Source organism: Mycobacterium sp. 4D054 (assembly GCF_052245755.1).
Classification (GTDB): Bacteria; Actinomycetota; Actinomycetes; order Mycobacteriales; family Mycobacteriaceae; genus Mycobacterium.
In genome coordinates this window covers 56,894-114,564 of the sequence record NZ_JBQQCF010000002.1, presented here as the reverse complement: position 1 = coordinate 114,564, position 57,671 = coordinate 56,894, and the positions used below count along the sequence as shown (strand labels likewise).

At 68.7% G+C, this 57,671-nt stretch carries 52 protein-coding genes, 2 tRNA genes and 1 pseudogene (2 of these 55 running past the window's edge); 17 read left to right on the top strand and 38 right to left on the bottom strand.

Features of this window, described 5'->3' with window-relative positions:
- Positions 1-600: the 3' portion of a D-alanyl-D-alanine carboxypeptidase family protein gene (locus ACTWP6_RS02030; protein ID WP_443186701.1), read on the top strand. 285 nt of this gene lie to the left of the window's left edge; 600 of the gene's 885 nt are visible here — the last part of the coding sequence; its start codon lies beyond the left edge, outside the window; the stop codon is at positions 598-600.
- A 78-nt stretch (positions 601-678) separates the two neighbouring features.
- Complete coding sequence (locus tag ACTWP6_RS02025; RefSeq protein WP_443186700.1) at positions 679-1,515, top strand: D-alanyl-D-alanine carboxypeptidase; 837 nt, start codon at positions 679-681, stop codon at positions 1,513-1,515.
- Positions 1,516-1,638: 123 nt separating this feature from the next.
- On the opposite strand, the gene ACTWP6_RS02020 is transcribed toward ACTWP6_RS02025, so the two are convergent.
- The 6 genes from ACTWP6_RS02020 to ftsY form a co-directional block, all read right to left on the bottom strand.
- On the bottom strand, positions 1,639-2,733 hold the full coding sequence (locus ACTWP6_RS02020; protein WP_443186699.1) for an amidohydrolase family protein: 1,095 nt from the start codon (positions 2,731-2,733) through the stop codon (positions 1,639-1,641).
- Positions 2,730-4,295, bottom strand: coding sequence for a signal recognition particle protein (ffh, locus tag ACTWP6_RS02015; RefSeq protein ID WP_260751447.1), 1,566 nt, complete (start codon positions 4,293-4,295; stop codon positions 2,730-2,732). The genes ACTWP6_RS02020 and ffh overlap by 4 nt, the downstream gene beginning before the upstream one ends.
- Positions 4,296-4,346: 51 nt before the next feature.
- Entirely contained in the window at positions 4,347-6,815 is a 2,469-nt protein-coding gene (locus ACTWP6_RS02010) for a [protein-PII] uridylyltransferase (protein WP_443186698.1), read from the bottom strand.
- Between the two features lie 81 nt (positions 6,816-6,896).
- Positions 6,897-7,235: a P-II family nitrogen regulator gene (locus tag ACTWP6_RS02005; protein ID WP_003928638.1), complete on the bottom strand. Its 339-nt coding sequence runs from the start codon at positions 7,233-7,235 to the stop codon at positions 6,897-6,899.
- Between the two features lie 33 nt (positions 7,236-7,268).
- Positions 7,269-8,621 carry an ammonium transporter gene (locus ACTWP6_RS02000; RefSeq protein ID WP_260758037.1) on the bottom strand — a complete coding sequence of 451 codons (1,353 nt, stop codon included), beginning with the start codon at positions 8,619-8,621 and terminating at the stop codon, positions 7,269-7,271.
- A gap of 217 nt (positions 8,622-8,838) precedes the next feature.
- Positions 8,839-10,257 (bottom strand): signal recognition particle-docking protein FtsY, encoded by a 1,419-nt coding sequence (gene ftsY, locus ACTWP6_RS01995; RefSeq protein WP_443186697.1) that lies wholly within the window; start codon positions 10,255-10,257, stop codon positions 8,839-8,841.
- Between the two features lie 28 nt (positions 10,258-10,285).
- Between ftsY and fni the strand changes: the two genes are divergently transcribed.
- Complete coding sequence (gene fni / locus ACTWP6_RS01990) at positions 10,286-11,314, top strand: type 2 isopentenyl-diphosphate Delta-isomerase (protein WP_443186696.1); 1,029 nt, start codon at positions 10,286-10,288, stop codon at positions 11,312-11,314.
- Between the two features lie 9 nt (positions 11,315-11,323).
- On the opposite strand, the gene smc is transcribed toward fni, so the two are convergent.
- From smc to ACTWP6_RS01920, 14 genes are all read right to left on the bottom strand, one after another.
- Entirely contained in the window at positions 11,324-14,908 is a 3,585-nt protein-coding gene (gene smc, locus ACTWP6_RS01985; RefSeq protein ID WP_443186695.1) for a chromosome segregation protein SMC, read from the bottom strand.
- Between the two features lie 26 nt (positions 14,909-14,934).
- Positions 14,935-15,219, bottom strand: a complete 285-nt coding sequence (locus tag ACTWP6_RS01980) for an acylphosphatase (protein ID WP_443186694.1) — start codon at positions 15,217-15,219, stop codon at positions 14,935-14,937.
- Positions 15,203-15,628: an OsmC family protein gene (locus tag ACTWP6_RS01975; RefSeq protein ID WP_260751437.1), complete on the bottom strand. Its 426-nt coding sequence runs from the start codon at positions 15,626-15,628 to the stop codon at positions 15,203-15,205. Before ACTWP6_RS01975 ends, ACTWP6_RS01980 begins: the two co-directional genes overlap by 17 nt.
- A gap of 84 nt (positions 15,629-15,712) precedes the next feature.
- The gene (gene mutM, locus ACTWP6_RS01970; RefSeq protein ID WP_443186693.1) at positions 15,713-16,594 is read right to left on the bottom strand and encodes a bifunctional DNA-formamidopyrimidine glycosylase/DNA-(apurinic or apyrimidinic site) lyase; all 882 of its coding nucleotides are present in this window, start codon (positions 16,592-16,594) and stop codon (positions 15,713-15,715) included.
- A gap of 5 nt (positions 16,595-16,599) precedes the next feature.
- Entirely contained in the window at positions 16,600-17,292 is a 693-nt protein-coding gene (rnc, locus tag ACTWP6_RS01965; RefSeq protein ID WP_260751435.1) for a ribonuclease III, read from the bottom strand.
- Positions 17,289-17,879, bottom strand: coding sequence for a YceD family protein (locus ACTWP6_RS01960; RefSeq protein ID WP_443186692.1), 591 nt, complete (start codon positions 17,877-17,879; stop codon positions 17,289-17,291). The genes rnc and ACTWP6_RS01960 overlap by 4 nt, the downstream gene beginning before the upstream one ends.
- Positions 17,880-17,909: 30 nt before the next feature.
- Entirely contained in the window at positions 17,910-18,647 is a 738-nt protein-coding gene (sepIVA, locus tag ACTWP6_RS01955) for a cell division protein SepIVA (protein ID WP_443186691.1), read from the bottom strand.
- A gap of 148 nt (positions 18,648-18,795) precedes the next feature.
- Positions 18,796-19,362 carry a hemerythrin domain-containing protein gene (locus tag ACTWP6_RS01950; RefSeq protein WP_443186690.1) on the bottom strand — a complete coding sequence of 189 codons (567 nt, stop codon included), beginning with the start codon at positions 19,360-19,362 and terminating at the stop codon, positions 18,796-18,798.
- An 85-nt stretch (positions 19,363-19,447) separates the two neighbouring features.
- Entirely contained in the window at positions 19,448-19,930 is a 483-nt protein-coding gene (coaD, locus tag ACTWP6_RS01945) for a pantetheine-phosphate adenylyltransferase (RefSeq protein ID WP_260751428.1), read from the bottom strand.
- An 11-nt stretch (positions 19,931-19,941) separates the two neighbouring features.
- Positions 19,942-20,508, bottom strand: a complete 567-nt coding sequence (rsmD, locus tag ACTWP6_RS01940) for a 16S rRNA (guanine(966)-N(2))-methyltransferase RsmD (protein ID WP_443186774.1) — start codon at positions 20,506-20,508, stop codon at positions 19,942-19,944.
- The gene (locus ACTWP6_RS01935; protein WP_443186773.1) at positions 20,505-23,933 is read right to left on the bottom strand and encodes a pyruvate carboxylase; all 3,429 of its coding nucleotides are present in this window, start codon (positions 23,931-23,933) and stop codon (positions 20,505-20,507) included. Before ACTWP6_RS01935 ends, rsmD begins: the two co-directional genes overlap by 4 nt.
- Before the next feature lie 91 nt (positions 23,934-24,024).
- On the bottom strand, positions 24,025-24,660 hold the full coding sequence (locus tag ACTWP6_RS01930; protein ID WP_396884324.1) for a vitamin K epoxide reductase family protein: 636 nt from the start codon (positions 24,658-24,660) through the stop codon (positions 24,025-24,027).
- Positions 24,657-25,430: a DsbA family protein gene (locus tag ACTWP6_RS01925; protein WP_443186689.1), complete on the bottom strand. Its 774-nt coding sequence runs from the start codon at positions 25,428-25,430 to the stop codon at positions 24,657-24,659. Before ACTWP6_RS01925 ends, ACTWP6_RS01930 begins: the two co-directional genes overlap by 4 nt.
- A 33-nt stretch (positions 25,431-25,463) precedes the next feature.
- Positions 25,464-26,600: an alpha/beta hydrolase gene (locus ACTWP6_RS01920; RefSeq protein ID WP_443186688.1), complete on the bottom strand. Its 1,137-nt coding sequence runs from the start codon at positions 26,598-26,600 to the stop codon at positions 25,464-25,466.
- A 91-nt stretch (positions 26,601-26,691) separates the two neighbouring features.
- Here ACTWP6_RS01920 and ACTWP6_RS01915 point away from each other — a divergent pair, with 91 nt between their 5' ends.
- From ACTWP6_RS01915 to ACTWP6_RS01895, 5 genes are all read left to right on the top strand, one after another.
- Positions 26,692-27,531, top strand: a complete 840-nt coding sequence (locus ACTWP6_RS01915; RefSeq protein ID WP_260751424.1) for an aldo/keto reductase — start codon at positions 26,692-26,694, stop codon at positions 27,529-27,531.
- 57 nt (positions 27,532-27,588) lie between these two features.
- Complete coding sequence (locus ACTWP6_RS01910; protein WP_443186687.1) at positions 27,589-28,128, top strand: hypothetical protein; 540 nt, start codon at positions 27,589-27,591, stop codon at positions 28,126-28,128.
- 132 nt (positions 28,129-28,260) lie between these two features.
- On the top strand, positions 28,261-29,685 hold the full coding sequence (locus tag ACTWP6_RS01905; protein WP_443186686.1) for a PepSY-associated TM helix domain-containing protein: 1,425 nt from the start codon (positions 28,261-28,263) through the stop codon (positions 29,683-29,685).
- Positions 29,678-30,190, top strand: coding sequence for a copper chaperone PCu(A)C (locus ACTWP6_RS01900; RefSeq protein WP_260751420.1), 513 nt, complete (start codon positions 29,678-29,680; stop codon positions 30,188-30,190). The genes ACTWP6_RS01905 and ACTWP6_RS01900 overlap by 8 nt, the downstream gene beginning before the upstream one ends.
- Positions 30,183-31,385 (top strand): Dyp-type peroxidase, encoded by a 1,203-nt coding sequence (locus tag ACTWP6_RS01895; RefSeq protein WP_443186772.1) that lies wholly within the window; start codon positions 30,183-30,185, stop codon positions 31,383-31,385. The genes ACTWP6_RS01900 and ACTWP6_RS01895 overlap by 8 nt, the downstream gene beginning before the upstream one ends.
- A gap of 84 nt (positions 31,386-31,469) precedes the next feature.
- On the opposite strand, the gene ACTWP6_RS01890 is transcribed toward ACTWP6_RS01895, so the two are convergent.
- From ACTWP6_RS01890 to ACTWP6_RS01880, 3 genes are read right to left on the bottom strand one after another with little or no spacing between them, the layout of a single operon-like run.
- Positions 31,470-32,177 (bottom strand): HNH endonuclease family protein, encoded by a 708-nt coding sequence (locus tag ACTWP6_RS01890; protein ID WP_260751419.1) that lies wholly within the window; start codon positions 32,175-32,177, stop codon positions 31,470-31,472.
- Complete coding sequence (gene recG / locus ACTWP6_RS01885; RefSeq protein WP_260751417.1) at positions 32,174-34,471, bottom strand: ATP-dependent DNA helicase RecG; 2,298 nt, start codon at positions 34,469-34,471, stop codon at positions 32,174-32,176. Before recG ends, ACTWP6_RS01890 begins: the two co-directional genes overlap by 4 nt.
- Before the next feature lies 1 nt (position 34,472).
- Complete coding sequence (locus ACTWP6_RS01880; RefSeq protein WP_260751416.1) at positions 34,473-36,116, bottom strand: DAK2 domain-containing protein; 1,644 nt, start codon at positions 36,114-36,116, stop codon at positions 34,473-34,475.
- A gap of 223 nt (positions 36,117-36,339) precedes the next feature.
- Here ACTWP6_RS01880 and rpmB point away from each other — a divergent pair, with 223 nt between their 5' ends.
- A complete protein-coding gene (gene rpmB, locus ACTWP6_RS01875; protein WP_104864700.1) occupies positions 36,340-36,534 on the top strand; it encodes a 50S ribosomal protein L28 in 195 nt (64 codons plus the stop codon).
- A 104-nt stretch (positions 36,535-36,638) separates the two neighbouring features.
- Here the strand turns inward: rpmB and ACTWP6_RS01870 are convergent, their stop codons facing one another.
- Both ACTWP6_RS01870 and ACTWP6_RS01865 read right to left on the bottom strand, forming a co-directional pair.
- Positions 36,639-37,316 (bottom strand): uracil-DNA glycosylase, encoded by a 678-nt coding sequence (locus ACTWP6_RS01870; protein ID WP_443186685.1) that lies wholly within the window; start codon positions 37,314-37,316, stop codon positions 36,639-36,641.
- 21 nt (positions 37,317-37,337) lie between these two features.
- Entirely contained in the window at positions 37,338-38,300 is a 963-nt protein-coding gene (locus tag ACTWP6_RS01865; RefSeq protein WP_443186684.1) for a thiamine-phosphate kinase, read from the bottom strand.
- Positions 38,301-38,397: 97 nt separating this feature from the next.
- Between ACTWP6_RS01865 and ACTWP6_RS01860 the strand changes: the two genes are divergently transcribed.
- Positions 38,398-38,640 carry an Lrp/AsnC ligand binding domain-containing protein gene (locus ACTWP6_RS01860; RefSeq protein ID WP_443186683.1) on the top strand — a complete coding sequence of 81 codons (243 nt, stop codon included), beginning with the start codon at positions 38,398-38,400 and terminating at the stop codon, positions 38,638-38,640.
- 10 nt (positions 38,641-38,650) lie between these two features.
- Positions 38,651-39,274, top strand: coding sequence for a DUF3515 domain-containing protein (locus tag ACTWP6_RS01855; protein ID WP_260751408.1), 624 nt, complete (start codon positions 38,651-38,653; stop codon positions 39,272-39,274).
- A 3-nt stretch (positions 39,275-39,277) separates the two neighbouring features.
- Here the strand turns inward: ACTWP6_RS01855 and ACTWP6_RS01850 are convergent, their stop codons facing one another.
- Genes ACTWP6_RS01850 through ACTWP6_RS01840 form a run of 3 tightly spaced genes read right to left on the bottom strand, consistent with a single transcriptional unit; the run spans position 39,278 to position 42,504 of the window.
- On the bottom strand, positions 39,278-40,381 hold the full coding sequence (locus tag ACTWP6_RS01850; protein WP_260751406.1) for a D-alanine--D-alanine ligase family protein: 1,104 nt from the start codon (positions 40,379-40,381) through the stop codon (positions 39,278-39,280).
- Positions 40,382-40,410: 29 nt separating this feature from the next.
- The gene (locus ACTWP6_RS01845; protein WP_260751405.1) at positions 40,411-41,520 is read right to left on the bottom strand and encodes a cystathionine gamma-lyase; all 1,110 of its coding nucleotides are present in this window, start codon (positions 41,518-41,520) and stop codon (positions 40,411-40,413) included.
- A gap of 6 nt (positions 41,521-41,526) precedes the next feature.
- Complete coding sequence (locus ACTWP6_RS01840) at positions 41,527-42,504, bottom strand: NAD(P)H-dependent glycerol-3-phosphate dehydrogenase (protein WP_260751404.1); 978 nt, start codon at positions 42,502-42,504, stop codon at positions 41,527-41,529.
- Positions 42,505-42,575: 71 nt separating this feature from the next.
- On the opposite strand from ACTWP6_RS01840, the gene cofC reads away from it, so the two are divergent.
- The 3 genes from cofC to ACTWP6_RS01825 are packed head-to-tail and all read left to right on the top strand — an operon-like array spanning position 42,576 to position 46,444.
- Positions 42,576-43,223, top strand: coding sequence for a 2-phospho-L-lactate guanylyltransferase (gene cofC, locus ACTWP6_RS01835; protein WP_443186771.1), 648 nt, complete (start codon positions 42,576-42,578; stop codon positions 43,221-43,223).
- A 48-nt stretch (positions 43,224-43,271) separates the two neighbouring features.
- Positions 43,272-45,473 (top strand): RNA degradosome polyphosphate kinase, encoded by a 2,202-nt coding sequence (locus ACTWP6_RS01830; RefSeq protein ID WP_260751402.1) that lies wholly within the window; start codon positions 43,272-43,274, stop codon positions 45,471-45,473.
- A gap of 38 nt (positions 45,474-45,511) precedes the next feature.
- Positions 45,512-46,444 carry an NUDIX hydrolase gene (locus ACTWP6_RS01825; RefSeq protein ID WP_313901306.1) on the top strand — a complete coding sequence of 311 codons (933 nt, stop codon included), beginning with the start codon at positions 45,512-45,514 and terminating at the stop codon, positions 46,442-46,444.
- Between the two features lie 86 nt (positions 46,445-46,530).
- Here the strand turns inward: ACTWP6_RS01825 and ACTWP6_RS01820 are convergent, their stop codons facing one another.
- The 3 genes from ACTWP6_RS01820 to leuC form a co-directional block, all read right to left on the bottom strand.
- Positions 46,531-47,184, bottom strand: a complete 654-nt coding sequence (locus tag ACTWP6_RS01820) for an HU family DNA-binding protein (protein ID WP_443186682.1) — start codon at positions 47,182-47,184, stop codon at positions 46,531-46,533.
- A 201-nt stretch (positions 47,185-47,385) separates the two neighbouring features.
- On the bottom strand, positions 47,386-47,979 hold the full coding sequence (gene leuD / locus ACTWP6_RS01815; protein WP_443186681.1) for a 3-isopropylmalate dehydratase small subunit: 594 nt from the start codon (positions 47,977-47,979) through the stop codon (positions 47,386-47,388).
- A 17-nt stretch (positions 47,980-47,996) separates the two neighbouring features.
- Complete coding sequence (gene leuC, locus ACTWP6_RS01810; protein WP_443186680.1) at positions 47,997-49,442, bottom strand: 3-isopropylmalate dehydratase large subunit; 1,446 nt, start codon at positions 49,440-49,442, stop codon at positions 47,997-47,999.
- Between the two features lie 38 nt (positions 49,443-49,480).
- Here leuC and ACTWP6_RS01805 point away from each other — a divergent pair, with 38 nt between their 5' ends.
- The gene (locus tag ACTWP6_RS01805) at positions 49,481-50,182 is read left to right on the top strand and encodes an IclR family transcriptional regulator (protein WP_260751398.1); all 702 of its coding nucleotides are present in this window, start codon (positions 49,481-49,483) and stop codon (positions 50,180-50,182) included.
- Positions 50,183-50,320: 138 nt separating this feature from the next.
- Here ACTWP6_RS01805 and ACTWP6_RS01800 read toward each other — a convergent pair.
- The 4 genes from ACTWP6_RS01800 to ACTWP6_RS01785 all read right to left on the bottom strand — a co-directional run bounded on the left by ACTWP6_RS01800 (position 50,321) and on the right by ACTWP6_RS01785 (position 52,919).
- Positions 50,321-50,393: transfer RNA gene (locus ACTWP6_RS01800), tRNA-Glu, on the bottom strand.
- Between the two features lie 61 nt (positions 50,394-50,454).
- Positions 50,455-50,529: transfer RNA gene (locus ACTWP6_RS01795), tRNA-Gln, on the bottom strand.
- A 117-nt stretch (positions 50,530-50,646) separates the two neighbouring features.
- Positions 50,647-52,134 (bottom strand): glutamate--tRNA ligase, encoded by a 1,488-nt coding sequence (gene gltX / locus ACTWP6_RS01790; protein WP_443186679.1) that lies wholly within the window; start codon positions 52,132-52,134, stop codon positions 50,647-50,649.
- Positions 52,131-52,919: a fumarylacetoacetate hydrolase family protein gene (locus ACTWP6_RS01785; RefSeq protein ID WP_260751396.1), complete on the bottom strand. Its 789-nt coding sequence runs from the start codon at positions 52,917-52,919 to the stop codon at positions 52,131-52,133. Before ACTWP6_RS01785 ends, gltX begins: the two co-directional genes overlap by 4 nt.
- 116 nt (positions 52,920-53,035) lie before the next feature.
- Between ACTWP6_RS01785 and ACTWP6_RS01780 the strand changes: the two genes are divergently transcribed.
- On the top strand, positions 53,036-54,247 hold the full coding sequence (locus tag ACTWP6_RS01780; RefSeq protein WP_443186678.1) for an MFS transporter: 1,212 nt from the start codon (positions 53,036-53,038) through the stop codon (positions 54,245-54,247).
- Here the strand turns inward: ACTWP6_RS01780 and ACTWP6_RS01775 are convergent.
- The 3 genes and pseudogenes from ACTWP6_RS01775 to serA form a co-directional block, all read right to left on the bottom strand.
- Positions 54,236-54,794 (bottom strand): annotated as a pseudogene (locus ACTWP6_RS01775) (hypothetical protein). The gene ACTWP6_RS01780 and the pseudogene ACTWP6_RS01775 sit on opposite strands and share 12 nt — an antisense overlap.
- Positions 54,795-54,832: 38 nt before the next feature.
- The gene (locus ACTWP6_RS01770; RefSeq protein WP_260758031.1) at positions 54,833-55,843 is read right to left on the bottom strand and encodes a 3-isopropylmalate dehydrogenase; all 1,011 of its coding nucleotides are present in this window, start codon (positions 55,841-55,843) and stop codon (positions 54,833-54,835) included.
- A gap of 8 nt (positions 55,844-55,851) precedes the next feature.
- Positions 55,852-57,465 carry a phosphoglycerate dehydrogenase gene (gene serA, locus ACTWP6_RS01765; protein ID WP_260751394.1) on the bottom strand — a complete coding sequence of 538 codons (1,614 nt, stop codon included), beginning with the start codon at positions 57,463-57,465 and terminating at the stop codon, positions 55,852-55,854.
- Between the two features lie 32 nt (positions 57,466-57,497).
- Between serA and ACTWP6_RS01760 the strand changes: the two genes are divergently transcribed.
- Positions 57,498-57,671: the 5' end (the start) of a phytoene desaturase family protein gene (locus ACTWP6_RS01760; RefSeq protein WP_260751393.1), read on the top strand. The gene runs 1,266 nt beyond the window's last position; 174 of the gene's 1,440 nt are visible here — the first part of the coding sequence; it begins with the start codon at positions 57,498-57,500; the stop codon falls past the right edge of the window.

The window sequence follows — 57,671 nt, the reverse complement described above, 5'->3', positions numbered from 1 at the left end:
GAGGCCGACACCAGGGTCGAGTGCAACTGCGCCGGGGTGGCTCCCGGTCAGACGTACACGACCCGTCAGCTGCTGGAGGCTCTGCTGCTGGTGTCGGGCAACGACGCCGCCAACACGCTGGCCACCATGCTCGGCGGGCACGACGTCGCGGTGACGAAGATGAACGCCAAGGCCGCGATGCTGGGCGCCTACGGCACGAACGCGGGCTCGCCATCGGGTATCGACGGACCCGGCATCGACATCTGGTCCACCCCGCACGATCTCGCGGTGATCTTCCGCGCCGCCATGGGCAACCCGGTGTTCGCGCAGATCACCGCCCAGCCCACCGCGGTGTTCCCGACCAAGGCCGGGGACGTCGTGCTGGTCAACCAGGACGAACTGCTGCACCGCTATCCGGGCACCTTCGGCGGCAAGACCGGCTACACCGATCTGGCCCGCAAGACCTTCGTCGGCGGCGCTGCCCGCAACGGCCGCCACCTGGTCGTGGCGCTGATGTACGGGTTGGTCAAGGACGGCGGGCCGACGTACTGGGACCAGGCAGCGGCCCTGCTGGATTGGGGTTTCGCGCTGGGCCCGAACTCCGGCGTCAGCCGGCTCTGAGCCGGTCCGGGAACTCGATACCCGAAGGAGACCTGTTCGCGCGCCGGACGAGTCCTTTCCCGATTAGCGTCGCCACTCGTGCGAAGACGACTCGCGGGGCTGGCGCTCGCCCTCAGCGCGGTGCTGCCTGCGGCCCCGCTGTCGGCTGCACCGACTACGCAAGCCCAGCCTGCCGCTGAACCCGTTGCAGCGCAACCACTTCCGGATGGACCGGCCCAGGCCTGGCTGGTTGCCGATCTCGATACCGGTCGCGTGCTGGCCAGCAAGGACCCGTACGGCAGCTACGCCCCGGCCAGCACGATCAAGGTGCTGCTGGCGATGACGGTGCTCGACCATCTTCGGCCGGACAACTTCGCGCGCGCCAACGAATCCCACACCAAGGTCGAATGTTCCTGTGTGGGGCTCAAACCCGGGCAGGCCTACACCACCGCGCAACTGGTCGCGGCGATCCTGATGGTGTCGGGCAACGATGCGGCCAACATGCTGGCCGACATGCTCGGCGGGCAGCGGGTCGCCGTCGCGGCGATGAACCGCAAGGCAGCGCTGGTCGGCGCACGCGGCACCAAGGCGTCGTCGCCGTCGGGACTGGACGGACCCGGCTGGGAATCCGTCACCACCCCGCACGACCTCGCCGTCATCATGCGCGCGGCACTGAAGTATCCGTTGATCGCGCAGATCATGCGGTCCCCGTCCGCGCCGTTCCCCGGAAAGACGCTGCACAACCAGAACGAGTTGCTCAGCCGCTATCCCGGCGATCTCGGCGGGAAGACGGGTTTCACCAACCTGGCTCGCAAGACCTACGTCGGCGCGGCGCAACGCGGCAACCGGCGCCTGGTCGTCGTCCAGATGTACGGCACCGGCGACCTCTACGGTCAGGCGATCCGGCTGCTGGACTACGGATTCAGCCAGCCGTGAGTCGCGAAGTCGCAGCGCCCTCAGGCGCCACAGCTATCCGCATACTGCAGGGCGCCACTCGCACTTCTCCTGCAGAACGTGGATAGCTGTGACGGACGACGCCGCCGGCGCCAGGTCACCACATCAGTAGACGACGCCCCGCAGCATCACCAGTGTCGGGTCGGCCAGCACGCCGGCCCCTGAGCGCGGATCCTCGCGGTAGCACACCAGGTCCGCCGACGCGCCGTGGGCCAGGCCGGGACGGCGCAGCCACTCGCGGGCGTCCCAGCATGCCGCGCCGAGCGCCTCGGTGGGCGTCATGCCGATGGCCTTGAGCGCGTCCACCTCCTCGGCGATGCGGCCATGCGCCACCGCGCTGCCCGCATCCGAACCCGCGAAGATCGGCACGCCCGCCTCGTGTGCGGCACCGATGCGGGCAGAACAGGATTCGTAGAGCGCCCGCATGTGCTTCTGATAGGCCGGGTACCTGTGCGCCGAGGCGGCGATGTCCGGGAAGTTCTCGATGTTGATCAGGGTGGGCACCAGCGCCGTGCCGTGCTCGACCATCAGACCGATGGTGTCCTCGGTCAGCCCGGTGCCGTGTTCGATGCAGTCGATGCCGGCCTTGATCAGGCCGGGCAGCGCGTCCTCGCCGAACACATGCGCGGTGACGCGGGCGCCATTGGCATGCGCGGCGTCGATCGCCGCCGCCAGCACGTCGTCGGACCACAGCGGCGCCAGATCCCCGCTGTCGCGGTCGATCCAGTCCCCTACCAGCTTGACCCAGCCGTCTCCCCAGCGGGCCTGCTCGGCCACCGCCTCCGGGAGCTGCCATTCGTCTTCGAGCTCCTGGGCGAACCCCCGGGAGTACCGCCGCGGCCGCGCCAGGTGACGTCCGGCGCGAATGATGCGCGGCAGTTCGGGGCGGTCGTCGAAGCTGCGGGTGTCGGTCGGCGAGCCGGCGTCGCGCAGCAGCAGAGCGCCCACGCCACGCTCGGTCTCGGCCTGGGCGATCGCCTCGTCCATCGGGATCTCGCCCTGCGGCCCGAGCCCGACGTGGCAGTGCGCGTCGACGAGCCCGGGCAGGATCCAGCCGTCATCCCCGTCGGCGCCGAAAACCGTCTCGGCGCCGGCCACCGGCTCCGCGCTGAGGCGTCCATGGACGATCCACCACTCAACGGGTTCGCCGTCGGGCAGGCTGCGGCCCCGCAGATGCAGCGGGGTGCGGTCGGCCGTCAATTCTTGGGGAACTTCAGCTTCGACAGATCGATGTCGGCCAGTCCCGGCGGCAGCTCGTCGAGCCCCTTGGGCATGTTCGACAGGTCGGGGAAGCCGGCAGGCATCCCGGGCATACCGGCGCCGAGCGGATTGCGCTTCGGCGGCGTCGGTCCCTTGCGTCCCTTCTTGCCCGCCTGCTTGTTCTTGCCCTTGCCGGCCTTACGCGTGTTCTTGCGGCCGAACGGCATCCCCATCTGTCCGGCCATCTGCGACATCATCTTGCGGGCATCGAAGAACCGGTCGACGAGCTGGTTGACCTCGGCCACCGTGACGCCGGAGCCGTTGGCGATACGCAGCCGGCGGGAGGCATTGATGATCTTGGGGTCCGCGCGCTCCTGCGGCGTCATACCCCGAATGATGGCCTGCACGCGGTCGAGCTGGCTGTCGTCGACCGCGGCCAGCGCATCCTTCATCTGGCCCGCACCGGGCAGCATGCCCAGCAGGTTCCCGATCGGCCCCATCTTGCGGATCATCAGCATCTGCTCGAGGAAGTCCTCGAGCGTCAGCTCACCGCTGCCGATCTTGGCCGCGGTGGCCTCGGCCTGCGCGGCGTCGAAGTGCTGCTCGGCTTGCTCGATGAGGGTCAGCACATCGCCCATGCCGAGGATCCGGCTGGCCATCCGGTCAGGATGGAAGACGTCGAAGTCCTCGAGCTTCTCCCCCGCCGATGCGAACAGGATCGGCACCCCGGTGACCTCCCGCACCGACAGTGCCGCGCCGCCGCGGGCGTCGCCGTCGAGCTTGGTCAGCACCACACCGGTGAATCCGACGCCCTCGCGGAACGCGTCGGCGGTGGTCACCGCGTCCTGACCGATCATCGCGTCGAGGACGAACAGCACCTCGTCGGGGTTCACGGCGTCGCGGATCGCCGCGGCCTGCGCCATCAGCTCCTCGTCGATGCCGAGCCGGCCCGCGGTGTCGACGATCACCACGTCGAAGAGCTTGGCCTTTGCCTCGGCCAGACCCGCCGCCGCCACCGACACCGGATCGCCGGTGGTCATCTGCTCGATCGTCGCGCCGTCCGGGGACACGCCCGGGTGCGGCGCGAACACGCTCACGCCCGCCCGCTCACCGACGATCTGCAGCTGGTTGACCGCCCCCGGCCGCTGCAGGTCACAGGCCACCAGCAGCGGGGTGTGCCCCTGGCCTTTGAGCCACCGGGCGAGCTTGCCTGCCAGCGTCGTCTTACCCGAACCTTGCAGACCGGCCAGCATGATGACCGTCGGTGGGTTGCGCGCGAACGCCAGCTGGCGCGTCTGGCCACCGAGGATCCCGATGAGCTCCTCGTTGACGATCTTGACGACCTGCTGGGCGGGATTCAGCGCCGCGGACACCTCGGCGCCCTTGGCGCGGTCCTTGATGCGCGAGATGAACGCGCGCACGACGGGCAGCGAGACGTCGGCCTCGAGAAGTGCCAGTCGGATCTCGCGCGCGGTGGCATCGATGTCGGCGTCGGTGAGCCGACCCTTGCCGCGCAAGCCCGAGAGGGCTCCGGTCAACCGGTCGGACAGGGATTCAAACACGAGGCCAAGCCTATCGCGGGCGGCGCAGCGGGTTCGGGGCGCTGCTGGCCACTAGCTGGCCTCGACGGCTGCGGGCTTTGCCGGCGGGGCCGGCAGAACCGCGTACAGTTCCCGTTCCACGTTGTGCCGGGCCGCCGGGTCGTCTGTGGGCAGCACGATCCCGAACGCGTCGACCACCGACGAGCCCATGGTGGTGACCTTGGCCCATGCGATGTCGGCCCCGGCGCGTTCGAACACACGGGTGAGCACGGCGAGCAGGCCGGCGCGGTCGGTGGCCCGGATCTCGGCGACCGCCTGGCCGGCGCCCGCGCCGTCGTGCCACAGCACCCGTGGTGGTGCCGCAGGAGCGTTGATCGGCACCGCGGCGCGGATCTCCCCCGCCCGGACCGTCCCGGCGGCGTCGGCTTCCTTCTTCTCCAGCAGGCCCATCACATCGAGTTCGCCGTCGAGGGCGAGAATCAGCTGCTGGCGCAGCAGCTGCGCGGCGGGCGGGGTGCCAAAGTGCGGTGAGACCACGAAACTGTTGATGGCCGAGCCCTCGTGTCCGTTCACCGACGCCGAGTGCACGCGCAACGAGTTCAGCGCCAGCACCCCGGCCGCTTTGGACAGCACCCCGCGGCTGTCGGGGGCGATCATCGTGACGTTGTAGATGTGCGGCGTGTCGGCGGGAGTCAACTCCACGTGGACCCCGACCTCGCGGGCCAGCTCGACGAACCGCGGATCGATGGGATCGGGATGCGGAAACGGCTCCCCGGCCATCACCAGCCGACAGCGGCGGACGAGTTCGCCGATCAGCGACGCCTTCCAGTCGCCCCACACCCCGGGACCGGTAGCCAGCGAGTCGGCCTCAGCCAGGGCGTGCAGCAGTTCGAGCACCACGGGGTCACCGTCGAGCGCGTCCACGACGGCGGAGATGGTGGTGGGATCCTGCAGGTCACGCCTGGTCGCGGTGTGCGCCAGCAGCAGGTGATGGCGCACGAGGGTGGACAGGATCTTGATGTCCGACGGCCACAATCCGAGCCGGCTGCCGATCTGATCGGCCAGTTCGGCGCCGATGACGCTGTGATCGCCGCCGCGGCCCTTGCCGATGTCGTGGACCAGCGCGCCGAGCACCAGCAGGTCGGGACGCGACACGCGCGTGGTGAAAGCGCTTGCACGGGACACTGTTTCGACGAGGTGGCGGTCGACGGTCCAGATGTGGACGACGTCGCGCGGCGGCAGGTCGCGCACCGCGCCCCATTCGGGAAACAGCCGGCCCCACAGCCCGGTGCGGTCGAGGGCCTCGATGGTGGCCACCGCCGACGGCCCTGCCGCCAGCATCACCAACAGATCCTTGAGGGCCTGCCGCGGCCACGGTGTCCGCAGTTCCGGCGCGGCCGCGGCCAGCCGACTCAAGGTCGAGGCCGCCATCGGCAGCCCCGTGGTCGCCGACGCGGCGGCCACCCTCAGGATCAGTCCGGGGTCGCGCTCCGGACGGGCGTCGCGGGCCAGGATCACCTCGCCGTTGAACTCGATGACCCCTTCGTCGAGCGGTCGGCGGACGGGTCGGCGGAGCACGGCCAGCCCACGTCGGGGCAGCGCGTTGGCCGCGGTGCGGATACCCGCGTCGACGTAGTAGCTGACGGTGCGGGCGGCATCGGAGAGCATGCGCGCCAGGTCGAACCGATCGCCGATGCGCAGCGCGGCACCGATCTCGTCGGCGTGCTGGGCCAGCAGGAGTTCCCGGCCGCGGCCGGCCACCCGGTGCAGCTCGGTGCGGACGTTGAGCAGCGAAAGATGCGCCTCGCCAAGGGTTTCGATCGGTGAGGCCAATGAACGGCTGGGGTAAACGTCGGCCAACTGGGCGATCGCCAGCGCATTGAGGAGTTGGACGTCGCGCAGCCCACCCCTGCCGCACTTGAGATCCGGCTCGGCGCGGTGCGCGATCTCGCCGCTGCGTTGCCACCGGGCTCTGGTGTGCTCGACGAGTTCGTCGAACCGCGACGCGATCCCGGTGCGCCACTGCCGCCGGGCCCCGCCGATCAGCAGTGCGGACAGGTCGCCGTCACCGGCGATGTGCCGCGCCTCGAGCATCGCCAGCCCCGCCGAGATGTCCTCACCCGCGACGCGCAGCGCCCCGGGCACCGTACGGACGCTGTGGTCGAGACGAATGTTGGCGTCCCACAATGGATACCACAACAATTCGGCCACCTCAGCGACGTCCTCGGGTGGCATGTTGTCGTGCAGCAGCATCAGATCCAGGTCCGAGTACGGCAACAGCTCGCCGCGCCCCAGACCGCCGGTCGCGACGATGGCGAACCCGCTCGTCGCGGTGATGCCGATCTCGGTGGCCTTTGTGGTGAGCCAGAAGTCGTAGAGATCGAGCAGTGCGTCGCGCAGCGCCGCCGCGTCGAGCTGGTGGCTGCCGGAGACCAACTGCTCGGCTGCGGCGACGAGATCGGTTGCCGGCCGCGACGATACCGCCGCCGGACGCTCCCAACGGGGAGCGCCGGCGGCGGAATGAGATTTCTGCTCTTTCATGGGTTGTCCTCCCGGCACTTGACGATCCAGCACTCACACGGCGCAAATGCCGGGAGACGACCATTCACTCCACGTTACGGATCAAAGGGCATCGGCCCCGCGTTCACCGGTGCGCACCCGCACCACCGCCTCGACCGGACTGACCCAAACCTTGCCGTCACCGATCTTTCCGGTGCGGGCGGCCTGGACGATGACGTCCACCACCTTGTCGACGGCGGCGTCGTCGACGACCACCTCGACGCGCACCTTCGGGACGAAGTCCACCGAGTACTCCGCGCCGCGGTAGACCTCGGTGTGTCCCTTCTGCCGGCCGTAGCCCTGGACCTCGCTGACGGTCATGCCGAGAATGCCCGTCTGCTCCAGACCGGTCTTGACATCTTCCAGCGTGAACGGCTTGACGATCGCGGTTATCAGCTTCATGTAGTTGATCCCTTCCGATGAAATTGTCGCCGGTCAGGCGAGCTCGTAAGCCGTTTCGGCATGTTCGGTTTCATCGATACCAGTGTCCTCATCCTCCTTGGACACCCGCCAGCCCAGAGGCTTGACGATGAACGCGATGATGGCGGTCATGATTGCGGTGAACACTACGGCAACCAGTGCGATCACGATCTGCACCACGAGTTGCTGGAAGCCGCCGCCGTAGAACAGCCCGGTTTCGGTGGCCAGCAGACCGATGCCGATGGTGCCCCACAGGCCGGCCACGAGGTGCACACCGACGACGTCGAGCGAATCGTCATACCCGAACTTGTACTTCAGCGCGATGGCCAGCGCGGACAGCACACCCGCGACCGCACCGAGGATGAGCGAACCGATCGCGCTCAGCGAGCCACACGCCGGGGTGATGGCCACCAGACCCGCCACGATGCCCGATGCCGCGCCCACGCTGGTGGCGTGACCGTCCCGGATACGCTCGACGAGCAACCAGGACAGCATCGCCGCTGCGGTGGCGGCGGTGGTGTTCACCCACACCGCACCGGCCAGCATGTCGGCGGCGCCCTCGGAGCCTACGTTGAAGCCGAACCAGCCGAACCACAGGATCGCCGCGCCGAGCATCACGAACGGGATGTTGTGCGGCCGGAAAGCGGTCTTGCCGAAGCCTGTCCGCTTTCCGAGCAGGATTGCCAGCACGAGAGCGGCTACACCGGCGTTGATGTGCACCACGGTGCCACCGGCGAAGTCGATGGGCGACACGTTGGCCACGCCTTCGTCATCGACGCCGAAGAGCTTGGCCGCGATGCCGCCCTCGGCACCGGAGAGCAGGCCGCCGCCCCAAACCATGTGCGCCAGAGGGAAGTACACGAGCGTGACCCAGATGCCGCCGAACACCAGCCAGGTGCCGAATTTCATGCGCTCGGCGACCGCACCGCTGATCAGCGCGACGGTGATCACCGCGAAGGTGAGCTGGAAGGCCACCCACACGATGGCCGGTACGGTGCCGAAGCCGCCGAGCACATAGGTGCTGACCCCGTCGACCTCGCGGACCTCGGTGAGCTGGCTGAGCCCGAACAACGCGAAGGGATTGTCGAAGACCCCGAAGAAGTTGCCCTCCCCGGTGTGCGCCGACGAGAACGACATCGAGTAACCCCACAACACGTAGATGACGCTGACGACTCCGATCGAGCCGAACGACATCATCATCATGTTGAGGACGGACTTCTGCCGGGACAGACCACCGTAGAAGAACGCCAGGCCCGGGGTCATGAACAGCACCAGCGCTGCGGAGGTGAGCACCCATGCCGTGTCTCCGGCGCTCAGTCCCCCTTCCCCGAATGGCGCGAACTGGTCGTCTGGCAGGGCCAAGACCACATCGTGTAAGCCGAATGCCACTTTGTGTGAACCTCCTTGGGATGACGGCCGACCACGATCGGCCTCCCGAAGAGACTCTTTTGCGAGCGTTTCACCTGTGATTCTGTTGTGTTTCGCCGACGTGAACGGACGCGCCGATGTCGTTACGCTCGTGTTTCACCAGGGGTGATCAGCAAAATTCCGGAGCACTTTCTGGGAATTCGCTGTCCGCCGAACGTCAGCCGAGCAACGCGTCGACGAACGCCGCCGGCTCGAACGGAGCCAGATCGTCGGGTCCCTCGCCGAGGCCGACGAGCTTGACCGGCACACCGAGCTCCTGTTGCACACGGAACACGATGCCGCCCTTGGCCGTCCCGTCTAGCTTGGTCAGCACCACGCCGGTGATGTCGACGACCTCGGCGAAGACCCGGGCCTGCGGCAGGCTGTTCTGGCCGATCGTCGCATCCAGCACCAGCAGGACCTCGTCGACGGCGGCGCGCTTGCCCACCACGCGCTTGACCTTGCCCAGCTCGTCCATCAAACCCGTCTTGGTGTGCAGGCGGCCGGCGGTGTCGATGACCACGACGTCGGCGCCGGACTCGATACCGGTGTCGACGGCGTCGAAGGCGACCGAGGCCGGGTCGGCCCCTTCCGGACCACGCACCACCTGCGCGCCCACCCGCGACGCCCAGGACTGCAGCTGATCGGCGGCCGCCGCACGGAACGTATCCGCCGCACCGAGCACCACGCGGCGACCGTCGGCGACGAGCACGCGGGCCAGCTTGCCGACGGTCGTCGTCTTACCGGTGCCGTTGACACCCACGACGAGCAACACCGACGGTTTGTCGGCGTGCGGCAGCGCCTTGATCGAGCGATCCAGGTCGGGTTGCAGCTCGGCGATCAGGACCTCACGCAGCACAGCCCGCGCGTCGGCCTCGGTGCGCACACCGCTGCTGGCCATCTTGGCCCGCAGTGAGGTGATGACCGACTCGGCGACGACCGGACCGAGGTCGGCGATCAACAGCGTGTCCTCGACCTCTTCCCACGAGTCCTCGTCGAGGTCGCCGCCGCCGAGCAGCCCCAGCATGCTGCGCCCCAAGGTGTTCTGCGACTTCGACAGCCGGCCGCGCAGCCGGTCCAGCCGGCCCTCGGTGGGCGCGATGTCCTCGATCTGCGGTGCCACGGGCTCGGCGGTCTCCGTGGCCGGCTCCGGCGCGGCGGTCTCGGGAAGCGCGTCGGGCTCGGGGACCTGTTCCGGTTCGGGGACCACCTCGGGTTCCGGTGCGGGGGGCGCGGCGGGAGCCTCGGTGACCGGCTTCTCGACGGGCTCAGGCGGCAGCACCGGCGGCTCGGGCAAGCGGACGTCGGCGATGGGACGCTTGGGTGCGTCGCGCGGGATGGTGGCATCATCGCCGACGGCGGGTAGACCACTGGTGTCTATCCTTTCCGGGGCCTTCGGTGGGGCCTGCACCGGTGCCGACTGGGCGAATGTGATGCCTGACTTGGCGGTATAGCCGCCCGAACGATCGACGGGAGTGGCAGTGTCTGGAGCCGACAACTTGATCCGGCGACGGCGGTACCGCACCAGGCCCACGACGAGCGCGACGAGCAGCAGAACGGCGATGACCGCGATCGCGATCCAGAGACCTTCACTCACCGCCCCATTGTCTCAGGGGACCTGACCGGTGACGTCCGACCCCGGCTCCGCCCTGCAGCACCGCAAACGCCGGCACATCGACGTGTGCCTCACCGAGGCCGTCGACTACCAGACGGTGAGCACCGGTCTGGAGCGCTACCGGCTGCCTTACAACGCGCTGACCCAGACCGATCTGGGCGGCGTCGATCTGAGCACCGAGTTCCTCGGCTGCCGGTTGCGCGCCCCGGTGCTGATCGGTGCGATGACCGGCGGCGCCGCGCTGTCGGGAATCATCAACCGAAATCTGGCCGCCGCGGCGCAACAGCTCGGTATCGGGATGATGCTCGGCTCGCAGCGCGTGATGCTCGACGACGCCGAGGCGGCGTCGAGCTTCGACGTCCGCGGCGTGGCGCCCGACGTGCTGCTGGTCGGCAACATCGGGCTGGCGCAGCTTCGTACGTCGATGATGACGGGGCTGGCCGCGGCCCTGGACAAGGTAGGCGCCAACGGCCTTGCGGTGCACACCAACCCGCTGCAGGAAGCCATGCAGCACAACGGCGACACCGATTTCTCGGGCTCGATCGCACGGCTGTGCGAGGTCGCCGGGGAGATCGGCTACCCGGTCATGCTCAAGGAGGTCGGCCACGGCATCGGCGGCGCCGCCGCCGAGCAGCTCATCGACTGCCCGATCGCCGCCGTCGACGTCGCGGGCGCCGGCGGCACCTCGTGGGCGCGCATCGAGCAGTTCGTCCGCTACGGCGACGTGCGCTATCCGGCACTGGCCGAATGGGGCATCCCGACCGCCCAGGCGTTGACAGAGGTGCGGCGCGTCCTTCCCGACATGCCGCTGGTCGCCTCCGGTGGCATCCGCACCGGAATGGACGCCGCCAAGGCGCTCGCGATGGGCGCTCGGGTGGTGGCCGTCGCGCGGCCCCTGCTCGCCCCGGCCGTCGAATCCGTCGACGCGGTGGTGGACTGGCTGCAGCGCTTCCTCGACGAGTTGCTGGTCTGCCTGCACGGGAGCGGCGCGTCCGACCTGGCGGCGCTGCGCGAGCGCGGAGTCACCCCGCTCGCCTGACGATGACTGTCAGGACGGGCTGGTGACGAGCTCCTGGCCGCGCATCCGCTGCGAGATCACCGTCGTGATGCCGTCGCCGCGCATCGTGACACCGTAAAGCGCGTCGGCGACCTCCATCGTCGGCTTCTGGTGGGTGATGACGATGAGCTGCGAGCGCTCCCGCAGCTGCTCGAACAGACTGATCAGGCGCCGCAGATTGACGTCGTCGAGCGCGGCCTCCACCTCGTCCATCACATAGAACGGCGAGGGCCTGGCCCGGAAGATCGCCACCAGCATCGCGACCGCGGTCAGGGACTTCTCACCACCGGAGAGCAGCGACAGCCGTTTGATCTTCTTGCCCGGAGGCCTGGCCTCGACCTCGATGCCGGTGGTGAGCATGTCGGACGGGTCGGTCAGCAGCAGCCGACCCTCACCCCCGGGAAACAGCGCGGAGAACACCTGCGTGAACTCGCGCTCGACATCCATGTATGCCTCGGTGAAAACCTGAAGGATCCGCGAGTCCACGTCGGCGATGACGTCGAGGAGGTCCTTGCGGGCGGCCTTGACGTCCTCGAGCTGGGTGGACAGGAAGTTGTAGCGCTCCTCCAGGGCCGCGAACTCTTCCAGTGCAAGGGGATTGACCCGCCCCAGCTCGCGCAGCTCTTTCTCGGCGCGCTTGGCCCGCCGCTCCTGGGTGGCGCGGTCGTACGGCATCGGCGCCGGCGCCACCACCTGCTCACCGCGCTCACGGGCCTGCTCGTACTCGACCATCTCCAGTTCGGTCGGTGGCAGCGCAACATCGGGCCCGTACTCGCCGATCAGGTCGGCGACGGCCATGCCGAACTGTTCGAGCACCTGCTGCTCCAGCTGTTCGATCCGCAGCGCCGCCTGGGCCTTGGCGACCTCGTCGCGGTGCAGCGCGTCGGTGAGCGCCGCGATCCGGGTGCTCAGTTCGTTGACCTCTTCGCGGGCCTTCGTTAGCGCGCCCGCCCTGACCTGGCGTTCGGCGGCGACTTCGTCGCGCACACGCGACGCCACCGCCACCGCCTCGCTCAACCGCCGGGCGACGAGCCGTCCGGACTCCGCGACGGCTGAGGCGACTGCGGCCGCATGCACGCGCGCCTCCCGCGCCCGCGCCGCCCGCGCCCTGGCCTCACGCTCGGCGACCGCTGCGCGTCGCAGCGAATCAGCACGTCCTCGAACGGCGTTCGCCCGTTCCTCGGCGGTACGCACGGCAAGCCGGGCCTCGACCTCTGCCGAACGGGCGGCCTCGGCCGCGGCCGTCGACTCCGACCGGTCGACGACCTCGACGTCGAACATCGGCTCCTGCTGGGCCTGGTGCAGACGCTGTTCCAGTTCGGTCAGTTCCTCGACGGTGCGGTTGCGGCCTGCCTCCAGTTCGTCGCGCTGCTTGATCAGCCGCTGCCACTCGTCGTCAGCCGCCCGGGCATCCTGCCCGAGGCGACCGAGCTGCTCGTAGATCGCCGAGATCGCGGCGTCGGACTCGTTCAGCGCGGCCAGGGCCTGTTCGGCGGCGTCTTGGCGCGCCGACTGCTCGGCCAGTGCACCGGACAATGCCGCCGAGAGTTCTCTGGTCTGCCGCTCGGCGGCGGCCAGTTCGGTGCGGGCCTTGTCCACCTCGGAGGTGATCTCCAGCGTGCTGGGTTTGCGATCCGAGCCGCCGCTGACCCACCCCGCCCCCACCAGATCGCCGTCGGCGGTCACGGCGCGCAAGTGAGGTTGGGCGGCAACCAATTCCAGCGCGGAGGCGAGGTCGTCGACGACCGCCACACCGGCGAGCATCGCGGTGACCGCGCCCCGGATCCGCGGCGCCGGGTCGACCAGGTCGCCGGCCCACGCGGCGCCCGCCGGCAACGGCCCCGTCACCGGTGCCTGAGCCGCCCAGTCCCCCAGCACGATGGCGGCCCGCCCGCCGTCGGCCTCCTTCAGCGCGACCAGAGCCTGCCTGGCGGCCCCGGAGTCCTCGGCGGCGAGCGCGTCGGCCGCCGCACCCAGGACAGCCGCCACCGCGGCCTCGTGCCCGGGACGCACCTTGACGAGATTGGCGAGGGAATCGAAAAGCCCTCCGCCGCCGTGGTTCTCTTTGAGCCAGGCAGCACCGTCGCGGCGCTCCAGGCCCACCGACAGCGCGTCGATACGGGCCTGCAACGACGCCACCTGGCGCTCGGCGGCACGCTCGGCGGCCTGCAGTTCGGCAACACGTTCGTCGGCCAGACGCAGTGCCGCCACGGTGCGGTCGTGGTGGTCGTCCAGACCGACCTCGCCGGCGTCGAGTTCGGCGACCCGGCCCTGGACGGTGTCGAACTCGGCCTGCGCCTGCTGGGCGCGGGCGGCGGCCTCGTCGATGCCGGCGGTCAGCCGCGCCACCGTCTCGTCGACGGAGTCCACCCGGGTGCGCATGGTGTCGACCTGGCCGGACAGCCGGGCCAGACCCTCGCGGCGGTCGGCCTCGGCGCGGGCGGCCGCCATATGGGCGCGCTCTGCCTCGGCGGCCGCCCGTTCGCGCTCGCTGAGTTCCTCTCGGGCGGCCTCCAGTCGGGCCTGGGACTCGGCGAGCGCGTCGAGCAGCTGCCGTTCCTGCTCGGCGACGGCGTCGGCCTGGGCTTCGAGCTCGTCGGGGTCGGGACCGGCGGAGAAGTCGGGCTCGGCGTCGAGGTGCTGGGCCCGTTCGGTGGCGATGCGCACCGTCGCGCCGACCCGTTCGGCCAGCGCGGAGAGTCGGAACCATCGCTGTTGAGCGGCATCGGCCCGCTCACTGAGGTCCCCGACGGCGTTCTCGTGGGCGTCCAGTTCGCCGGTCCTGGCCTCCAGCCGCTCGCTGAGTTCGTCGTGCTCCCGGCGCAGCGCCGTCTCGGCCTGGTTGGTGTCGTCGAATTCGGCCTTGCGGATGACCAGGTCGTCGGCGGCCAGCCGCAGCCGAGCGTCCCGCAGGTCGGCCTGGATGGTCTGCGCCCGGCGCGCCATCTCGGCCTGCCGGCCCAGCGGTTTGAGCTGACGGCGCAGCTCGGTGGTCAGATCGGTCAGGCGCGCCAGGTTCGCCGACATCGAGTCGAGCTTGCGGACCGCCTTTTCCTTGCGTTTGCGGTGCTTGAGGACCCCGGCCGCCTCCTCGATGAACGCGCGCCGGTCCTCCGGGCGGGATTCCAGGATCTCGGAGAGCTTGCCCTGACCCACGATGACGTGCATCTCGCGGCCGATGCCGGAGTCGGACAGGAGCTCCTGCACGTCCATCAAACGGCAACTGCTGCCGTTGATTTCGTACTCTCCCGCGCCGTCGCGGAACATCCTGCGGGTGATCGACACCTCGGAGTACTCGATGGGCAGCGCGTTGTCGGAGTTGTCGATGGTCAGGGTCACCTCAGCGCGGCCGAGCGGTGCCCGCGACGAGGTGCCGGCGAAGATGACGTCTTCCATCTTGCCGCCGCGCAGCGTCTTGGCGCCCTGCTCCCCCATCACCCAGGTCAGCGCGTCGACGACATTGGATTTGCCCGAGCCGTTGGGACCGACGACGCAGGTGATGCCCGGTTCGAAACGCAGAGTCGTCGGCGAGGCGAAGGACTTGAAGCCCTTCAGCGTCAGACTCTTCAGATGCATGACGCGTTACCCTACCGCCGGAAACCTCACCGCTCGGTGAAGCCCGAGATCGCGTCGGCCGGCTCGCTCCAGTCGGCGATGACCTTGTCCACCTGGCCGGGGGTCTTACCCCCTTTGAGCAGGTCAAGCAGCTGTTCGCAGGCCTGCCGCGGCCCCTGGGCCACCACCTGCACACGGCCGTCGGGTTTGTTGGCCGCGTAGCCGGTCAGGCCCAGTTCAAGCGCCCGGGAACGCGTCCACCAGCGGAAACCCACCCCTTGAACATGCCCGTGCACCCAGGCGGTGAGCCGAACATCACTTTCCGCCAACATCTTTCACCTCAGTCACCCCAAACGTCACTTCCGTCCCGCTCTTCAACGTCCGCCCCACTGTGCACACCTGATCGACGGCCCGCTCGACCACCGTGAGCAGGCGGGCCTTGTCCTGCTCGCCAAGCCCGGACAGGTCGATCTCGAGTACCTCACTGAGCAGTGGATAGCGCTCCTGCTCGCGGTCCGCGGCTCCGGACACGCTGATCGTGGCCTGATAGTCGTCGCCCAGGCGGCGGCGCAGCGGCTGGTCGCTGGACATCCCGCTGCAGGCGGCCAGCGCGATCTTCATCAGCTCACCCGGCGTGAACACGCCTTCGACGTCCTCGGAGCCGATCAGCACCTCGGCGCCCCGCGTGCTGCGCCCCGTATAACGACGCACGCCCGTGCGCTCCACCCACAGTTCGGTCACGCACTATTTGTACTACCTGCGCCGAAATCGCATTCCACGCGCGTCAAGACGCCGGTCGAGCGCGTGGAATGCGATTTCGGCGGTTCAGGTTTGGGGACGGGGTTGGCAGCGGGGGCAGTAGAACGACGAGCGGTTCATGAACTTGTCGCGCCGCATGATCGCCCCGCACCGGCGGCACGGCTCGCCTTCGCGGCCGTAGGCGTCCAGCGAGCGGTCGAAGTAGCCGGATTCCCCGTTGACGTTGACGTAGAGCGAGTCGAACGACGTGCCGCCCTGGGCCAGCGCATCGGTCATCACGGCCGCGGCGGCGTCGAGCAACTCGGCGAGCTTGGCCCGCGACACCCCCGAGGCGAGCCGGGCGCCGTTGATCTTCGCCCGCCACAGCGCCTCGTCGGCGTAGATGTTGCCGATCCCCGAGACCACGGTCTGGTCGAGGAGCTGACGCTTGATCTCGGAGTGCTTGCGCCGCAACACCTTCACCACCGCATCGCGGTCGAAGAGCGGATCGAGCGGGTCGCGCGCGATGTGCGCGACCGGGGCGGGCACCGCGGTGCCGTCGACGGTGACCAGCTCGGCGATCATCCAGCCGCCGAAGGTGCGTTGGTCGACGAAACTCAGCGTGGTGCCGTCGTCGAGCAGTGCCGCGATGCGCAGATGATTCTCGTTCTCTATGGGCCCCAGCAGCATCTGCCCACTCATGCCCAGATGCACCACCAGCGCTGCGTCAGATTCTCTTCGCGCCAGCGGCTCATCGGTCCCGTCGCCCAGCGTCAGCCACAGGTACTTGCCCCGCCGGCCGGTTCCGGTGATCGTCGTGTCGAGCAATCGGGCGGTCAGGTCGGCGGGTCCGGCTTCGTGGCGGCGCACCGCACGGGGGTGGTGCACCCGGACCGCTGTGATCGTCTTGCCGGTGACGTGTTCGCCGAGCCCGCGCCGGACCACCTCCACCTCGGGGAGTTCAGGCATGCCGGTCAGTCACCGTTGAGGGCGTGCCACGCCGCCGCGGCCGCCTTGAGTTCGGCTTCCTTCTTCGTCCGGCCGACGCCCCTGCCGTGCTCGCTCTCCCCGACCACCACCAGCGCGGTGAACTCCTTGTCGTGGTCGGGCCCGGTGGAGGTGACGACGTACGCCGGCGCGCCCAGGCCTCGCGAGGCGGTCAGCTCCTGCAGGCTGCTCTTCCAGTCCAGACCCGCCCCGAGGGTCGGCGCGGTGTCCAGCAGCGTGCCGAACAACCGCAGGATCACCTGGCGGGCGACCTCCACGCCGTGTTCGAGATAAATTGCGCCCAAAAGAGATTCGACGCCGTCGGCGAGAATGCTGGACTTGTCGGCGCCGCCGGAGTTCTCCTCGCCCTTGCCCAGCAGCAGGTAGGCGCCCAGACCGTGCTCGGTCAGCCGGCGGCCGACGTCGGCGAGGGCCTGGGTGTTGACGATGCTGGCCCGCAACTTGGCCAGATCGCCCTCGGAGCGGTCCGGATGACGGTGGTACAGCTCTTCGGTGATGGTGAGGCCCAGCACCGAATCGCCCAGGAATTCCAGACGTTCGTTGGTCGGAACGCCACCGTTCTCGTAGGAGTAGCTGCGATGCGTCAGCGCGATGGTGAGCAGCTCACCCGGCAGTTCGACACCGAGCGCGTCGAGCAGGAGCGCACGGTCCACCGTCACGAGTCATCTCCAGGGCTCTGCTCGCGAAGCTCGGTCAGCTTGGCCCATCGCGGATCGATCTGCTCGTGGTGATGCCCCGGTTCGGCATCGGCCAACCGGACCCCGCACTCGGGGCACAGACCCGCGCAATCGGGCGTGCACACGGGCGAGAACGGCAGGGCCAACCCCACCGCGTCGGTGATCGACTGTTCCAGGTCGACGGTCTCGACTCCCCTGTTCTGGCCTACCCGCGGGACCTCGTCGGCCTCGGTGGTCTCCTCGGTCTTGCTGTCGGGATAGGCGAACAGCTCGGTGAGATCGATGACCACCTCCCCGGTGATCGGCGTCAGGCACCGCGCGCATTCACCGGTGGTCGGGGCCGACATGGTCCCGGTGACCAGCACACCTTCGGACACCGACTGCAAGCGCAGATCCAGGTCCAGCGGCGCGCCTTCGGCTACCGCCACCAGCTCCACGCCCATCCGGGCCGGGCTCGGCACTGTCTCGTCGACCGTAATCATCGAACCCGGTCGCCGGCCGAGCCGGGAAATGTCGATCACCAACGGCGACCGTGGTCCTCGGTGCGCTGCGTTGACGTCCGTCGCCATGCCCGTATCGTACGGTGGCCCTTCGGCGAGCTACCGGGCCGCGTAGTCGTGCGTGCCGGCGGCGGTGCGCAGCTGGTGACGTCCACGACCGACCGACCGCAGCGTGCCGTTGAGGAAATCCTCGAACTCGGCCAGCTTGCTGTCGACGTAGATGTCGCACTCGCCGCGCAGCCGGTCGGCCTCGGCGTGCGCGGAGTCGATCATCCTGGTGGCCTCGGCGGTGGCGGTGGCCACCACCTCAGTCTGGGACACCAGACGCTGCTGCTCTTTGATGCCCTCCTGCACGGCCTTCTCGTACGCGAGGTTGCCGCTCTCGATCAGCCGGTCCGCCTCGGACTTGGCGCGTCCGGTGCTGGCCTCGTACTCGCGCTTGGCAGTCGCCGCGATGCGGGCGGCCTCTTCCCTGGCCTCGGCCACCATGCGCTCGCTGTGCGCACGCGCCTCGGCGACCATGCGGTCGGCCTGGGATTTGGCATCGGCGAGTAGCCGGTCCGCCTCGGCCCGGGCGTGGTTGACCATCGAATCCGCCTCGGCATTGGCCGTCGACACGGTGGACTCGGCGTGCTCCTTCGCCTCACGCAGCAGGGAGTCCCTCGCGTCCAGGACGTCCTGCGCGTCGTCGAGCTCACCGGGGATCGCGTCCTTGATGTCGTCGATCAACTCCAGGACGTCCCCGCGCGGCACCACACAGCCCGCCGTCATCGGCACACCGCGGGCTTCTTCGACGATCGCACCCAATTCATCGAGAGCTTCGAACACTCGGTACACGGCGACACCCTCCAGGCGTAGTTGTTAGTTACCAGTGTGCCTGGTGTTACGCCTGTGACTGGGCTTCCGTTGCCGGTGTGTCGCAGACGAGGCTCGACTGGCATCCGTCCGCGTAAATTATGTCAACCAGCCGGACACGGGGCCAATGTCAGCGCAAGGCCGACCCGATCGCGTCGCGGGCACGGTCCAGCATCGACGCGAACGGTCTGACCGCGAAGTTGAGCTTGGCCGATTCCACCCCGGGGTGCGGTCGGGTCGGCGCGATCGCCTCGGCGGCACGCACCGCCCCTACCAGGCTCTTGAGCTCGTCGGCGTCGAGTTCACGCTTGAGCTTGGTGAACTCCTCGGCCTCCTCACGCTCGGCATGCTCGAGCACGGCGTCGCGGAACTTCGTCAGCTCGGTGAGAAACTCCTCGGACGCGATGTCGAGCTTCTCCAGTGCGACCAGCTGCTCCTTGGCCTCATGTTCCTCGCGCAGGCGGGCATCGACGATCTCGTCACCGGAATCCACCTCCCGCCGGGCTCGTGGATGAATCACCATCTCCTCGGCGGTCTCGTGTACGGCGAGCAGCTGACGCAGATCGGTGAACGCCTTCTCGCGCGCCTTGTCTTCAGACGCGTGGAGCACGTCGTCGAACATGTCCTTGATCAGGTTGTGCTGATCCCTCAGGAACGCGACGACGTCGTCGGCGGATTGAACGAATGTCTCAGGCACGGTCGGCACCTCCGTGTGACGGGCTGAATGGCCGGTGCTCAAGGGCTGCACACCGGTTCCCTGTGCGTACCCGCGCGCGGGTGACTCAACCCCGCTCGGCGAGCCTGGCCTTCAGCCGTGCGTTCACCGGCTCCGGCAGCAGTTCCGAGACGTCACCGCCGAGCATCGCCACCTCCTTGGCCAGCGACGACGACACGAACGAGTAGCGCGGTGTGGTGGCGACGAAGAACGTGTCGACTCCGGCGACGTGCCGGTTCATCTGCGCCATCTGCAGCTCGTACTCGAAGTCGGTGCCGGTGCGCAGGCCCTTCACGATGGCGGTCAGCCCGCGCTCCTTGACGAAGTCGACGATCAGCCCCTGCCCCGACTCGACGCGCAGGTTGGGCAGGTGGGTGGTCGACGCCTCGATCAGCGCGATGCGCTCGTCGTGGGTGAACAGCCCGGACTTGTTCGGGTTCACCATCACCGCGACCACGACCTCGTCGAACTGCGCCGCGGCACGCTCGAAGACGTCGATGTGACCGAGGGTCACCGGATCGAAGGATCCCGGGCACACCGCTCCACTCATGTCGGTCGACGCTAGCAGCGTTGCGCGGCCTCGACGCGGGTGTCCCCGTAGCGGCGGGGCTTCCATACCGACCACCCATCCGGCCAGGCGATGTCGCGGCCCGATGCGGGACGTTCCACCACGACTACCGTGCCTGGCGCGGTCCACCCGGCCGCGACCAGCGACCGCAGGACGTCGTCGACTTGTGCGGCGTCGATCTCGTAGGGCGGGTCGGCCAGCACCAGATCCACCGGCCGGGGTGCGCCCGCGGACAGGACCGACGACACCGAGCCGCGCCGCACGTCCGCGTGGCGAACCCCCAGCCCGGCGATGTTCTGCTCGATCACCGCCGCGGCCCTGGCGTCGGACTCGACGAACAGCGCCGACGCCGCTCCGCGCGACAACGCCTCAAGGCCCAGCGCACCCGAACCGGCGTACAGGTCGAGCACGCGCAGGCCGGCGAAGTCGATCCTCGCCGACAGGACGTTGAACAACGACTCGCGCACCCGGTCGGTCGTCGGCCGCGTGCCCCGGCCCGACCGTTGCTGCGGCACCGCGATGCGCCGACCGCCGAACTTCCCGGCGACGATCCGGGTCAGGATGCGTCCCCGGTCGCTTCACTCTTCCCCGCCGAACCGATCACCACCAGCAGATCTCCGCCCTCGACCTGAGCGGTGGCCGACACCGCGATCCGGGCGACCGTGCCCGCCTTCGGCGCGGTGATCGCGGCCTCCATCTTCATCGCCTCGATGGTCGCGATGGTCTGGCCCGCCTCGACCGTGTCCCCCTCCCCGACGCTGACGGTGACCACGCCGGCAAAGGGTGCGGCCACATGGTCGGAATTGGTGCGGTCGGCTTTCTCGGCGGTGGGCACGTCGCTGGCGACACTGCGGTCGCGGACCACCACCGGCCGCAGCTGCCCGTTGATGATGCACATCACGGTGCGCATGCCCCGCTCGTCGGCATCGGAGATCGCCTCGAGGCCGATCAGCAGTTCCACGCCCCGTTCCAGGGTGACGCGGTGCTCGTCCCCGTGGCGCAACCCGTAGAAGAACTGGTTGGCCGACAGGCTCGACGTGTCGCCGTAAAGCTCGCGGTGCGCCTCGAATTCCTTTGTGGGACCGGGGAACAGCAGCCTGTTCAGCGTTGCCTGCCTGGTCGGGCCCGCGTCGGCCAGCGCCGCGGTGTCCTCGTCACTGAGTTCGGCAGGCGGCTTGGCCGGCGCCCGACCGGCCAGCGCCTTGGACCGCAACGGTTCCGGCCACCCGCCGGGAGGATCTCCCAGCTCGCCGCGCAGGAAGCCGATCACCGAGTCCGGAATGTCGAAACGAGCCGGGTCCTCGGCGAATTCGTCGGCCGACACGCCGGCGCCCACGAGCGCCAGGGCCAGATCGCCGACCACCTTCGACGACGGTGTCACCTTGACCAGCCGGCCCAGGATCCGGTCGGCCGCCGCGTAACTCGCCTCGATCTCCTCGAAGCGGTCCCCCAGCCCCAGCGCGATCGCCTGCTGACGCAAATTCGACAACTGACCGCCCGGGATCTCGTGGCGGTAGACCCGGCCGGTGGGAGTCGGCGGACCGGCCGCGGCGACATCGAAGGGCGCGTACACCTTTCGCAGCGCCTCCCAGTACGGCTCCAGATCGCACACCGCCGACAACGACAGCCCGGTGTCGAACTCGGTGTGCGCGGTGGCCGCCACGATCGAACTCAGCGCAGGCTGGCTGGTCGTGCCCGCCAGCGGCGCCGACGCGCCGTCGACCGCACTGGCGCCGGCCTGCCACGCCGCCAGGTACGTGGCGAGCTGACCGCCCGGGGTGTCATGGGTGTGGACGTGCACAGGCAGGTCGAAGCGACTACGCAGCGCGCTGACCAACTGCGCCGCCGCCTGCGGGCGTAGCAGTCCGGCCATGTCCTTGATCCCGAGCACATGCGCGCCCGCGTCGACGATCTGCTCGGCGAGCTTGAGGTAGTAGTCCAGCGTGTAGAGGTTCTCGCCCGGATCGGACAGGTCCCCGGTGTAGGACATCGCGACCTCGGCGACCGCCGTGCCCGTCTCGCGGACCGCATCGATCGCCGGCCGCATCGAGTCGACATTGTTGAGCGCGTCGAAGATCCGGTAGATGTCGATGCCCGTCGCGGTTGCCTCCTGCACGAACGCATGGGTCACCGACTCCGGGTACGGGGTGTAACCGACGGTGTTGCGGCCCCGCAGCAGCATCTGCAGACAGATGTTGGGTACCGCCTCACGCAGAGCGGCCAGCCGCTCCCACGGATCCTCCTTGAGGAACCGCAGCGCCACGTCATAGGTGGCGCCGCCCCAGCACTCGATGGAGAGCAGCTGCGGAGTCATCCGCGCGATGTAGGGCGCCACCATCAGCAGACCGGACGTGCGAATCCTGGTGGCCAGCAACGATTGATGCGCGTCGCGGAAGGTCGTGTCGGTGACGCCGACCGCCTTGGACTCACGCATCCAGCGCGCGAACGCCTCCGGTCCGACCTCGGAGAGCAGATGCTTGCTGCCCCGCGGCGGCATCGAGTCCAGGTCGATCGGCGGCAGCTTGTCGTGCGGATACACCGTCGACGGCCGGGGCCCGTGCGGCTGATTGACCGTGACGTCGGCCAGATAGTTCAGGATCTTGGTGCCGCGGTCGGCGGGTGAGCGTGCGGTGAGCAGATACGGGCGTTCGTCGATGAAGGACGTGTTGACGCGTCCGGCGCGGAAGTCCGGGTCGTCGATCACCGCCTGCAGGAACGGGATGTTCGTCGACACCCCGCGCACTCTGAACTCGGCGAGCGCGCGGTGGGCCCGGGCCACTGCGGTGTCGAAATCCCTTCCGCGACATGTCAGTTTGACCAACATCGAGTCGAAATGCGCACCGATCTCTGCGCCCAGGTGCGCACCACCGTCGAGACGGATGCCGGCGCCGCCCGGTGACCGGTAGGCGGTGATCCGCCCGGTGTCGGGCCGGAACCCGTTGGCGGGGTCCTCGGTGGTGATCCGGCACTGCATCGCGAATCCCCGTGGCGCCGTCAACATCTCCTGGCTCAGCCCGAGATCGCCGAGCGTCTCCCCCGAGGCGATCCGCAACTGGCTGGAGACCAGGTCGACGTCGGTGATCTCCTCGGTGACGGTGTGTTCGACCTGGATGCGTGGATTGCATTCGATGAACACGTGGTGGCCGCGTTCGTCGAGCAGAAACTCCACGGTGCCCGCGCAGGAGTAGTCGATCTCCCGCGCGAACGCGACGGCGTCGTCGCAGATCTTCTGCCGCAGCTCCGGGGACAGGTTCGGCGCCGGCGCCAGCTCGATGACCTTCTGGTGACGGCGCTGCACGCTGCAGTCCCGTTCGAACAGATGCATCACGTTGCCGTCGTTGTCGGCGAGAATCTGCACCTCGATGTGACGCGGGTTGAGTACCGCCTGCTCGAGGTAGACATTCGGGTCGCCGAACGCGGACTCGGCTTCCCGGCTGGCGGCTTCCACCGCCTCGGCCAGCGCGTCCCGGTCGGCGACGCGGCGCATGCCCCGGCCGCCGCCGCCGGACACGGCCTTGACGAACAGCGGGAACTCCATCCCCTGGGCCGCCTCGACGAGTTGCTCGACCGACGACGAGGGTGCCGACGACGTCAGGACCGGCAGGCCGGCCGCGCGCGCCGCCTCGATGGCACGCGCCTTGTTCCCGGTCAACTCCAGCACACCGGCGCTGGGGCCGACGAACGTGATGCCCGCCGCGGCGCACGACGCGGCCAGTTCCGGGTTCTCCGACAGGAAACCGTAGCCGGGGTACACCGCGTCACACCCGGCCTGCACGGCCACCCGCATGATCTCGTCGACAGACAGGTAGGCCCGGACGGGATGCCCGACCTCGCCGATCTGATAGGACTCGTCGGCCTTCAACCGGTGCAGCGAATTGCGATCTTCGTATGGATACACCGCCACCGTCGCGATGCGCATCTCATAGGCCGCGCGGAACGCGCGGATCGCGATCTCACCACGGTTGGCGACGAGGACTTTGGAGATCTGACCGGCCACGGTTCACCTTAACCTCGCAGGTCAATCTCACAGGAACCGCATGCGGGATGTGATCGGATCACGACGGCGGCGCCGTGGGTCAGATGAGGGTGGACCAGTAGTTCCAGAAGCGCTCGAGGATCAGCAGCAGCACCGCGGTGAACCACAGCGTCACCAGTGACCAGCGCCAGGTGTGCAGTGCACGGATCACGCCGCTGTTGCTGCGCTGCGGCTGGACCGCGATCGAGGCGGCCACCACCAGCAGCGGGATCGTGACCGCCCACACCACCATGCAGTACGGGCACAGTGCACCGATGCGGTACAGGCTCTGAAAGATCAGCCAGTGCACGAAGACCGTGCCGGCCAGGGTGCCCACGGCCAGGCCTGCCCAATACCACCGGCCAAGCCCGACCTTCGCCAGCGCGAGGACACCGGTGACGACGACGACGGAGAACGCCACGATGCCGATCAGCGGATTCGGGAAACCGAACAGTGACGCCTGCGGGGTGACCATCACCGACCCGCACGACAGCACCGGGTTGATGCTGCAGGAGGGCACGTAGCTCGGGTCGATCAGCAGTTCGATCTTTTCGACCGTCAGGGTCAGCGCGGCGGCGAGCCCGACCACTCCGGCGATGAGCACCCACAGCGCTGATGCCCGCGGAACCTCGACCGCGGCCGGCCGGTCGACCGACGGATCGGGATGGTCGACGGACCCGGCCATGGTCGCGGTCATGAGGCCGGGACGGGTTGCGGGGCGGGCGCCGGCGGTGCGGCTTCCAGCCCGGGCACGTCGCCGACGATCTCCTTGACCTTGGCGACGAGCGCGTCGGGGGTGCTGTACTGGTAGTCCTCGCCGTTGATGCGGACCGACGGAGTGGACTTGATGCCCGTCGCCGCAGCAAGGCCGGCCACCATGTCGACGTAGGTCCCCTTGTTGATGCAGTCCGCCACCCCGCCGGAGGCACCGGACTGACGCGCGATCTCGATGAGGCGGGCGTTGTCCGGGTAGACCGCGCCGGTCTCACCGGGTTGCTGGGCGTAGAGCGCGGCATGGAAGCGGCGGAACGCGTCGATCGACTCATCGGCGACGCAGTACGCGGCGCCACCGGCGCGCGACGGGTAGTTGTTGTTCTGCGGCCGGTCGAGGATGGCGACCATGTAGTAGTCGGCCGCGATCGCGCCGGAGTCGATGAGCTTGTCGATCGTAGGACCGAACTGCTGCTCGAAGGCGCCGCAGTGCGGGCAGAGGAAGTCTTCGTAGAGGCTCAGGACGGCCTTGGGCTCGTCGGTGCCATCCTTTTTGATCAGGCTGCTCGATTCGACCCGGATGGCCCGGGACTCACCGGCGGTGGGCTTGTCGTCGGCGGAGAGCACGATGTACAGCACCAAAGTGACCGCGAAGATCACCACGACGGCGGTCAGACCGATCTGGACGAGCAGGTTGCGCTTACGGTCGGCTGCCTTCAGGTCGTAACGCGCGTTCTTCTTGGGTTTGGTGGCCACGGGTCTCAGAGTACCGGCGTCGCCGGCCCCCCTTCAGTGGGCGCGGGTCAAATGCGCACGCATCGCCGAGATGAGGTCGCCGGTGGCGGCCGCGCTGGCACCGCCGAGCGGGAAGAAGTTCGCGAAGCCGTGGATCAGCGAACCGTATTCGCGGTAGTCCACGGGCGTGCCGGCGGTGCGCAGCGCGTCGGCGTAATGGCGGCCCTCGTCGCGCAGCGGGTCGAAGCCGGCGGTCGCGACCAGTGCCGGCGACAACCCGGACAGGTCGCCGGCCCGCAGCGGTGACACCCGGGCGTCGGTGCCTTCGAGCTGCGCCTCCCCGAGGAATCGCTCGCTGAACCAGTCCATGTCCCGCTTGGTCAGGAAGAAGCCGCGGGCGAACAGCGTCTTGGACCTGGTCTCGCTCTGGTAGTCGGTCACCGGGTACAGCAGCAGCTGCAGGGCGGGCCGCGGCGCGCCCTCGTCCCGGGCCCGGATCGCGACCAGCGCGGACAGATTCGCGCCCGCACTGTCACCGCCGACGGCCACCCGGCCCGGGTCGGCGCCGAAGTCGGCGGCGTGCTCGCGTGCCCACAGGTAGGAGGCGTAGGCATCCTCGGCTCCGGCGGGTGCAGGGTGCTCCGGCGCCAGGCGGTAGTCCACGGACAGCACGTGTACGCCGCCGGTGCGGCAGATCTCCCGGCACAGGTCGTCGTGGCTGTCGATGCTGCCGATCACGTGACCGCCGCCGTGGAAGAACACCAGCAGCGGCGCCCCGGGCAGATCGGTGCGGTAATGCCGCGCCTTGCGGGGGCCGTCGGCCCCGTCGACCGTGAGGTCTGTCACGGCCGCGACCGGGATCCGCTTCGCGAAGCTGCTCGCGAGCTGTTCCAGTTGCCGCCGGGCGGCCACGTGGTCGTCGTCGGCCACCAACCCGTCGAGCCCGAGCAGATGCTGGCCGGCGAGCATCAGCTGCATCGTGGTGTCGAGGGTGTTCCCGTCGAGCGTGATCGAGCGTCCACCCAGCAGAATCCGCTTGACGGAGTCGGGGATCCGCGGCATCCCGCGCAGCGTGACACCGGCGATCCTGTTCGCCAGCACGTCACTGCTCGGCCCCGCGACGCCGAGTTTGCGACGCACCTGCGGCTGTGCTGATCGGTCGGCGACGGGGTCCGTCACGGTTTCGGTCACGGTTGCTCCTCGTGGTGTGGCGCTGATTAGGCCGGTACAGATGGCGGCAATATAGTCTTCGCCAGCATTCCACTTCAGAAAAGAAGGTGACATGACGTCGGCGGCAGCTATCCCCACCGTCACACTCAACGACGACAACACCATGCCGGTGATCGGCCTCGGTGTGGGTGAGTTGTCGGAGGCCGAGGCCGAGCAGTCCGTGCTGGCGGCGTTGGAGGCCGGCTACCGGCTGATCGACACCGCAGCCGCGTACGGCAACGAAGCCGCCGTCGGGCGCGCGGTCGCACAGTCCGGGGTGCCGCGCGAGGAGCTGTTCATCACGACCAAGCTCGCCACCGAGGAACTCGGCTTCCAGTCCTCCCAGGACGCCATCAGGGCGAGCCTGGAGCGTCTGGGTCTGGAGTACGTCGACCTGTACCTGATCCACTGGCCCGCGGGCGAGCAGGGCAAGTACATCGACAGTTGGGGCGGGCTGATGAAGTCCAAAGAGGTCGGCTTGGCTCGTTCGATCGGGGTGAGCAACTTTTCCGCCCACCACCTCGACGACGTCATCGGCCTGTCGTTCTTCACCCCGGCGGTCAACCAGATCGAGCTGCACCCGCTGCTCAACCAGGCCGAATTGCGGGCGGTCAACGCCGAGCACGGCATCGTGACCGAGGCCTACGGCCCGCTCGGGGTGGGCCGCCTGCTGAGCAACAGCGTGGTCACCGGCATCGCCGACGCGCACGGCAGGACACCGGCGCAGGTGCTGCTGCGCTGGAGCCTGCAACTCGGCAACGTCGTGATCTCGCGGTCGACCTCGCCGGAGCGCATCACGTCGAACCTCGACGTGTTCGGCTTCGAGCTCGACGACGAGCAGATGAACGCCCTCAACGCGCTCGACGAAGGCACCCGGTTCCGCCCGGACCCCGAGACCTACGCCGGCTCCTAACGGGCAACCGTCCAGCGATGGCCGACTTCGGCGAACCCGAGCGGTAGGGTCTGCCGCATGCGTACGCCGAGAGCGCGTGCCCGAGGGCTTCGCGGAGCCCTGATCGGGCTCTCCTCGGCGACGCTCACATCCGGCGCCCACCTCGCGGCGGGCGGGAGCTTCCCGCGCGGCGGCGCTCTGATACTCGCCGTGCTGCTCTGCGCGACGGTCGGGGCGCTCTCGGCCACTGTCCGTGTCGAGGGACGAGCAGCGAGTTGGGCTGCCACCACGGCCGCCCTGGCCTTCGCCCAGGTTCTGGGGCACGTGGCGCTGACCGTGACAAGCCACCACCACGGCGGTGACGGGCTCGTACCCGGCACGCTGATGACGGCCGTGCATCTCGGCGCGGCGGTCACGCTCGGCGGCGCCATCGCCGCGGCGGAATATCTGTACATCGTCTGCGCCTCGGTGCTGTGCTGGCTGCGGCTCTTCGCCGGCCGCGCCCCCCGCCCTGTTCCGCGCGCCAGGCGCCGGACGACGAAAGTGGTTGTGGCCCGGCCTGTTCTGGCCACCGGGTTGGGGATGCGGGCCCCGCCTCGGGGTGTCGCGACCGCCTGACGGTCGCCCTCGCTCTCACCCCATTTCCTTGTGCGCCGCAGCGGTTGCGCTGCGGTCTTCACGTGCCCACCGGTGCCGCGTCATGCGCACCGGATGGCCGCGTGTGCGCACTGACCCGTAAAGGCCTCACCGATGCCCCTTCCCGAGAACACCCTCGACCCGTCTGATGACCTGTCCCTGCCTCAGGCGATTCCCAAGCGCCGATGGCGGCCGCTGGCCACTCGGCTCCATTTCTACGCAGGGGTGCTGGTGGCGCCGCTTCTCGTGGTCGCCGCCGTCACCGGCGCGTTGTACGCGCTGGCGCCCACCGTCGAAAAGTGGTTCTACCGTGACGTTCTGACCGTCGATTCCGGCGACGTCGCGCTGCCCCTGGACCAACAGATCACCGCTGCGCGCTCGGCGTTCCCTGACCTTGACGCGACCGGGCTGCGGCCGCCGGCCACGGCGACCGAGTCCACCCGCGTCTACTTCGCCGACCCCGGGCTGGCCGAGGACATGCTGCGAGCGGTGTTCGTCGACCCGTACACCGGGCAGGTCCTCGGCGATCTGCCCACGTGGTTCGGATACCTGCCGGTGAGCACGTGGCTCGATGGCCTGCACCGCCATCTCAATCTCGGCGAGCCCGGCCGTATCTACAGCGAGACCGCCGCGTCCTGGCTCTGGGTGATCGCGCTCGGGGGCCTGTTTCTATGGCTGGCCAAGACCTCGGACGACCGCCGCCGCGGCCGCACCGCACGGATCCTGACCGTGGATCGCGGCGGGCGCGGGCGCTCCCGCACCCTGAACTGGCACGGCGCCACGGGTGTGTGGCTGCTCGCCGGGCTGCTGTTTCTGTCCGCCACCGGGATCACCTGGTCCACCTACGCCGGCGCCCACGTCAGCGACATCCGCACAGCACTGAACTGGCAACGCCCGCAACTGGATTCCACACTGCCGACCACGGACGGGCATTCCGGACACGGCGGGCACCAGGCGGGCGGCCCGGTACCCGCACCGACGCCGATCGACTACGACGCCGCACTCGACGCCGCGGCCGGTGCCGGCGTCCACCTCCCGGTGGAAGTCAGCGTGCCCGCCGACCACGGACAGGGCATCACCGTGACCGAGATCGACAAGCCGTACCGGTTGACCACCAACTCCGCCGTGGTCGACCCCGGCAGCAACGCGGTCACCGCGCGCATCGACTACTGGCGCGACTACGCGCTGGTCGCGAAGCTCGCCGACTGGGGCATCCGCGCGCACATGGGCATGTTGTTCGGACTGCTCAACCGGTTGCTGTTGCTGGGCGTCGCGGTGGGTCTGCTTACCGTGATCGTCCGCGGCTACCGGATGTGGTGGCAGCGCAGGCCTACGCGCGGCTCCGCCTGGGCCGTTGGCCGGCCTCCGCTGCGCGCAGGGCTACGGTCGCTCCCCCTACCCGCGATGTGCGCAGTCATCGTGACCGCCGTGGCCGTCGGGTGGTTCCTACCGACGCTGGGACTCACCCTGGCCGCGTTCATCGCGGTTGACACCGTCATCGGCACTGCCAAACGCCGTAAGGCGGAACACCATGTTTGACAGACGACTCGGTATCACCCTGGCGGCACTGGCGATCTCGGTGCCGACCGCCTGCACGTCGACGAGCCATGACACAGATGCGACGATGGCTTCGCGAGTCAGCGTCGAGGACCAGTGGGCACGTGCGGCGGACACCGGCATGACGGCGGTGTTCGGAACGTTCACCAACACCGGCGGCGCAGAAGTGCACATCGTCGGCGCGGAATCGCCCTCGGCCGCGCGGGTGGAGATCCACGAGATCGCCCGCAGCGGCGACGGCGCCAACACCATGCGGCCCAAGGCAGGCGGGATCACGATCGCGCCGGGCCGCAGTCATGAACTGGCGCCCGGCGGCGACCACTTGATGCTGATGGACCTCGCCGGCCCGCTGCGCCCGGGCACCGACGTGGAGGTCACCGTCGCGTTCGGCGACGGCTCCACCCTGCCCGTCACCGCACAGGTCCGCGACTTCGCCGGGGCCGACGAGGAGTACTCCTCCGGTGACCACCAACACGGTCATGGCTGACCGGCGGCATCCCCTGGTCAGCAGGCGTCGCCTGCTGACCGGGGGTGCCGCACTGGCCGGTGCGGCATCCCTGACCGGGTGCACCCCCGTAGAATCATCAAGTCCGCCAACAGGATTCGGCACTGAGACGATTCCGTTTCACGGTCCGCACCAGGCGGGAGTCGGCAAGGATCCCCAGGCCCACGCCCTGTTCGTGGCGTTGGACCTCGTTCCCACCCACGGGCGTGACCTTCGCGAGACGCTCGCCGCGGTCCTCAAGCTGTGGAGCGCGGACGCCGCACGCCTGACCCAGGGGCGCCCCGCACTGGCGGACACCGAACCGGAACTGGCCCACCGACCTGCCCGACTGACGGTCACCGTCGGTGTCGGTCCGCAGGTTTTCGGCAAGAGCGGTCTGGCGCATCGGCTCCCGAGTTCGGTCGCCGAGCTGCCGCGGTTCAGCACCGACCGCCTCGAACCGCGGTGGTGTGGCGGGGACGTTGCGCTCCAGATCTGCGCCGACGACCCACTCGTCGTCGCGCACACCGCACGAGTGTTGTTGAAGAACGTCCGCACCATGACGACCCAGCGCTGGCGTCAGAGCGGCTTCCGTACGGCCCGGGGCGCCGACTCGTCGGGCGCCACCATGCGCAATCTGATGGGGCAGGTCGACGGCACCGTGAATCCGAGGGAGAGCGCCGATCTGGACCGTCTGGTGTGGGACGACGGCTCCGGCCAGCCGTGGTTCGCCGGCGGGACGGTGCTGGCGCTTCGCCGCATCCGTATCGAATTGGACACATGGGACGAACTCGACCGGGCCAGCAAGGAGTTGACGGTGGGACGGCGGCTCGCCACCGGAGCGCCACTGACCGGCTCTCACGAGAGCGACGAGCCCGATCTGGACGCCACGGAGAACGGCATCCCGGTCATTGCCCCCAATTCTCATGTGGCGTTGGCCCGACACCGATCCGACGGTGAGCAGTTCCTCCGCCGGGCCTACAACTACGACGACCCTCCGTTGACCGGCACCACCGACGCCGGGCTGATCTTCGCGGCCTACCAACGCAATCCGGCACGCCAGTTCGTGCCCGTCCAGCAGAGGCTGGCCGAAGCCGATGCGCTCAACCCGTGGATCACCACGATCGGGTCGGCGGTGTTCGCGATCCTGCCCGGCGCCGCCGAGGACGGCTACCTGGGCCAGGGTCTGCTGGAATGAGCTGCGCGCGAGCGCCGTCCAGTTCAGATGGCCCCTTGCATACCGGTGGCTGCGGATATCGCCGGCGGCGGTTTCTCGCCTCGTTCAACCGCGCGGGCAGGTCTCTGCCGCCTCCCGCAGCACCGGCGCCGACGGCGCATCCACCGGCAGCCCGTATCCCCGCAGCACCGCGATGAATTGGATCGCGTACTGACAGTGGAACGCACCGTTGGCCGGCATCCACACCGCCGGCGGCTTGTCGCCCTTGTCCTGATTCGCCTCACCGGACACGGCCAGCAGGTTGGCCGGATCATTGGCGAACCGCTCCCTCAGCTCGTCGGTCCAGTGCCGCGCACCGAGATCCCATGCCAGCGCCAGCGGCACGATGTGGTCGATCTGCACCGAGGCGCCCACCTGGTTGCCGCGGACGAAGGCCACCGTCGCGTTGGTGTACGGGTCGCGCAGCGTCCCCGTCGCGACGGCGGTGGGGCAGCGAGAGATCGCCACGTAGGTCTTGTCGACGAGGTCACGGTCCAGGATGTCGTTGCGGGTGTCGCACCCGTTGCGCCCGCCCGGGGCGCTGGTGTCGTCGGTCCAAGACTCGCCGAAAGCCGACCGGCGGTAGTCATTTCCGCGCACCCGGGCGGGAACGATCGGAATGCCTTCCAGCACATCGGCACCGGGGGCGACGGTCGGGATGTCCGCCACAGCGATGTGGGACGACGGCGACTGCGCAACGACGCTGACCTGGTAGGCGACGATGACGGCGAGCAGCACCGAGACGGCGAGCCACAGCGTCTGCTTACGGCTCACGACATGTCCAGGAACTGGACCCGATCGGTGTCGGTGAACGGCGCCGACAGCGTCGCCATGCCCCGGTCGTGCGGATCAGTGTCGTAGACGGTCTCGCACAGTTCCCGGGCGGCCAGGATGATCTCGAGGTGTTGGGCCAGCGACAGGAACCGCAACGTGATGGGCCGGCCGGACTGGAAGTACCCCAGCACGTCGCCCTCGCTGCGCTCCCGCAGGTCGAGATCGGCCAGGGCGAACCCGTCCAGGGTGCTCGCCACCGCCGTCAAGCGTTGTCCGGCTTTGGAATGCTGGGGCAGCCTGGTGACGAGCAGGCAGAGGCTGGGATGCTCACCGCGGCCGATGCGGCCACGCAACTGGTGCAGCTGGCTGATGCCGAAGCGGTCGGCGTCCATCACCACCATCATCGTGGCGTTGGGCACGTCGACACCGACCTCGATCACCGTCGTGCACACCAGCACGTCGATCTCACCGGCCCGGAACGCGGCCATCACCGCTTCCTTCTCATCGCCCGACAGGCGTCCGTGCATCAGGCCCAGGCGCAGGTGCTTCAGCGGGCCGCGCTGCAGCCGCTCGAACATCTCCACCACCGTGACCGGCGGCGGGCCCTGCTCGTTGCTCTGGTTCTTGGCCCTGGTGTGGGGGTCCTTCTTCCCGGCAGCCGTCTTCGGGTCGCCCCTCCCATTGCCGTCGGATTCGCCGTCGGATTTGTCGTCCTCGTCGATCCGCGAGGCGACGACGTAGGCCTGACGGCCGGCCGCGACCTCCTCGGCGATGCGGGCCCACGCGCGGTCCAACCAGGCCGGTTTCTGGGTCTGGAAGATCGTGTTGGTGCTGATGGGTTGGCGTCCGCGGGGCAGCTCGCGCAAGGTGGAGGTTTCCAGGTCGCCGTAATAGGTGAGCGCGACGGTCCTCGGGATCGGCGTGGCGGTCATCACCAGCAGGTGCGGTGTGATGCCGACACGGGACTTGGCGCGCAACCGGTCTCGTTGCTCCACGCCGAACCGGTGCTGTTCGTCGACCACGACCATGCCCAGGTTGTCGAACTCCACGGCGTCCTGCAGAAGCGCGTGTGTGCCGATGACGATGCCGGCCGCACCGGAGGTGATCTCCCGGCGGGCATCGCGTTTCTGTTGGGCGGACATCGATCCCGTCAGCAGTGCGACCCGGGTGGCGTTGTCGGCCGCGCCGAGCTCTCCGGCCCCCGCCAGCGGTCCCAGCATCGACCGGATCGACAGAGCATGTTGGGCGGCAAGGACTTCGGTGGGCGCCAGCAGCGCGCATTGGTAGCCGGCGTCGACCATCTGGAGCATCGCCAGCAGCGACACCACGGTTTTGCCGGAACCCACCTCGCCCTGCAGCATGCGGTTCATCGGCCGGGCGCCGCCGAGTTCGGCCGAGATGACGTCGAGGACCTCGAGCTGGCCCGCGGTGAGAGCGAACGGCAGCCGCGCCGACATCGCCGCCATGAGGCCGTCGTCGCGCCGTCGTGCCGGCGGCCCTGATGCGCTGAGCTCGCCGTGCCGTCGCACCACCAGACCCCATTGCAGACCGACCGCTTCGTCGAAGGTCAGCCGCTCGATCGCGCGGGCGCGCTCCTGGGCGTCGTCGCTGCGGTGCACCGCGCGCAACGCGTCGTCCTCGGACATCAGATCGTGTTCGCGCACAAACCAATCCGGCAAGGTTTCGGGGACGGGATCGAGCACGGCCAGCATCTGGCGCACGCACGCGTAGATTTCCCAGGTCTGCACCTTGGCGGTGGCCCCGTAGATCGGGAAGAAATTCTTCTCGAACTCGGCCAGCAGCTCGTCGTCGCTGGCGTCGGTGGTGGCGGCGATCGACGTCAACGATTTGGTGCCGATCTTCTTGCCGGACGCCGAGTTCAGCACCATGAACGCCGGATGGGTCAACTGCATGGTGCCGCGGTAATAGCCGACCTCACCGGAGAGCATCACCTTGGCGCCTTCGACCAGAGTGTTCTTCAGGTACTTGGGGTTGAAGAAGGTGGCCGTCACCTTGGGCCGCCGGTCGCGCAGCGTGACGACGAGGAACTCGCGCGACGGCGGGCGTTGAGCCCGCTTCAGCTCGGCCTTCTCGATCACGTCGACGAAGGTGACGTGCTCGCCTTCGGAGAGGTCGAGCTCCTCGCCTTCGCCTCGGACGGTCATCGCGTCGCTGTACTTGCGCGGGAAGTAGCGCAGCAGATCGTTGACGGTGCGCAGCCCGAGGTGCTCTTCGAGCGACGCTGCGGCCTTCTTGCCGAGCACGAAATCCAGGCTGTCGTCGAGTTTGGCCATCTCACTCCACTCCGATCAGCACCGCGTCGACGCGGTGGCCGGTGTGGAAGGCCGCCATCTCGGTCCCCGGATGGTGGCGGTGGACGTGCCGGATCAGCGCGTCGGCGATCTCGGGATCCACACCGTCACCGGTCAGCACGGTCACCAGCTCACCTCCGGAGGCGAGCAGCAGGTCGATCAATCCCGCCGCCGCCGCCGTGAGGTCGTCGCCGACGATGACCACCTCGTCGCCGACGATGCCCAGACCGTCTCCGGGCTTGCAGGCGCCGGCCCACGTCAATGCCTCTTCGGCGGCGACGCGCACCGCGCCGTACCGAGCCGCCGCCGCGGCCCTGGCCATGGTGTAGCCGTCGTCGACGACGCGGCGCTCGGGGTCGTGGACGGCCAGGGCCGCCAGGCCCTGCACCATGGACCCGGTCGGCACCGGCACCATGTCGATCCCCCAGTCGGAGGCGACCGCGCATCCGGCGACGATCTCCTCGGCGGCGACGTACCCGTTGGGCAGCACCATCACCTGGGCGGCTCCGGTGTTGACCAGGGCATGCAGCAACCGTTGAGCGCTGACCGGCTCATCGGGGCGTGGCCGCAGCACCTCGGCGCCCTCTCCGGTGAACAGGCTTTCGGCGCCGTCCCCGTCGGCGACGGCCAGCACGGCGCGCTGCCGGCTCCAGCTGCCGGCGGCCGGCCGGTCCGCACCACCGCGCAGCGACGTGATCTGGATCCGGCTCAGGGTGCCCACCGCCAGACCCGCCTCGACCGCGGCCCCCGCATCGTCGGCGTGGACGTGGACCGAGAAGTGCCCGGGGCGGGCATCGCCGCCGAATCCCGAGGCCGCGATCGCGATCGAGTCGCCCAGTTCGTCGAGTCGGGCCCGTAATTTCTCGACGCCCTCGACCTGGCATCCGCTGAGCAGGTACATCACCTCGAAACCGGGACCGGTGTGCGCTGCCGGTGCCGGCGGTGGGGTTTTCGAGGGTGCATAGACGGTCCGGCGCGGCGCCTGTCCGGTCAGCGTCGCGCACAGTGCGTCGAGCAGGACCACCAGGCCGCGGCCCCCGGCGTCGACGACCCCGGCGTCGGCCAGCACGTCGAGCTGGGAGGGGGTGCGATCCAGCGCGGCTCCGGCGGCGTGGGCGCACACGGTCACCACCTCAGGCAGGTCCGCATCCGCCAGGACCGAGTCCTCGGCCGCCTCGGCCGCGTCGTGCAGGACCGAGACGATGGTTCCCGGCACGGCTTCGCCCATCGATGCGACGACGAGCGTCAGCGCGTGCCGCAGCGAAGCGCTCAGCAGCGCACCGCTGATGTCGGTGAGCACGCCTTGCCGATCTTCAGCGGCGGACGCGGTGACCTCGGCGAGGGCCCGCAGGATCTGGGACAGGATCACCCCGGAGTTGCCGCGGGCGCCGCGCAGCGCCCCGTCGGCCAGCGCCGCGGCGACTTCCGCGACGTCCGCGCCGGCGTCGCAGGCGTCCGCCTGCGCCCACGCCGCACGCATCGTGAACAGCATGTTCGTCCCGGTATCCGAGTCGGCGACCGGGAACACGTTCAACCGGTTGATCTCGTCGGTGTGGCTGACCAGGTCCGCGACGGCAGCATGCGCCCAGCGCCGTAGGGCGGACGCATCGAGGCGCCGAACCGACATCCCACCTCCACACTGCTTCCGACGTCGGCGTCAGCCTAGCCAGTGGCGGGGACAGCGCCGAAGCGTGCAGGATGGCCTGTGCACAGCGCGGGCCCGGGTTTTGGTGTTCTCTGCGACGGCCGGTATCCTGATCAGGTTGTCGGGTCGCGCCGCCTCTGAGGTGGCCGGAGGAATCCAGACCCCGACCCAAGAACCCTTAAGTACTAATTCGAGGAGTTTCAACATGGCTGCCGTGTGCGAGATCTGCGGGAAGGGCCCCGGCTTCGGCAAGTCGGTGTCGCACTCCCATCGCCGGACCAGCCGTCGGTGGAACCCGAACATCCAGTCGGTGCGCGCGGTGTCGGGCCCGGGCGGGAACAAGCACCGCGTCAATGTGTGCACGTCCTGCCTGAAGGCCGGCAAGGTTTCGCGCGGCTGATACTCGACCCGGCGAGGCATTCGACGGGTGACGAAGCGCGGTCGGCGTGATACGCCGACCGCTGTTCGTTTATGCGCGTACTCGCTGACCCCGCGCGCCGCCCGCTAGGGCAAACGCCAGTCGATCGACTCGGCACCCATCTGGGTGAGCAGGTTGTTGGCGCGGCTGAACGGTTTTGACCCGAAGAATCCGCGCGACGCCGAGAGCGGCGACGGATGCGGGGATTCGATGACTGCGGTGTCGCCCAGCATGGGGCGCAGTGTCGAGGCGTCCCTGCCCCACAGCACGGCCACCAGAGGCTGCTCGCGGGCAACCAGCGCGCGGATCGCGCATTCGGTGACCGCCTCCCAGCCCTTACCCCGATGTGAGGCGGGGGTGCCCGGCCGCACCGTCAGCACCCTGTTGAGCAGCATCACGCCCTGTTCGCACCAGGGCGTCAGATCCCCGCAGACGGGCGCCGGGTGGCCGAGATCCGCCCGGTACTCCTTGAAGATGTTGTCGAGACTGCGCGGCAGCGGCTTCACGTCGGGCGCGACCGAGAAACTCAGGCCGACGGCGTGGCCGGGTGTCGGGTACGGATCCTGACCGACGATCAGCACCCTGACCTTGTCCAGCGGAAACGTGAACGCACGCAGTACGTTCTCCCCGGACGGCAGGTACCGGTGTCCGGCGGCGAGTTCGGCGCGCAGGAACTCCCCCATCTGTGCCACCTGGGATTCGACCGGCGCCAGCGCCGCGGCCCACCCGTCGTCGATCAGTTCCCGCAGAGGACGTGCTGTCACGAGAGGCCAACTTAGCGGGCCTCAGAACGACTGCCAGCCCGGGTCTCCCTGCCACGGTGCGCCGTCGACGGTGACACCGGCGGCAGCGGGCGGAACCGCCACGCTGCCGATGACGCGCCAACCCGGCGGCGGTTCGGCGCGGAACGTGGCCACCAGTGCGTGGTCCTCTCCCCCGCCGAGCACCCACTGCAGCGCATCGGCGCCGGCCTCGGCCGCCGCCTCGGCGACTGCCTCGATGTCGGGACGCAGACCTTCGCTGGAGAGATCGATGTGCACGTTCGACGCGAACGCGATGTGCCCGAGGTCGGCAAGCAGTCCGTCGGAGACGTCGGTCATCGAGGTCGCGCCCGCCCGGGACGCGATCCGGCCCTGCCCGTAGGGCGGCTCGGGAACGAGATGGCGGCGACGCAGCGCCGCATGCCCTTCGATTCCCTTGTGCCACAATGCGTATCCCGCATGGGAGCGACCGAGTTCACCGGTTATGGCCACGATGTCCCCGGGTCGGGCACCGTCGCGACGCACCGGCTCCCGACCGTCGAGGTCGCCCAGCGCGGCGACCGACACCACCCACTGCGGTGCCGAGACGGTGTCTCCGCCGACGATGCTCGCGCCGATCGACTCGGCCTCGTGCCACATCCCGTCGGCCAGTTCCACCGCGCTCGCGGTGCGGGTGTGCCCGGGCGCCCCGAATCCGATGACGAACGCGGTGGTCCGCCCGCCCATGGCTTCGATGTCAGCGGCGTTCTGCGCGATGGCTTTTCGCCCGACGTCGTGCGGGGTGGACCAGTCCAGCCGGAAATGCCGGTTCTCGATGAGCATGTCGGTGCATACGACGGTCCGGCCGTCCGACGCGACGACGACGGCCGCGTCGTCACCGGGGCCGAGCGCGACGAACGGGGGCTGGCGACGGCCGGCGACCAGTCTGTCGATCACGGCGAATTCGCCCGACTGCGACAGCGTGTCGTCGGCGCCCTCGTCCGCCATCGCCCGATCCTCCCGCCGTCCTGAACGCTCGACGCACCTGCGGTACGTTTGGTCCCTGCGGCGTGGAGTCTATGCAGCCAATGAAGGGATTTCGCCAGTGGTCGAGGCTTTCGTTCTCATCCAGACCGAGGTCGGCCGCGCCGAAGTCATCGCCAAACAGCTCGCGGGGCTGACCGGTGTGTCGTCGTCGGAGTACGTGACCGGCCCCTATGACGTGGTGGTGCGGGTGACCGCGGGGTCTCTCGACGAGCTGAAGACGACGATCGTGCCTGGTGTGCAGCAGGTTGCCGGGATCACCCGCACCCTGACCTGTCCTATCGCCGGCGGGGCGCACCCCTAGAGTTTGACGTGTGAACAGCCCGACCACAGACGGTCCGCCGCGGTGGGCGCTGCTCGCCGCGCTGATCATCGCCGTCGGCAGTGTGGTCGCCGTGATCGGCACGATCGCGGTCAGGCAACGCGTGCCGGCGCCTCAGCCGGTGGCGATCGCGGCGCTGCCCGCCCCCCAGGCCGAGAGCCCGCAATGCGCGGGGTTGGTCGCTGCGTTGCCCGACGCGCTCGGCGACTACCGGCGCGCCGAGGTCGTGGAACCCGCGCCCCCCGGCACGGCCGCGTGGCAGCGGGAGCACGGTGGTGAAGCGCTGATCCTGCGGTGCGGACTGGAGCGGCCCGCCGAGTTCGTATCCGGGACTCCCGTGCAGGTGGTGGACGGGGTGCAGTGGTTCCGGGTGGGCGAAGCGGGGGCGGGAAATGACCGGGTGGGCGAAGCGGGGGCGGGAAATGACCGGTTGGGCGAAGCGGGGGCGGGAGATTCGCGCAGCACCTGGTTCGTCGTGGACCGGCCCGTGTACGTGGCGCTGACGTTGCCGGCGGATTCCGGCCCGACACCGATCCAGGTGCTCTCGCAAGCGATCACCGACACTCTTGCGCCCCGCCCGCCGGATCCTGGGCCCGTTGGCGCGCCGCCGCGCTAGCCGCTACCGCAGACCGGTGCCGCGGGCGAGCGCCGTGTCGACCATGGTCGCCAGCAGGGTCGGGTAATCGACGCCGCTGGCCGCCCACATCCGCGGATACATCGAGATCGTGGTGAATCCGGGCATCGTGTTGATCTCGTTGATGACGGGCCCGTTATCGGTGAGGAAGAAGTCCACCCGGGCCAGACCCTGGCAGTCGATCGCCTGGAAGGCGCGGATCGACAGTTGCCGCACCACGTCGGCGACGTCGTCGTCGACTTTGGCGGGCACGTCGAGTTCGGCGGCGTCGTCGAGGTACTTGGTCTCGAAGTCGTAGAAGCCGTCTTCCCTGCCGCGCACGCCGGCCACCCGGATCTCACCCACCGTGCTGGCCGCGAGCCGCCCGTCCGGGAATTCGAGCACACCGCATTCGAGTTCGCGTCCCGGGATGGCGGCCTCGACGATGACCTTCGGGTCGTGACGTCGGGCCAGCTCGACCGAGGCGTCCAGGTCGTCCCAGGACACGACGCGGCTGACACCGATCGACGACCCTCCGCGGGAGGGTTTGACGAACACCGGTAAACCGAGCCGCTCCCGGTCATCGAGCGACACGGTGGCGGCACCGCGGCGCAGCACCACATGGTCGCCGACCGGCAGTCCGGCGGCGGTGAGCAGCTTCTTGGTGAACTCCTTGTCCATGCCGGCCGCACTGGCGAACACCCCGGCGCCGACGTACGGCACCCCGGCGAGTTCCAGCAGTCCCTGAATCGTGCCGTCCTCGCCGTAGGGGCCGTGCAGCACCGGGAACACGACGTCGACGGAGGCCAGCAGCTCACCGGCGTGGTCGCCGAGGGACACCAGCTGGCCGCGCCGACCGGGGTCGGCGGCCAGGGCAAGCTCGATGCCAGACGAGGGGCTGACGCCCGGCAGGGTGCCGTCGGTGATCGCCAGCGCCTCGGGCCGGCCGTCGGTGAGCACCCACGATCCTTCGGGCGTGATGCCGACGGCGACCACCTCGAACCGCTGCGGGTCGAGGTTGCGCAGGATGCTGCCTGCGGATACACACGAGATCGCGTGTTCGGAGCTACGTCCGCCGTAGACGACGGCGACTCGGATGCGGGCAGTCACAACCTAGAGAGGCTACCGGCCCGCCCGTGTCACGCCGCCCCGAGTGCCTGCCGGACGTCGTCGACGATGTCGTCGGTGTCCTCGATCCCCAGCGAGATCCGGGCGAACCCGCCGGAGACGGGGTCCCCCCAGCGGGCCCGTCGGTCGACCGAGGTGTGGATTCCGCCGAAGCTCGTGGACGCCACCAGCAACGCGCTTCGCCGCACGAGATCGTGCACCGCGTCGGCGTCGGCCAACTCCACCGCCACGATGCCGCCGAACCGCCGCATCTGAGCGGACGCGATCGCGTGTGACGGATCCTCGGGTAGGCCGGGATAGCGCACCGATCGCACCGCCGGGTGGGAACGCAGCATCAGCGCCAACGCCGCGGCGTTCTGGCACTGTCTCTCGAACCGCAATCCGGCACTGCCCAGGCTGCGTAGCACCAGCCAGGCTTCGAAGGCACCGAGGATGGGCCCGGCGAGAAGTCGTTCGCGCTCGATGCGTTCCATCAGTTCGGGGTGGCTTCCCGCCACGTAGCCGGCGAGGACATCGTGATGGCCGGCCAGCGCCTTGGTGGCGCTGGCGACCACCAGGTCGGCGCCGAGCGACAACGGTTGCTGTCCGAGCGGAGTGGCGGTGGTGTTGTCGACGACGAGCACCGTCCGCTGCGACCGGCACGTCATGGCCAGCCGGTGCAGTTCCACCACGTCGAGTCCGGGGTTCGACGGGGTCTCGGCCAGCACCACGTCCGCGTCACGGGCTGCGTCGCACATCTGGTCGCACCGCGCTTCGACGACGGTGACGCCGCGCGGCGCGAGGTACTCCTTGGCGTAGGCACGCACCTGGTAATACCCGTCCGCCGGCACCACCAGCGTGTGGCCCGGCTCGGCCAGGATCCGCAGCACCGCGGTCAGCGCGGCCATTCCCGAACCGAAAGTCAGTGCGCGCGCAGCCCCTTCGAGCTGGGCCAGCGCGGACTCCAGTTGCCGCCACGTCGGGTTGGACTTGCGGCCATAGCTGTCAAGGGCTTCGTCCTCGTCCGCGCCGAGGTGATAGGCCGCCACCGGCACCAGCGGCTGTGCCACTGGCTCGCCCGGAATACCCTGGGCGACAACGGATTTGACGCTGCGTGTGGAGTCTCCGTAGGTGCCGGTCATCGGCGCTCACTCCGGCTTGGGGGTGCGACCGAGGAGCAGCGAGACCGCATCGTCGACCGACAATCCCCGGTGGCACACCCGGTGCACCGCCTCGGTGAGCGGCATCTCGACGTCGTAGCTGGAGGCCAACGCCAGCACTGACTGGCACGACGTCACCCCCTCGGCCACGTGGCCTCCGGTCGCCTCCCGGGCGGCCTCGATGGTGCCACCCTTGCCCAGATGTTCCCCGAACGAGCGGTTCCGGGACTGCGGTGAGGTGCAGGTGGCCACCAGATCTCCGATCCCCGCGAGGCCGGCCAGGGTGGCGGGCTTGGCTCCCAACGCAATTCCCAGACGCATGATCTCGGCCAGCCCACGCGTGATGATGGCCGCTGCGGTGTTCTCGCCGAGCCCCACACCGGCGGCCATTCCGCAGGCCAGCGCGATGACGTTCTTGCATGCGCCGCCGATCTCGGCGCCGATGACATCGGAGTTGGTGTACGGCCGGAAGTACCCGGTGGCCAGCGCCCGCTGCAGTGCGACCGCCCGGCCGGAGTCGCTGCAGGCGACGACCGTGGCCGCCGGCTGCTCCTCGGCGATCTCGCGGGCCAGATTCGGCCCGCTGACGACGGCGACCCTTCCCGGGTCGGCGCCGGTCACCGAGATGATGACCTGACTCATCCGCATCAGCGTGTCCAGTTCGATGCCTTTGGCCAGATTCACCAACGTGGTGTCGGCGCCGAGGTACCCCTTCCACAGTTCGAGATTGGCCCGCAGGGTCTGTGACGGAACCGCCAGAAACACCGTGCACGGTGCACCGAGCGCTTCGGCCGGATCACTGGTGGCGCGAATCGATGGGGGCAGCGCGACATCCAGGTAGCCGGCGTTACGGTGGGTCCGGTTGATCTCGTCGGCCAACTCCGCCCGGCGGGCCCACAACGTGACGTTGTTGCCGGCATCGGCCAACACCTTGGCCAGGGCTGTTCCCCAGGCCCCGGCCCCCATTACCGCTGCTTCCACCACGGCTTCAGACTAACCGGGAATAACCGACTGGCAGGATGGCGCTCGTGAGCGGCATGAACATCAACCGCGCCGACATCGGCCTGGTGATCGCGGTCAAGCGGCTCACTGCTGCCAAGACACGGCTGGCTCCGGTGTTTTCGGCCGCGGCCCGCGAGGACGTCGTGCTGGCGATGCTCGTCGACACCATCACCGCTGCCATGGCCGTCCCAGCCCTGCGCTCGGTGCTGGTCGTGACCCCCGACCGCGATGCCGCCGAGGCCGCCCGCAGGACCGGCGCCCGCGTGCTCACCGACCCGACACCGGAGGGCCATCGGGACCCACTGAACAACGCGTTGAACGCGGCCGAGGCAGTGGCCCGCCGGCAGAGCGCGAATATCGTTGCTTTACAGGGTGATCTGCCCTGTCTGCAGACCATCGAACTGGCCGAGGCGATCGCCGCGGCGCGGGCGCATCCGCGCAGTTTCGTCGCCGACCGGCACGGCACCGGAACCTCGGCTCTGTTCGCGTTCGGAGTCGCGCTTAAACCGCGGTTCGGACCCGACTCCGCGCGGCGTCATCGCCGTTCCGGTGCGGTCGAGCTGGCCGGGCCCTGGCCGGGGCTGCGCTCGGACATCGACACCCCTGAGGACCTGCTCGCCGCCCGTGACCACGGCGTCGGCCCGGCCACCGCGCAGGCGATCGGACGCGTCGTGAATCCGTGACCCATCTCGGTGGCAGGAGCACCCGGGTATAGGGAATCATCGACAGATATGACCGAAGCCCAGACCAGGCCCGACCAGGCGGAGCCCTCCGGGCTCTCCGAGACGTCCGAGACGGTCGCCCCGCCGCCGGTCGCCGCACCCACGGATTCGGCACCCGTGGCGCCACCCGCGGCGACGTCACCCACCGTCGAGAACCCACTGCCTGATGACCGCTACCTGAACCGGGAATTGAGTTGGCTGGACTTCAACGCCCGTGTGCTCGCGCTCGCGGCCGACCCGTCGTTGCCGCTGTTGGAACGCGCCAAGTTCCTGGCGATCTTCGCGTCCAATCTCGACGAGTTCTACATGGTGCGGGTGGCTGGGCTGAAGCGCCGCGACGAGATGGGACTGTCGGTGCGTTCTGCCGATGGGCTCTCGCCGCGTGAACAGCTGCGCCGCATCAGCGAACGGACCCAGCAGATCGCCAGCCGGCACGCGCGAGTGTTCCTCGACTCGGTACGGCCGGCACTGGCCGAAGAGGGCATCGTCATCGTCACCTGGGCCGAACTCGACGAGGCCGAGCGGGGCAGGCTCTCCACCTATTTCCACGAGCAGGTCTTCCCGGTGCTCACTCCGCTGGCGGTCGATCCTGCCCACCCGTTCCCGTTCGTGAGCGGGTTGAGCCTGAACCTCGCCATCACCGTCAAGCACCCCGACGACGGCGGCCAGCATTTCGCGCGAATCAAAGTGCCCGACAACGTGGACCGCTTCGTCGAACTCGCCGGCAGGGAAGACACCCCCGGCACGGTGCGGTTCCTGCCGATGGAGGAATTGATCGCGGCGTTCCTTCCGGTGTTGTTTCCGGGCCTGGAAGTGGTGGAGCACCATGCGTTCCGCATCACCCGAAATGCCGATTTCGAGGTGGAGGAAGACCGCGACGAAGACCTGTTGCAGGCGCTCGAACGCGAGTTGGCCCGGCGGCGCTTCGGATCTCCGGTGCGCCTTGAGGTCTCCGACGACATGACCGAGAGCATGCTGGAACTGCTGCTGCGTGAACTCGATGTCGCGCCCGGGGACGTGGTCGAGGTGCCCGGGCTTCTGGATCTCTCGTCGCTGTGGCAGATCTACAAGGTGGACCGGCCGGCGCTCAAGGATCCGCCGTTCGTGCCGGCCACGCCGTCGGCGTTCGGCGAGCGCGAGACCCCCAAGAGCATCTTCGCCGCGCTGCGTGACGGCGACGTCCTGGTGCATCACCCCTACGACTCGTTCTCGACCACCGTGCAGCGCTTCATCGAACAAGCTGCCGCAGACCCCAATGTGCTTGCCATCAAACAGACCCTCTACCGCACCTCAGGTGATTCGCCGATCGTCAACGCGCTGATCGACGCCGCCGAGGCCGGCAAGCAGGTGGTGGCATTGGTTGAGATCAAGGCCCGGTTCGACGAACAGGCCAACATCAAGTGGGCGCGCGCACTCGAACAAGCCGGTGTGCATGTGGTCTATGGGCTCATCGGATTGAAGACACACTGCAAGACGTGCCTGGTGGTGCGCCGGGAGGGATCGACCATCCGCCGCTACTGCCATGTCGGCACCGGCAATTACAACCCGAAGACGGCGCGCCTCTACGAGGACATCGGCCTGCTGACGGCCGCACCCGACATCGGCGCCGACCTGACCGACCTGTTCAATTCACTGACGGGTTACTCACGCAAGGAGTCCTACCGCAACCTGCTGGTGGCGCCGTACGGTGTGCGCAAGGGCATCATCGAGCGCATCGAACGGGAGATCGCTGCCACCCGGGACGGAGCCGACGGCCGGATTCGCTTGAAGGCAAATGCTTTGGTCGACGAGCAGGTCATCGACGCGCTGTACCGCGCGTCGCAGGCCGGGGTGCGCGTCGAGGTCGTGGTCCGCGGAATCTGCGCGCTGCGCCCGGGTGTACCCGGCTTCTCGGAGAACATCACGGTGCGGTCGATCCTCGGCCGGTTCCTCGAACATTCACGGATCATTCATTTCCGCGCCATCGACGAATACTGGATCGGGAGCGCCGACATGATGCACCGTAATCTCGACCGGCGGGTGGAAGTCATGGCGCAGGTCAAAGATCCACGTTTGACCGCACAACTGAACGACATCTTTGAATCTGCGGTCGACCCGAGTACGCGGTGCTGGGAACTCGGTCCCGACGGGAATTGGACCGCGTCGCCACAGGAAGGGCACACCGTGCGGGACCATCAGCGATCGCTGATGGAGCGACATCGGCACCCGTGACCGCTCTTCCCATTCGCGAATGACACGCAGGAGTTGAGGTGCCGAAGGAGCACAAGCGGGATGCCGTCGTGGTGAAGAAGTCACCGATCCTGGCAGCCGGCGCAGTACTGTGGCGTCCCCAGGAGTGCACGGACACACCGGAGATCGCGGTGGTGCACCGACCCCGCTACGACGACTGGTCACTGCCTAAAGGCAAGGTCGACCCGGACGAAACCGAGCCGGTCACCGCGGTGCGTGAGATCGAGGAGGAGACGGGTTACCGCGCCCGCCTCGGGCGGCGGCTGCCCACCGTCACCTATCCGGTCGACAACGCCACGAAGAAGGTGCGGTACTGGGCCGCGCGCTGCCTGGGCGGCGAATTCGCCCCGAACGCCGAAGTCGACGAACTGCGGTGGCTCTCCGCCGAGGACGCGATGTCCACGCTGAGCTACCCGCACGACCGCAAGGTTCTCCGCCACTTCCTCAAACATCCCGCCGACACCCAGACGGTGCTCATCGTTCGGCACGGCACCGCCGGTGACAAGAAACGCTACCGCGGCGACGACCGAAAGCGCCCATTGGACAAGCATGGCCGCGCCCAGGCCGAGGCACTGGTCACACAGTTGCTGGCGTTCGGAGCCGAAGAACTGTTCGCCGCCGACCGGGTGCGCTGCCGGCAGACGCTCGAGCCGTTGGCCGAAGAACTCGGCACGGTGATCCACGTCGAGCCGATGCTCACCGAAGAGGCGTACGCGGAGGACCGCAAGGCCGCCCGGCACCGCGTTCTCGAAATCGCCGAGAAGTCGGTCACACCGGTGATCTGCACCCAGGGGAAGGTGATTCCCGACCTCATCGCCTGGTGGTGCGAGCGCGACGGGGTACGGCCGGACAAGTCCCGCAACCGCAAGGGCAGCACGTGGGTGATGTCCCTGCATGAGGGCCGGCTCATCGCCGCCGACCACATCGGCAGCCCGCTACCCCCGAAAAAGTGATGCCGCAATTGAATACAACTTCGTCGTAACGGCGACACGAAATACGCCGCGGATCATCAGATCCGCGGCGTATCCGTGAGAACGTGTTACTTGCGTCCGCGCTTGGCCGGAGCCTTCTTGGCGGGCGCCTTCTTCGCGGCGGTGGCCTTCTTGGCCGGAGCCTTGGTCGCGGCCTTCTTGGCCGGAGCCTTCTTGGCCGGAGCCGCCTTCTTCGCGGCGGTGGCCTTCTTGGCCGGAGCCGCCTTCTTCGCGGCGGTGGCCTTCTTGGCCGGAGCCGCCTTCTTCGCGGCGGTGGCCTTCTTGGCGGGAGCCTTGGTCGCGGCCTTCTTGGCCGGAGCCTTCTTGGCCGGAGCCGCCTTCTTGGCAGCGGCCTTCTTGGCCGGAGCCTTCTTGGCTGCCTTGCGCGCGGTGCTCGTCGCGGTCACGCCGCGCTTGACCGCCGGCCCTTCGGCCGGAAGCTTCTGTGCGCCAGAGACAACAGCCTTGAACTGAGCGCCGGGACGGAACGCCGGAACTGAGGTGGGCTTCACCTTTACGGTCTCGCCGGTACGCGGATTGCGCGCCACGCGGGCGGCGCGACGCCGCTGCTCGAAAACACCGAAGCCGGTGATGGTGACGCTCTCACCCTTGTGCACGGCGCGCACGATGGTGTCGACAACGTTCTCCACCGCCGCAGTCGCTTGCCGACGATCCGAGCCCAACTTCTCCGTGAGTACGTCGATGAGCTCTGCTTTGTTCATGCAAAACCTCCGAAACCAGTGGCCCTCTCTGGGCCGACTAGTGGACACGGTAAACCCATTGCCTGCTGATTTCCAAGAGCCACGCGCAATTTCAGGCGTGCACAGCGAACTTTTTTCAATCCGCTTGGCTCCCTTACCGTCCTATCGGAGCCCGCGAAAAGAGGGTTTCAGGCGCGGGATTTCGGCCTTTCGGCCGCCCGATCACGCCGGAAGTGTGGAGGGTTTCCACTCCGGCCTGCGTCGCTCAAAATTCTCGATTTCGTCGAGTTTGCGCAGCGTAAGGCCTATATCGTCGAGTCCCTCGAGCAGCCGCCAAGCGGTGTAATCGTCAATGTTGAACGGCACCATCATGGTTGCGGCGGTGATGGTCCGATCTTGAAGATTGACAGTGATTTCCGTCCCGGGATGCTGCTCTATGAGCTTCCACAACAATTCGACGTCATCCTGCGCCACTTCCGCCGCCAGTAGACCGGCCTTGCCGGCGTTGCCCCGGAAAATATCGGCGAATCGGGATGAGATGACTACCCGGAATCCGAAGTCCATCAGCGCCCAGACCGCATGTTCGCGTGACGACCCGGTGCCGAAATCCGGTCCGGCGACCAGAACCGAGCCCTTGTCGAACGGCGGTGAATTCAAGACGAAGGACGGGTCGGTGCGCCAGGCCGCGAAAAGACCGTCCTCGAATCCCGTTCGGGTCACCCGCTTCAAATAGACCGCGGGGATGATCTGGTCGGTGTCGACGTTCGAGCGGCGCAGCGGAACGCCGATCCCGGTGTGGGTGCGGAAAGCTTCCATGACAGTCTCCTGAGGTCTCAGTGGGCCGAATCGGCGGCCAGGTCGGCGGGGGAAGACAGCGTGCCGCGCACCGCGGTCGCGGCGGCCACCGCGGGCGAGACGAGATGCGTTCGTCCGCCCTTGCCCTGCCGCCCCTCGAAATTCCGGTTCGAGGTCGATGCGCATCGCTCCCCCGGGGCGAGTTGATCCGGGTTCATCCCGAGGCACATCGAGCATCCCGCCTGGCGCCATTCGGCCCCTGCGGCAGTGAAGATCTCACCCAGGCCCTCGGCTTCGGCCTGGGCGCGCACCCGCATCGAACCGGGAACGACCAGCATCCGGACGTCGTCGGCCACCTTCCGGCCGCGCAGCACGTCGGCGACCACGCGCAGATCCTCGATCCGGCCGTTCGTGCACGATCCGACGAACACCGTGTCGACCGGGATTTCACGCAGCGGAGTACCCGGACGAAGGTCCATGTAAGCCAACGCCTTTTCGGCGGCCAGGCGCTCCCCCTCGTCGAAGATCATCTCGGGGTCGGGGACCGATCCGCTCAGTGCGACACCCTGGCCGGGATTGGTGCCCCACGTCACGAAGGGGCTCAGCGTCGAGGCGTCGATGTAGATCTCGGTGTCGAACTGGGCGCCCTCGTCGGTGCGCAGCTGACTCCACGCCTCGACCGCGGCGTCCCACTGAGCCCCCGCAGGAGCATGCGGACGGCCACGCAGGAATTCGAACGTCTTCTCGTCGGGGGCGATCATGCCCGCCCTGGCGCCCGCCTCGATGCTCATGTTGCAGACCGTCATCCGGCCTTCCATGGACAGCGATTCGATGGCGCTGCCCCGGTATTCGATCACGTGACCCTGACCGCCGCCGGTGCCGATCTTGGCGATGACGGCGAGGATGATGTCCTTGGCGCTGACTCCGGGCGGGAGTTCGCCGTCGACATTGACCGCCATGGTCTTGAACGGCCGCAGCGGAAGCGTCTGGGTGGCAAGCACATGTTCGACCTCAGAGGTTCCGATCCCCATCGCCAGAGCGCCGAACGCACCGTGCGTCGAGGTGTGGCTGTCACCACAGACCACGGTCATGCCCGGCTGGGTCAGACCCAACTGCGGCCCGATGATGTGCACGATGCCCTGCTCGACATCTCCCATCGGGTGGAGTCTGATGCCGAAATCCGCACAGTTCCGCCGGAGAGTCTCGACCTGGGTGCGTGAGACCGGGTCGGCGATCGGCTTGTCGATGTCGACGGTCGGCACGTTGTGGTCCTCGGTGGCGATCGTTAGATCGGGCCGGCGCACCGGGCGTCCGGCCAGCCGCAAGCCGTCGAAGGCCTGGGGGCTGGTGACCTCGTGGAGGATATGCAGATCGATGTAGATGAGGTCCGGCTGACGCGCGGCACCCTCACCGGTGCCCGGAACGACGACGTGATCGCTCCACACCTTCTCGGCGAGCGTGCGGGGCTGGTTCGCGATGACCATCTTGACTGTCTCACAATCTGGGAAGCTAGTATCTCCTTGTGAGACAGAATAGCGGTATCGGCGTGCTGGACAAAGCGGTCACCGTGCTTCACGCGGTAGCCGAGTCCCCCTGCGGTCTCGCCGATCTCTGCGAGCGCACCGACCTACCGCGGGCGACTGCGCACCGGCTCGCCGTCGGATTGGAAACCCACCGGCTCCTCGCACGCGACGGCGACGGACAGTGGCGTCTCGGTCCGGCACTGACCGAACTCGCCGGGCATGTCAACGATCCGCTGCTGACCGCCGGTGCTGTGGTGCTGCCCCGGCTGCGCGAATTGACCGGGGAGAGTGTGCAGCTCTACCGGCGGGAGGGTACCGCCCGCATCTGTATCGCGGCCCTGGAGCCGCCCGCCGGTCTACGTGACACCGTTCCCGTCGGCACCCGACTGCCCATGACGGCGGGTTCGGGAGCCAAGGTGCTGCTCGCCTTCGCAGATGCGGCCACCCAGCAGGCGGTGCTGCCGTCGGCCATGTTCACCGACCGGACCCTGGCCGAGGTGCGCAAGCGGGGCTGGGCCCAGAGCGCCGCCGAACGCGAGCCCGGTGTGGCCAGCGTCTCGGCTCCGGTGCGCGACGGCCGGGGCGCGGTCATCGCCGCCGTCTCGGTCTCCGGGCCCATCGACCGGATGGGCCGCCGGCCCGGGGCGCGCTGGGCGGCCGATCTGGTCGCCGCGGCCGATGCGCTGACCCGGCGGCTGTAGCGAGCGCCCGGCGCCCGGGCTACGGAGACACCACCGCCCGGCCGACATTGCGTGGTCTCACGCGGTCCCGGGCGAGTGCTGGGCGAGTACGCAACGAAAAACTCCGGCCCTCGGATGAGGAACCGGAGTGTTGCTTTGTACCCCCGATGGGATTCGAACCCACGCTACCGCCGTGAGAGGGCGGCGTCCTAGGCCGCTAGACGACGGGGGCTAGAACTGGTGCCGGTTGGAAAGCATAGCTCAGGTGAGAATGCAGACCTAATCAGTGGCGTTGGCTGGGGTACCAGGACTCGAACCTAGAATGGCTGAACCAGAATCAGCTGTGTTGCCAATTACACCATACCCCATTGGCTGCTTGTAACCGCTGGTCACAAGCCCCTTTTCGGCCCGGCGTGCGTCGGTGTCACCTTCGCGCGCCTTTCACGGGCCGACGAGCAGACTACCAAAGATTTCGGACTGATTTTTCACGGCACCGCCGTCGCGGCCGCCGCGGCGTGATCCCGGCCGGCCTGCAACCGCGCCAAGCTGCGGTCGCGGCCGAGAAGCTCCAGCGACTCGAACAGCGGCGGGCTCACCGACGAGCCCGTCGCGGCCACCCGGACCGGACCGAAGGCCTTGCGCGGTTTGAGCTCGAGCGCTTCGATCAGCGCGGACTTCAGCGCCGCCTCGATGGCCGCCGCGTCCCACGTCGCGATGCCCTGAAGTGCTTGCACCGCGGCGTCGAGTACCGGCACCGCCTCGGCCTTGAGTTCCTTGGCCGCCGATTTGTCGTCGAGTGCGAACGAGGCGTCGTCGAGGAACTTCAACAGATCCCAGGCATCGCCGAGCACGACGATCCGGGTCTGCACCAGCCGGGCCGCCTCGGCGAAGCCGACCTCGTCCAGACCGGTGCGGTAACCGTGAGCGGCGAAGTACTCCCCGAGCCGGCGGATGAACTCGGCCTCTTCGAGCATCCGGATGTGCTCGGCGTTGAGCGCTTCGGCCTTCTTCTGGTCGAACCGCGCCGGATTGGAGTTCACGTCGGCGACGTCGAACGCGGCGACCATCTCGTCCAGGCTGAAGATGTCCCGGTCACCGGCGATCGACCAGCCCAGCAGGGCAAGGTAATTGAGCAGGCCCTCGGGGATGAACCCACGGTCCCGGTGCAGGAACAGATTGGATTGCGGGTCGCGTTTGGACAGCTTCTTGTTGCCCTCGCCGAGGACCGGAGGAAGATGGGCGAATTGCGGTGTCATATCGGTCACACCGATGCGGATCAGCGCGGCGTAGAGCGCGAGCTGCCGGGGAGTGGAGGGCAGGAGGTCCTCGCCACGGAGCACGTGTGTGATTTTCATCAACGCGTCGTCGACCGGATTGACCAAGGTGTACAACGGGTCTCCGCTGGCTCGCGTGAGCGCGAAATCCGGCACCGACCCCGCGGGGAACGTGGTCTCGCCGCGGACGAGGTCGTTCCAGGTCAGGTCCGTGTCGGGCATGCGCAGCCGGACGACCGGCCGGCGGCCCTCGGCGCGGAACGCCGCGCGCTGCTCCTCGGTCAGCTCGCGGTCGTAGTTGTCGTATCCGAGTTTGGGGTTGCGCCCGGCGGCGATATGGCGGGCCTCGACCTCCTCGGCGGTCGAGTAGGCCTCGTAGGCTTCGCCGGCGGCGAGCAGGCGCTCGATCACGTCGAGATAGATCTCGCGGCGCTGCGACTGGCGGTACGGGGCGTGCGGACCGCCGACCTCGGGACCTTCGTCCCAGTCCATTCCCAGCCACCGCAGTGCGTCCAGCAGCGCAACATAGCTGTCCTCACTGTCGCGGGCGGCGTCGGTGTCCTCGATGCGGAAGACGAACGCGCCGCCGGTGTGCCGGGCGTAGGCCCAGTTGAACAGCGCGGTACGGATCAGGCCGACGTGGGGCGTCCCGGTCGGCGACGGGCAGAATCTGACACGTACCGCATTCGAGGTCGTCACGATCTTCCTTTTCTGACAACAGGATTGGTGAGGGTCCCGATCCCTTCGACAGTGATGCTGACGACGTCACCGTGCTCCAGCGGGCCCACCCCTTCCGGGGTTCCGGTCAAGATGAGATCACCGGGCAGCAAGGTCATCACCGCCGAGACCCACTCGATGATCGCGCCGACGTCGTGGATCATCAACGACGTCCGGCTCCGTTGTTTGACTTCGCCGTTGACCTCCGTGCGGATTTCGAGGTCGGAGGGGTCGAGGTCTGTTTCGATCCACGGTCCCACCGGGCAGAAGGTGTCGTGGCCCTTGGCACGCGTCCACTGGCCGTCCTTGCTCTGCTGATCCCGCGCCGACACATCGTTGGCGATCGTGTAGCCCAGGATGTTCTCGGCGGCGCGCGAGGCCGGAACGTCCTTGCAGGGCCGGCCGATCACCACGGCCAGTTCGCCTTCGAAGTGCACCGGGTTGGCGTCGGCGGGAAGTTGGATCGGCGTATAGGGCCCGATGATCGCCGTGTTCGGCTTGAGGAAGATGATCGGGTCCTCGAAGGTGCCCCCGCCCATCTCCTCGATGTGCGCGGCGTAGTTCTTGCCCATCGCCACGACCTTGCTGGCCAGGATCGGTGCGAGGAGTCGCACATCGGCCAGCGGCCACTGCCTGCCGGTGAAGGTGGGCGTACCGAAGGGATGCTCGGCGATCTCTCGGGCCACCGCCGCGGCCGGGTCGTCGGGCGGACCCTCGATAGAGACGAAGGCGACACCGTCGGGGCTGGCAATTCGTCCGAGACGCATAGGGCCAGCCTAGTGCGCGGTACACCCGCCGCCGACGGCACGCCACCCACGCCAGAAAGTCTCATATTTTGGGAACCCCATTCAGGATTGTGAGACACCTGTGCGACCATGGCGCCATGGGAACCACGTCGGTCAGCGCGTTGAGGCGCTGGTCGATGCTGGCTGTCGGGCTGTCGGCGACGCTGTGCGCCAACGTGTTCATCAACGGTGTCGCGTTCCTGATACCGACGCTGCACGACGAACGCGGCCTCGATCTGGCGGCGGCCGGGCTGATGTCGTCACTGCCCAGCCTGGGGATGGTCACGACGCTGATCGCGTGGGGCTACGTCGTCGATCGCGTCGGCGAACGGGTCGTGCTGACGCTCGGGTCGGCCCTGACCTCCGCGGCGGCGTTCGCGGCGGCCTCGGCGGACTCCCTTCTGACCACAGGTGTTTTCCTGTTCCTGGGTGGTATGGCCGCCGCGAGCAGCAATACCGCCAGTGGACGGCTCGTGGTCGGCTGGTTCGACGCCGAACAGCGTGGCCTGGTGATGGGCATCCGGCAGACCGCTCAGCCCCTCGGCGTGGGCGTCGGCGCGCTGGTGATCCCGCGACTGGCCGAGGCCGAGGGAGTCTCGGCAGCGCTACTCTTCCCGGCCGTGGTGTGCGCGGCGGCAGCGGTGCTCTGCGCGGTCGCGGTGATCGACCCACCGCGGCCCCCGCGCGCCGAGGCCGGCGACAGTGTCCTGAGCAACCCGTACCGCGGCTCACCGATGCTGTGGCGCATCCACCTCACGTCCGTGCTGCTCGTCGTCCCCCAGGTCGTGGTGTGGACGTTCACGCTGGTGTGGCTGATCGCCCGGCACGGCTGGTCGGCCGAATCCGCGGGCTTGCTGGTGATGCTGGCCCAGATCCTCGGGGCCGCAGGGCGAATCGGTGCGGGCCGGTGGTCGGACATGTTCGTCAGGCGCACCGGCGACCTGATCGCTTCACGGCTGCGTCCGATCCGCATCATCGCCGCCGCCGCGGCGGCCGCGATGGCCCTCTTGGCAGTGACCGACTGGCTGGGTTCGCCAGTGAGCATCGCGCTGATGATCGTCGCCTCGGTGATCACCGTGTCGGACAACGGTTTGGCGTTCACTCTCATCGCCGAGTACGCGGGTCCGTTCTGGAGCGGACGCGCACTGGGCACCCAGAACACCAGCCAACTGTTCGCCCAGGGCATCGCTCCGCCGCTGTTCGGCGGATTGATCGCGGTCGCCGGCTACCCGGTGGCGTTCGCGGTGTGCGCCCTGTTCCCGTTGTTGGCGATTCCGGCGGTGCCGCTGACGGTCGAGTCAGACCGCTGACCGACTGTGGCGGGGCAGCGCGATCAACGCCGCGGCCAGGAAGCACAGCGCCCCGAGGAAGGTGCCGAAGTTGGCCAGCCATTCGTCTGCGGTGACGCCGTCCTTGCGGATGAACGCGGCGGCCGCCGACACCCCGAACGCGACGCAGCCGGTGAGGTTGACCGCGTTGGTGATCCAGTCGCGCGACCCGAACCTCACCGCCCCGACGGCGGCGACCGCCGCCATCGCCATCGCGCCGCTGATCAGGAAGAACAATGAGCCGGTCACGTCGGGCACCCAGACGTAGCGACGTTCGGCGAGCACCGCGTGGGCCCATACCGCGGCGCCGGCGCTCAGGTTGAACCACAACGTCCCGGCGAACTGTGCTGCGGCTGCCGACCATTCGAGACGCTCGGCGCGGTCGGCGAGGACCAGTTGCATCCACGCCGCGGTGGTGAAGAACTCAGGAGCCGACAAAGCACAGCAGATCCGCCGGCGCGGCCCCCACCCATCCCGGGAAGCGGGGCGCGGTGGCGAGCGCGAAGAGCGACGAGCCGATGGCGAACAACCAGCACTGCCGCGTCAGCGACGCGCACGCCGCGATGGCTACAGCTTTCCGAGGATCCGGTCGCCGACCTCGGTGGTCGACAGCTTCTCGTCTCCCCGGGTGGCCAGGTGTTCGGCGACCGCCCGGTCGACCCGCGTCGCGGCATCGATCTCGGCCATGTGGGCCAGCAGCAGCGACACCGACATGATGGCCGCCGTCGGATCGGCGATCCCCTGCCCCGCGATATCGGGCGCGCTGCCGTGCACCGGCTCGAACATCGACGGATTGGTCAGCGTGGCATCGATGTTGCCGCTGGCGGCCAGCCCGATACCACCGCAGACCGCGGCGGCGAGGTCGGTGATGATGTCGCCGAACAGGTTGTCGGTGACGATCACGTCGAAGCGGCCGGGATCGGTGACCATGTGGATGGTCGCGGCGTCGACGTGCTGATAGGCGACCTCGACCTCCGGGAACTCGGCGGCGACCGCCTGCACCGTGCGCCACCACAGTGAGCCGGCGTTGGTCAGCACGTTGTTCTTGTGCACCAGGGTCAGGTGCTTACGCCGTTGGTAGGCGCGCTTGAACGCGTCCTGAACCACCCGGCGCACCCCGTAGGCGGTGTTCACGCTGACCTCGGTGGCGATTTCGTGCGGCGTGCCCACCCGGATCGCGCCGCCGTTGCCCGTGTAGGGCCCTTCGGTGCCCTCACGCACGACGACGAAATCGATCTCCGGGTCGCCGGCGAGCGGACTCTGCACACCGGGGTAGAGCCGGCCGGGCCGCAGATTGATGTGGTGGTCGAGTTCGAACCGGATGCGCAGCAGCAGACCGCGCTCCAGCAGTCCGCTGGGCACCGAGGGATCCCCGATCGCGCCCAGCAGGATCGCGTCGTGACCCTTCAGCTCCTCGAGCACGGAGTCCGGCAGCACCTCACCGGTCTTGTGGTACTGCCGTGCGCCGAGGTCGTATTCGGTCTTCTCCACTCCGGGCAGCACGGCGTCAAGCACCTTGAGCGCCTCGCCGATCACCTCCGGTCCGATGCCGTCACCGGCGATCACGGCCAGTTTGATCGTTGCACTCATGTCAGGTCCACCACTTCCAGCGTCACGGCGTCCACGTCGCGGCCGATGGCAGCGAGGACGTCCTCGGGCACTTCACGGTCGAGTCGCAGCATGATCGTCGCACCGCTGCCGTCGGCGTCCTGGCTCAGCTGCGCGGCCAGAATGTTCACCGCGGCGCCGCCGAGCAGGGTGCCGATCTTGCCCAGCGCGCCGGGCTGATCGTCGTAGTTGATGATCAGGTTGACGCCCTCGGCACGCAGATCGAAATTGCGACCGTTGATCTGGACGATCTTCTCCACCAGCTGGGGGCCCGACAACGTGCCCGAGACGTTGACCGTGGAACCGTCGGCGGCCACCCCGCGGACGTCGACGACGCTGCGGTGGTTGGGGCTCTCGGACTCGGTGTCGATCGAGGCCTCGACGCCGCGCTCGGCGGCCAGTGCCGGGGCGTTGACGAACGTGACACGCGACGCGGAGCCGGAGCCGTCGTCGAGGTCCTCGATGACCGCGGAGAACAGGCCGCGCAACGCCGAAAGCCGGAGCACCCCGACGTCCTCGGAGGCCAGCTCGCCGCGCACCTGCACGCACAGGTTGGTGGGCAGCTCCGTCGACAGGGCCCCGACGAGCAACCCGAGCTTGCGGACCAGGTCCAGCCACGGGGCGACCTCCTCGCCGACGGCGCCGCCGCCGACGTTGACCGCATCCGGGACGAACTCACCGGCCAGGGCCAGCTTCACGCTGACCGCCACATCGGTGCCGGCGCGATCCTGCGCCTCGGCGGTCGACGCGCCCAGATGCGGCGTGACGACGACCTGCGGCAGATCGAACAGCGGGCTGTCGGTGCACGGTTCGGTGGCGAACACGTCCAGTCCGGCACCGCGGACGTGGCCGCTGGCGATCGCCTCGGCCAGGGCAGCCTCGTCGATCAACCCGCCGCGGGCCGCGTTGACGATGATCACACCCGGCTTGGTGCCGGCCAGCGCCTCCTTGCCGATCAGGCCGGCCGTCTCCTTGGTCTTGGGCAGGTGCACGGAGATGAAATCGGCGCGGCTGAGCAACTCGTCGAGCGGCAGCAGCTCGATGCCGAGTTGCGCGGCGCGCGCGTGGGACACATACGGGTCATAGGCGGTGATGTGCGCACCGAATGCGGCGAGCCGCTGGGCTACCAGCTGCCCGATGCGGCCCAGACCGACCACGCCCACGGTCTTGCCGAAGATCTCGGTTCCCGAGAATGCCGAGCGTTTCCACGTGCGCTGGCGCAACGTCGCATCGGCGGCGGGGATCTGGCGAGCGGTCGACAGCAGCAGGGCCACGGCATGCTCGGCGGCGCTGTGGATGTTGGACGTCGGCGCGTTGACGACCAGCACACCGCGGGCGGTCGCGGCGTCGACGTCGACGTTGTCCAGGCCCACGCCCGCGCGGGCGACGATCTTGAGTTTCGGGGCCGCGGCGAGGACCTCGGCGTCGACGGTCGTGGCCGAGCGCACCAGCAGCGCGTCGGCGTCGGCCACCGCGGCCAGCAGCTTCTCCCGGTCCGGTCCGTCGACCCAGCGGACCTCGACCTGGTCGCCCAGGGCCTCCACGGTCGATTGGGCCAGCTTGTCGGCGATCAGTACCACAGGAAGACTCACGAGGCCTCAGCCTAATGGGCTCTAATGGCCAGGTGGAATTGACCGTCGTCGGGAGTGGACCCAACGGACTGGCCGCGGCCGTGATCTGCGCGCGAGCAGGGCTGTCGGTGCGGGTGATCGAAGCGCAGGCCACACCCGGTGGGGGCGCACGGACGCTGCCCGATCCGGAGTTCGGCGGTGTGACGCACGACATCTGCTCGGCGGTG

What these genes read in the sequence shown, in the direction of transcription:
- ACTWP6_RS01865 (WP_443186684.1), bottom strand. Translation starts at nt 38,300, where the DNA reads ATGGCGGACGAGGGCGCCGACGACACGCTGTCGCAGTCGGGCGAATTC.
- ACTWP6_RS01960 (WP_443186692.1), bottom strand. Translation starts at nt 17,879, where the DNA reads ATGGCGACGGACGTCAACGCAGCGCACCGAGGACCACGGTCGCCGTTG.
- ACTWP6_RS01915 (WP_260751424.1), top strand. Translation starts at nt 26,692, where the DNA reads ATGACGTCGGCGGCAGCTATCCCCACCGTCACACTCAACGACGACAAC.
- ACTWP6_RS01845 (WP_260751405.1), bottom strand. Translation starts at nt 41,520, where the DNA reads ATGACCGGCACCTACGGAGACTCCACACGCAGCGTCAAATCCGTTGTC.
- ACTWP6_RS02005 (WP_003928638.1), bottom strand. Translation starts at nt 7,235, where the DNA reads ATGAAGCTGATAACCGCGATCGTCAAGCCGTTCACGCTGGAAGATGTC.
- ACTWP6_RS01830 (WP_260751402.1), top strand. Translation starts at nt 43,272, where the DNA reads ATGACCGAAGCCCAGACCAGGCCCGACCAGGCGGAGCCCTCCGGGCTC.
- ACTWP6_RS01910 (WP_443186687.1), top strand. Translation starts at nt 27,589, where the DNA reads ATGCGTACGCCGAGAGCGCGTGCCCGAGGGCTTCGCGGAGCCCTGATC.
- recG (WP_260751417.1), bottom strand. Translation starts at nt 34,471, where the DNA reads ATGGCCAAACTCGACGACAGCCTGGATTTCGTGCTCGGCAAGAAGGCC.
- smc (WP_443186695.1), bottom strand. Translation starts at nt 14,908, where the DNA reads ATGCATCTGAAGAGTCTGACGCTGAAGGGCTTCAAGTCCTTCGCCTCG.
- ACTWP6_RS01840 (WP_260751404.1), bottom strand. Translation starts at nt 42,504, where the DNA reads ATGGGGGCCGGGGCCTGGGGAACAGCCCTGGCCAAGGTGTTGGCCGAT.
- cofC (WP_443186771.1), top strand. Translation starts at nt 42,576, where the DNA reads ATGAACATCAACCGCGCCGACATCGGCCTGGTGATCGCGGTCAAGCGG.
- ACTWP6_RS01900 (WP_260751420.1), top strand. Translation starts at nt 29,678, where the DNA reads ATGTTTGACAGACGACTCGGTATCACCCTGGCGGCACTGGCGATCTCG.
- leuD (WP_443186681.1), bottom strand. Translation starts at nt 47,979, where the DNA reads ATGGAAGCTTTCCGCACCCACACCGGGATCGGCGTTCCGCTGCGCCGC.
- ACTWP6_RS02010 (WP_443186698.1), bottom strand. Translation starts at nt 6,815, where the DNA reads ATGAAAGAGCAGAAATCTCATTCCGCCGCCGGCGCTCCCCGTTGGGAG.
- leuC (WP_443186680.1), bottom strand. Translation starts at nt 49,442, where the DNA reads ATGGTCATCGCGAACCAGCCCCGCACGCTCGCCGAGAAGGTGTGGAGC.
- ACTWP6_RS01780 (WP_443186678.1), top strand. Translation starts at nt 53,036, where the DNA reads ATGGGAACCACGTCGGTCAGCGCGTTGAGGCGCTGGTCGATGCTGGCT.
- ACTWP6_RS01820 (WP_443186682.1), bottom strand. Translation starts at nt 47,184, where the DNA reads ATGAACAAAGCAGAGCTCATCGACGTACTCACGGAGAAGTTGGGCTCG.
- mutM (WP_443186693.1), bottom strand. Translation starts at nt 16,594, where the DNA reads ATGCCTGAACTCCCCGAGGTGGAGGTGGTCCGGCGCGGGCTCGGCGAA.
- ACTWP6_RS01930 (WP_396884324.1), bottom strand. Translation starts at nt 24,660, where the DNA reads ATGACCGCGACCATGGCCGGGTCCGTCGACCATCCCGATCCGTCGGTC.
- ACTWP6_RS01905 (WP_443186686.1), top strand. Translation starts at nt 28,261, where the DNA reads ATGCCCCTTCCCGAGAACACCCTCGACCCGTCTGATGACCTGTCCCTG.
- ACTWP6_RS01980 (WP_443186694.1), bottom strand. Translation starts at nt 15,219, where the DNA reads ATGTTGGCGGAAAGTGATGTTCGGCTCACCGCCTGGGTGCACGGGCAT.
- ACTWP6_RS01895 (WP_443186772.1), top strand. Translation starts at nt 30,183, where the DNA reads ATGGCTGACCGGCGGCATCCCCTGGTCAGCAGGCGTCGCCTGCTGACC.
- ACTWP6_RS01785 (WP_260751396.1), bottom strand. Translation starts at nt 52,919, where the DNA reads ATGCGTCTCGGACGAATTGCCAGCCCCGACGGTGTCGCCTTCGTCTCT.
- ACTWP6_RS01880 (WP_260751416.1), bottom strand. Translation starts at nt 36,116, where the DNA reads ATGTCGGTTCGGCGCCTCGATGCGTCCGCCCTACGGCGCTGGGCGCAT.
- coaD (WP_260751428.1), bottom strand. Translation starts at nt 19,930, where the DNA reads ATGAGTGGAGCGGTGTGCCCGGGATCCTTCGATCCGGTGACCCTCGGT.
- rpmB (WP_104864700.1), top strand. Translation starts at nt 36,340, where the DNA reads ATGGCTGCCGTGTGCGAGATCTGCGGGAAGGGCCCCGGCTTCGGCAAG.